Source organism: Janibacter massiliensis (genome assembly GCF_900289115.1).
Classification (GTDB): Bacteria; Actinomycetota; Actinomycetes; order Actinomycetales; family Dermatophilaceae; genus Janibacter_A; species Janibacter_A massiliensis.
In genome coordinates, this window is sequence record NZ_LT985196.1 from 1,080,722 (window position 1) to 1,136,932 (window position 56,211).

Annotated in this window: 53 protein-coding genes, 1 tRNA gene and 2 pseudogenes (2 of these 56 only partly in view); 39 read left to right on the plus strand and 17 right to left on the minus strand. The window is 71.7% G+C overall.

Features of this window, described 5'->3' with window-relative positions; translation table 11 throughout:
• From DAA34_RS05285 to DAA34_RS05320, 8 genes are all read left to right on the plus strand, one after another.
• On the plus strand, window positions 1-172 hold the 3' end of the coding sequence (locus DAA34_RS05285; RefSeq protein ID WP_158707624.1) for a hypothetical protein. Its footprint begins 227 nt before the window's first position; 172 of the gene's 399 nt are visible here — the last part of the coding sequence; its start codon lies off the left edge, out of view; its stop codon occupies window positions 170-172.
• The gene (locus DAA34_RS05290) at window positions 169-1,017 is read left to right on the plus strand and encodes a hypothetical protein (protein WP_106817920.1); all 849 of its coding nucleotides are present in this window, start codon (window positions 169-171) and stop codon (window positions 1,015-1,017) included. The genes DAA34_RS05285 and DAA34_RS05290 overlap by 4 nt, the downstream gene beginning before the upstream one ends.
• A gap of 2 nt (window positions 1,018-1,019) precedes the next feature.
• Window positions 1,020-1,415, plus strand: a complete 396-nt coding sequence (locus DAA34_RS05295; protein WP_106817921.1) for a holo-ACP synthase — start codon at window positions 1,020-1,022, stop codon at window positions 1,413-1,415.
• Window positions 1,415-1,852 (plus strand): helix-turn-helix transcriptional regulator, encoded by a 438-nt coding sequence (locus tag DAA34_RS05300; RefSeq protein WP_106817922.1) that lies wholly within the window; start codon window positions 1,415-1,417, stop codon window positions 1,850-1,852. The genes DAA34_RS05295 and DAA34_RS05300 overlap by 1 nt, the downstream gene beginning before the upstream one ends.
• A gap of 11 nt (window positions 1,853-1,863) precedes the next feature.
• The gene (locus DAA34_RS05305; protein WP_234354257.1) at window positions 1,864-3,270 is read left to right on the plus strand and encodes an ImmA/IrrE family metallo-endopeptidase; all 1,407 of its coding nucleotides are present in this window, start codon (window positions 1,864-1,866) and stop codon (window positions 3,268-3,270) included.
• Between the two features lie 100 nt (window positions 3,271-3,370).
• Window positions 3,371-3,976 carry a C1 family peptidase gene (locus DAA34_RS05310; protein ID WP_158707626.1) on the plus strand — a complete coding sequence of 202 codons (606 nt, stop codon included), beginning with the start codon at window positions 3,371-3,373 and terminating at the stop codon, window positions 3,974-3,976.
• A 21-nt stretch (window positions 3,977-3,997) separates the two neighbouring features.
• Entirely contained in the window at window positions 3,998-4,885 is an 888-nt protein-coding gene (locus DAA34_RS05315) for a nucleoside triphosphate pyrophosphohydrolase family protein (RefSeq protein WP_106817925.1), read from the plus strand.
• Window positions 4,886-4,902: 17 nt separating this feature from the next.
• Window positions 4,903-5,508 carry a dTMP kinase gene (locus DAA34_RS05320; protein ID WP_106817926.1) on the plus strand — a complete coding sequence of 202 codons (606 nt, stop codon included), beginning with the start codon at window positions 4,903-4,905 and terminating at the stop codon, window positions 5,506-5,508.
• 26 nt (window positions 5,509-5,534) lie between these two features.
• Here DAA34_RS05320 and DAA34_RS05325 read toward each other — a convergent pair whose 3' ends face one another.
• The 4 genes from DAA34_RS05325 to DAA34_RS05335 form a co-directional block, all read right to left on the minus strand.
• Window positions 5,535-6,587, minus strand: coding sequence for a nucleotide kinase domain-containing protein (locus DAA34_RS05325; RefSeq protein ID WP_158707729.1), 1,053 nt, complete (start codon window positions 6,585-6,587; stop codon window positions 5,535-5,537).
• A 41-nt stretch (window positions 6,588-6,628) separates the two neighbouring features.
• Window positions 6,629-6,916: a hypothetical protein gene (locus tag DAA34_RS12100; protein ID WP_158707627.1), complete on the minus strand. Its 288-nt coding sequence runs from the start codon at window positions 6,914-6,916 to the stop codon at window positions 6,629-6,631.
• A 256-nt stretch (window positions 6,917-7,172) separates the two neighbouring features.
• Window positions 7,173-8,000, minus strand: coding sequence for an ABC transporter permease (locus tag DAA34_RS05330; protein WP_106817927.1), 828 nt, complete (start codon window positions 7,998-8,000; stop codon window positions 7,173-7,175).
• Complete coding sequence (locus tag DAA34_RS05335; protein WP_106819837.1) at window positions 7,997-8,974, minus strand: ATP-binding cassette domain-containing protein; 978 nt, start codon at window positions 8,972-8,974, stop codon at window positions 7,997-7,999. The genes DAA34_RS05330 and DAA34_RS05335 overlap by 4 nt, the downstream gene beginning before the upstream one ends.
• 94 nt (window positions 8,975-9,068) lie before the next feature.
• Here DAA34_RS05335 and ppk2 point away from each other — a divergent pair, with 94 nt between their 5' ends.
• Complete coding sequence (gene ppk2, locus DAA34_RS05340; protein ID WP_234354123.1) at window positions 9,069-9,959, plus strand: polyphosphate kinase 2; 891 nt, start codon at window positions 9,069-9,071, stop codon at window positions 9,957-9,959.
• Window positions 9,960-9,971: 12 nt separating this feature from the next.
• Here ppk2 and DAA34_RS05345 read toward each other — a convergent pair whose 3' ends face one another.
• The gene (locus DAA34_RS05345) at window positions 9,972-13,487 is read right to left on the minus strand and encodes a TM0106 family RecB-like putative nuclease (protein ID WP_106817929.1); all 3,516 of its coding nucleotides are present in this window, start codon (window positions 13,485-13,487) and stop codon (window positions 9,972-9,974) included.
• 74 nt (window positions 13,488-13,561) lie between these two features.
• Window positions 13,562-15,121, minus strand: a complete 1,560-nt coding sequence (locus DAA34_RS05350; protein WP_106817930.1) for a dolichyl-phosphate-mannose--protein mannosyltransferase — start codon at window positions 15,119-15,121, stop codon at window positions 13,562-13,564.
• A gap of 40 nt (window positions 15,122-15,161) precedes the next feature.
• On the opposite strand from DAA34_RS05350, the gene rsmI reads away from it, so the two are divergent.
• The 5 genes from rsmI (at window position 15,162) to DAA34_RS05375 (ending at window position 20,645) form a co-directional block, all read left to right on the plus strand.
• Window positions 15,162-15,992, plus strand: a complete 831-nt coding sequence (gene rsmI, locus DAA34_RS05355) for a 16S rRNA (cytidine(1402)-2'-O)-methyltransferase (RefSeq protein WP_106817931.1) — start codon at window positions 15,162-15,164, stop codon at window positions 15,990-15,992.
• Window positions 15,993-16,104: 112 nt separating this feature from the next.
• Window positions 16,105-16,827 (plus strand): succinate dehydrogenase cytochrome b subunit, encoded by a 723-nt coding sequence (locus DAA34_RS05360; protein WP_106817932.1) that lies wholly within the window; start codon window positions 16,105-16,107, stop codon window positions 16,825-16,827.
• A complete protein-coding gene (locus DAA34_RS05365; RefSeq protein ID WP_234354124.1) occupies window positions 16,824-19,016 on the plus strand; it encodes a fumarate reductase/succinate dehydrogenase flavoprotein subunit in 2,193 nt (730 codons plus the stop codon). The genes DAA34_RS05360 and DAA34_RS05365 overlap by 4 nt, the downstream gene beginning before the upstream one ends.
• Window positions 19,013-19,756: a succinate dehydrogenase/fumarate reductase iron-sulfur subunit gene (locus DAA34_RS05370; RefSeq protein WP_106817933.1), complete on the plus strand. Its 744-nt coding sequence runs from the start codon at window positions 19,013-19,015 to the stop codon at window positions 19,754-19,756. The genes DAA34_RS05365 and DAA34_RS05370 overlap by 4 nt, the downstream gene beginning before the upstream one ends.
• A gap of 49 nt (window positions 19,757-19,805) precedes the next feature.
• Window positions 19,806-20,645 (plus strand): hypothetical protein, encoded by an 840-nt coding sequence (locus DAA34_RS05375; RefSeq protein WP_106817934.1) that lies wholly within the window; start codon window positions 19,806-19,808, stop codon window positions 20,643-20,645.
• 7 nt (window positions 20,646-20,652) lie between these two features.
• Here the strand turns inward: DAA34_RS05375 and DAA34_RS05380 are convergent, their stop codons facing one another.
• Both DAA34_RS05380 and DAA34_RS05385 read right to left on the minus strand, forming a co-directional pair.
• Window positions 20,653-21,429 carry a CPBP family intramembrane glutamic endopeptidase gene (locus DAA34_RS05380; RefSeq protein ID WP_106817935.1) on the minus strand — a complete coding sequence of 259 codons (777 nt, stop codon included), beginning with the start codon at window positions 21,427-21,429 and terminating at the stop codon, window positions 20,653-20,655.
• Between the two features lie 93 nt (window positions 21,430-21,522).
• Complete coding sequence (locus DAA34_RS05385; protein ID WP_106817936.1) at window positions 21,523-21,708, minus strand: hypothetical protein; 186 nt, start codon at window positions 21,706-21,708, stop codon at window positions 21,523-21,525.
• A 134-nt stretch (window positions 21,709-21,842) separates the two neighbouring features.
• Between DAA34_RS05385 and DAA34_RS05390 the strand changes: the two genes are divergently transcribed.
• A complete protein-coding gene (locus DAA34_RS05390) occupies window positions 21,843-22,451 on the plus strand; it encodes a TetR/AcrR family transcriptional regulator (protein ID WP_106817937.1) in 609 nt (202 codons plus the stop codon).
• Here DAA34_RS05390 and DAA34_RS05395 read toward each other — a convergent pair.
• The gene (locus DAA34_RS05395; protein ID WP_106817938.1) at window positions 22,378-22,986 is read right to left on the minus strand and encodes a DUF4126 domain-containing protein; all 609 of its coding nucleotides are present in this window, start codon (window positions 22,984-22,986) and stop codon (window positions 22,378-22,380) included. The two genes, DAA34_RS05390 and DAA34_RS05395, sit on opposite strands and share 74 nt — an antisense overlap.
• A 45-nt stretch (window positions 22,987-23,031) precedes the next feature.
• On the opposite strand from DAA34_RS05395, the gene metG reads away from it, so the two are divergent.
• From metG to DAA34_RS05435, 7 genes and pseudogenes are all read left to right on the plus strand, one after another.
• The gene (gene metG, locus DAA34_RS05400) at window positions 23,032-24,834 is read left to right on the plus strand and encodes a methionine--tRNA ligase (protein WP_106817939.1); all 1,803 of its coding nucleotides are present in this window, start codon (window positions 23,032-23,034) and stop codon (window positions 24,832-24,834) included.
• Window positions 24,835-24,841: 7 nt separating this feature from the next.
• On the plus strand, window positions 24,842-25,744 hold the full coding sequence (locus DAA34_RS05405) for a TatD family hydrolase (protein ID WP_106817940.1): 903 nt from the start codon (window positions 24,842-24,844) through the stop codon (window positions 25,742-25,744).
• A 51-nt stretch (window positions 25,745-25,795) separates the two neighbouring features.
• Window positions 25,796-26,683 (plus strand): annotated as a pseudogene (locus DAA34_RS12445) (ubiquitin-like domain-containing protein); the annotation flags it as partial.
• Window positions 26,684-26,874: 191 nt separating this feature from the next.
• Window positions 26,875-27,177: pseudogene (locus tag DAA34_RS12660) on the plus strand (transglycosylase family protein); the annotation flags it as partial.
• A 16-nt stretch (window positions 27,178-27,193) separates the two neighbouring features.
• Window positions 27,194-28,087, plus strand: coding sequence for a 16S rRNA (adenine(1518)-N(6)/adenine(1519)-N(6))-dimethyltransferase RsmA (gene rsmA / locus DAA34_RS05425; RefSeq protein WP_106819839.1), 894 nt, complete (start codon window positions 27,194-27,196; stop codon window positions 28,085-28,087).
• 63 nt (window positions 28,088-28,150) lie between these two features.
• Window positions 28,151-29,095 (plus strand): 4-(cytidine 5'-diphospho)-2-C-methyl-D-erythritol kinase, encoded by a 945-nt coding sequence (locus tag DAA34_RS05430; RefSeq protein WP_106817941.1) that lies wholly within the window; start codon window positions 28,151-28,153, stop codon window positions 29,093-29,095.
• 46 nt (window positions 29,096-29,141) lie between these two features.
• Window positions 29,142-31,022 carry an ABC-F family ATP-binding cassette domain-containing protein gene (locus DAA34_RS05435; RefSeq protein ID WP_106817942.1) on the plus strand — a complete coding sequence of 627 codons (1,881 nt, stop codon included), beginning with the start codon at window positions 29,142-29,144 and terminating at the stop codon, window positions 31,020-31,022.
• A 69-nt stretch (window positions 31,023-31,091) separates the two neighbouring features.
• Here the strand turns inward: DAA34_RS05435 and DAA34_RS05440 are convergent, their stop codons facing one another.
• Window positions 31,092-31,625, minus strand: coding sequence for a MarR family winged helix-turn-helix transcriptional regulator (locus tag DAA34_RS05440; RefSeq protein ID WP_325027421.1), 534 nt, complete (start codon window positions 31,623-31,625; stop codon window positions 31,092-31,094).
• Window positions 31,626-31,724: 99 nt separating this feature from the next.
• On the opposite strand from DAA34_RS05440, the gene DAA34_RS05445 reads away from it, so the two are divergent.
• Together DAA34_RS05445 and DAA34_RS05450 are read left to right on the plus strand one after the other, a co-directional pair.
• A complete protein-coding gene (locus DAA34_RS05445) occupies window positions 31,725-32,534 on the plus strand; it encodes a methyltransferase domain-containing protein (protein WP_106817944.1) in 810 nt (269 codons plus the stop codon).
• Entirely contained in the window at window positions 32,531-32,890 is a 360-nt protein-coding gene (locus tag DAA34_RS05450; protein WP_106817945.1) for a VOC family protein, read from the plus strand. Before DAA34_RS05445 ends, DAA34_RS05450 begins: the two co-directional genes overlap by 4 nt.
• Window positions 32,891-32,907: 17 nt before the next feature.
• On the opposite strand, the gene DAA34_RS05455 is transcribed toward DAA34_RS05450, so the two are convergent.
• Both DAA34_RS05455 and DAA34_RS05460 read right to left on the minus strand, forming a co-directional pair.
• Window positions 32,908-33,540, minus strand: a complete 633-nt coding sequence (locus DAA34_RS05455) for a TetR/AcrR family transcriptional regulator (protein WP_106819841.1) — start codon at window positions 33,538-33,540, stop codon at window positions 32,908-32,910.
• A 65-nt stretch (window positions 33,541-33,605) separates the two neighbouring features.
• The gene (locus DAA34_RS05460) at window positions 33,606-33,983 is read right to left on the minus strand and encodes a VOC family protein (RefSeq protein ID WP_106817946.1); all 378 of its coding nucleotides are present in this window, start codon (window positions 33,981-33,983) and stop codon (window positions 33,606-33,608) included.
• Window positions 33,984-34,054: 71 nt separating this feature from the next.
• Here DAA34_RS05460 and DAA34_RS05465 point away from each other — a divergent pair, with 71 nt between their 5' ends.
• From DAA34_RS05465 to DAA34_RS05475, 3 genes are all read left to right on the plus strand, one after another.
• Window positions 34,055-34,858, plus strand: a complete 804-nt coding sequence (locus DAA34_RS05465; protein ID WP_158707628.1) for a helix-turn-helix domain-containing protein — start codon at window positions 34,055-34,057, stop codon at window positions 34,856-34,858.
• Window positions 34,859-34,895: 37 nt separating this feature from the next.
• A tRNA-Gln gene (locus DAA34_RS05470) sits at window positions 34,896-34,974 on the plus strand.
• Between the two features lie 172 nt (window positions 34,975-35,146).
• Window positions 35,147-35,560, plus strand: coding sequence for a hypothetical protein (locus DAA34_RS05475; RefSeq protein WP_106817948.1), 414 nt, complete (start codon window positions 35,147-35,149; stop codon window positions 35,558-35,560).
• Window positions 35,561-35,606: 46 nt separating this feature from the next.
• Here DAA34_RS05475 and DAA34_RS05480 read toward each other — a convergent pair whose 3' ends face one another.
• Both DAA34_RS05480 and DAA34_RS05485 read right to left on the minus strand, forming a co-directional pair.
• Window positions 35,607-36,824, minus strand: a complete 1,218-nt coding sequence (locus tag DAA34_RS05480; protein WP_106817949.1) for an RCC1 domain-containing protein — start codon at window positions 36,822-36,824, stop codon at window positions 35,607-35,609.
• Window positions 36,825-36,973: 149 nt separating this feature from the next.
• Window positions 36,974-39,382, minus strand: a complete 2,409-nt coding sequence (locus tag DAA34_RS05485; protein WP_158707629.1) for a tetratricopeptide repeat protein — start codon at window positions 39,380-39,382, stop codon at window positions 36,974-36,976.
• A 149-nt stretch (window positions 39,383-39,531) separates the two neighbouring features.
• Between DAA34_RS05485 and glmU the strand changes: the two genes are divergently transcribed.
• From glmU to DAA34_RS12110, 3 genes are all read left to right on the plus strand, one after another.
• Window positions 39,532-40,980, plus strand: a complete 1,449-nt coding sequence (gene glmU, locus DAA34_RS05495) for a bifunctional UDP-N-acetylglucosamine diphosphorylase/glucosamine-1-phosphate N-acetyltransferase GlmU (RefSeq protein ID WP_407657007.1) — start codon at window positions 39,532-39,534, stop codon at window positions 40,978-40,980.
• Window positions 40,981-40,984: 4 nt separating this feature from the next.
• Window positions 40,985-41,965: a ribose-phosphate diphosphokinase gene (locus tag DAA34_RS05500; protein WP_106817953.1), complete on the plus strand. Its 981-nt coding sequence runs from the start codon at window positions 40,985-40,987 to the stop codon at window positions 41,963-41,965.
• Window positions 41,966-42,089: 124 nt separating this feature from the next.
• Window positions 42,090-42,257 (plus strand): hypothetical protein, encoded by a 168-nt coding sequence (locus DAA34_RS12110; protein ID WP_158707630.1) that lies wholly within the window; start codon window positions 42,090-42,092, stop codon window positions 42,255-42,257.
• Between the two features lie 115 nt (window positions 42,258-42,372).
• Here DAA34_RS12110 and DAA34_RS05505 read toward each other — a convergent pair whose 3' ends face one another.
• Entirely contained in the window at window positions 42,373-42,963 is a 591-nt protein-coding gene (locus tag DAA34_RS05505) for a CGNR zinc finger domain-containing protein (RefSeq protein ID WP_106817954.1), read from the minus strand.
• A gap of 111 nt (window positions 42,964-43,074) precedes the next feature.
• Between DAA34_RS05505 and DAA34_RS05510 the strand changes: the two genes are divergently transcribed.
• The 3 genes from DAA34_RS05510 to pth all read left to right on the plus strand — a co-directional run bounded on the left by DAA34_RS05510 (window position 43,075) and on the right by pth (window position 45,693).
• Complete coding sequence (locus DAA34_RS05510; RefSeq protein WP_106817955.1) at window positions 43,075-44,091, plus strand: EamA family transporter; 1,017 nt, start codon at window positions 43,075-43,077, stop codon at window positions 44,089-44,091.
• Window positions 44,092-44,304: 213 nt separating this feature from the next.
• Window positions 44,305-45,009 carry a 50S ribosomal protein L25/general stress protein Ctc gene (locus tag DAA34_RS05515; protein WP_106817956.1) on the plus strand — a complete coding sequence of 235 codons (705 nt, stop codon included), beginning with the start codon at window positions 44,305-44,307 and terminating at the stop codon, window positions 45,007-45,009.
• Between the two features lie 78 nt (window positions 45,010-45,087).
• On the plus strand, window positions 45,088-45,693 hold the full coding sequence (gene pth / locus DAA34_RS05520; RefSeq protein WP_199847424.1) for an aminoacyl-tRNA hydrolase: 606 nt from the start codon (window positions 45,088-45,090) through the stop codon (window positions 45,691-45,693).
• A gap of 74 nt (window positions 45,694-45,767) precedes the next feature.
• On the opposite strand, the gene DAA34_RS05525 is transcribed toward pth, so the two are convergent.
• Together DAA34_RS05525 and DAA34_RS05530 are read right to left on the minus strand one after the other, a co-directional pair.
• Window positions 45,768-46,496 carry a PspA/IM30 family protein gene (locus tag DAA34_RS05525; protein WP_106817958.1) on the minus strand — a complete coding sequence of 243 codons (729 nt, stop codon included), beginning with the start codon at window positions 46,494-46,496 and terminating at the stop codon, window positions 45,768-45,770.
• 176 nt (window positions 46,497-46,672) lie between these two features.
• A complete protein-coding gene (locus DAA34_RS05530) occupies window positions 46,673-48,685 on the minus strand; it encodes a TPM domain-containing protein (RefSeq protein WP_158707631.1) in 2,013 nt (670 codons plus the stop codon).
• A 93-nt stretch (window positions 48,686-48,778) separates the two neighbouring features.
• Here DAA34_RS05530 and mfd point away from each other — a divergent pair, with 93 nt between their 5' ends.
• The 6 genes from mfd to DAA34_RS05560 all read left to right on the plus strand — a co-directional run.
• A complete protein-coding gene (gene mfd, locus DAA34_RS05535; RefSeq protein WP_106817960.1) occupies window positions 48,779-52,414 on the plus strand; it encodes a transcription-repair coupling factor in 3,636 nt (1,211 codons plus the stop codon).
• A 97-nt stretch (window positions 52,415-52,511) separates the two neighbouring features.
• Window positions 52,512-53,108 carry a hypothetical protein gene (locus DAA34_RS05540; RefSeq protein ID WP_106817961.1) on the plus strand — a complete coding sequence of 199 codons (597 nt, stop codon included), beginning with the start codon at window positions 52,512-52,514 and terminating at the stop codon, window positions 53,106-53,108.
• Window positions 53,105-53,773, plus strand: a complete 669-nt coding sequence (locus tag DAA34_RS05545; RefSeq protein ID WP_234354125.1) for a MazG family protein — start codon at window positions 53,105-53,107, stop codon at window positions 53,771-53,773. Before DAA34_RS05540 ends, DAA34_RS05545 begins: the two co-directional genes overlap by 4 nt.
• An 88-nt stretch (window positions 53,774-53,861) precedes the next feature.
• Window positions 53,862-55,145, plus strand: coding sequence for a phosphopyruvate hydratase (gene eno, locus DAA34_RS05550; RefSeq protein ID WP_106817962.1), 1,284 nt, complete (start codon window positions 53,862-53,864; stop codon window positions 55,143-55,145).
• Between the two features lie 27 nt (window positions 55,146-55,172).
• A complete protein-coding gene (locus DAA34_RS05555; RefSeq protein ID WP_106817963.1) occupies window positions 55,173-55,742 on the plus strand; it encodes an FtsB family cell division protein in 570 nt (189 codons plus the stop codon).
• Window positions 55,735-56,211: the 5' portion of a DUF501 domain-containing protein gene (locus tag DAA34_RS05560; RefSeq protein ID WP_106817964.1), read on the plus strand. The gene runs 45 nt beyond the window's last position; 477 of the gene's 522 nt are visible here — the first part of the coding sequence; the start codon lies at window positions 55,735-55,737; its stop codon lies beyond the right edge, outside the window. Before DAA34_RS05555 ends, DAA34_RS05560 begins: the two co-directional genes overlap by 8 nt.

Below are 56,211 nucleotides of genomic sequence, written 5' to 3' on the forward strand. Positions count from 1 at the left end.
CAGCAGCCAGGTTGCGGTGTGGCTGATCGGCCGGGTGTCCCAGGCATACGGGTGTCGCAAGCTGGTGAACCTGTCGCGCGTGAAGGACCTCGAGTCACTTCGCAGCCTGGGCGGACTCACCGGGCTCCTGAGATCAGTGATCAACGCCGATTCGGAAGGCACCTTGGTATGAGCGTCTACATCGAGCCGGCTGCCAACATCAGTGAGGCATGGCTGCGCACCTTGGAACGAGTTGCCGACGGAGGCGGGCACGCAGTCAACGTGATCACGACGGTCACGGACCCGCTGGCACCCGAGACCGAAACGATCCGCGCGGCGCTAGATGCCGTCATGGCGGTACCGCGAAAGAAGGTGCGCGTGCAGCCCGTCGACACGGTCTCGGGAACGCTGTTCCCTCACGAGGTCTACGCCGACACTGGACTCACGTTCAGTCCTGACATGGACGACGATGCGCTAGCCAAGTTGGACGCAAGTGCCGCAGACCTCTACGAGTGCTACGGGGAAATGCTGCCTATCCTGACGACTGACACGGCAAACCAAAATGGAACCTACTTCGGACGGATGGTCAGCTGGCCCGGCAAGACTGGAGGTGGGAGGAACCAACTCGCCGACCGAATCAAGCACTTCCGTAGCGCACGTGCACGGAATGTCGGCCAGCGGAATCTCGAGGACATTGCGGTCGGAGGAGAAGCTGACCTGTTCGACATGCCAGAGGGTCTCCAGGTCTATGCAGCCAGCGACCTGCGCGAATATGGATTCCCGTGCCTGGTTCATGTAGACCTCACGCTGTACCAGAACCGCATCAGCATGGCTGCCACGTACCGGCACCAGTATCTGGTGACCAAGGCCTACGGCAATCTGCTCGGACTTAGCCGACTGCTCGGGTTCCTCGCCCAGCAGACCGGCTACGGTGTCGGGGAATTGATGGTCAATGCAACCTTCGCGGATGCAGAGCACAGCAACTACACCAAGGCCGGCGTGGCCGAACTGATCACTGCCGCCAACGTGGCGCAGTAGACATGTGTGCCACCGAAGTCGGCGTCGACATGGTGAGCATCAGCCAGATGGCCTCCATGCTCGAGGCATCCGGGCAGACCTACCGCGATCTGTGCTGGAGCCCCGCAGAACAGGCCTACTGCGGAGACTCTGCAGCAAGGTACGCAACGCGATGGGCGGCCAAGGAGGCTGCCATGAAAGCACTGGGTCACGGCATCGGAGAGGTCGATCCGCTTGACATCGAGGTCCTCGCCCACGAAGGCCAGCGCCCCCTGCTGCGACTGTCAGGAACAGCGGGCGCGTTCGCCCAACAGGCAGGTGTGTCGCTGAGCCTGTCGATCAGCCACGAGGGCGACCTCGCCACCGCATTCGTGATCGCAACCCGGTGCTGCACGAACCACGCCTCTGAAGATCTGTGATGCCCGGCGCCAACGTCGACGAGCCAAATTGGAAGGAGATGAACATGGACCTGAACGAACAGCAGGCAGTGGGGCAACGGCTAAGGAGTGCTCGCGATACTCTTGGTCTGACCCAAGAGGACGTTGCAGGCGCGCTCGGGATCCAGCGGACCAGCGTCATCGCTATGGAGGCAGGCAAACGGAACGTAAGTGCGCTGGAGCTTCGCAGACTCGCTCGGATCTATCGTCGCAATGTGGCCTGGATTCTCGGCGAAGAACCTGACGCAGAGATTGCTGGCGACAACGGCGCGCTCTTCCGAGCGACCGCGGAACTCTCGCCGGAGGACAAGGAGCAGGTGCTCCGGTTTGCCGAGTTCTTGGCCGCCGCGAAGGCTCAACAGACCTCCAAGCCTCGAACCCGGACGGCGCGCACGCGCCCCCTTGTCGATGGAGACTGAGCGTGGTCACGATGCAGGCGCGCCGTCACGCGCTACAAGAAGCGGATGCCCTCCTGCGTGAACTTGACGTTCCGCAGGACGCGCCGGTCGACGTCTTCGCACTGATCGAGAAGCTCGACCTCGAGCTCGTCTTCAACAACCTCAGGACGATCCTCGGTGCGTTGGTTCCTCATGGAGATGGCGGCATCATGCTCAGCACCCAGCGGGGCGCCGCCGTCCAGCGCTACACCGCCGCCCACGAGATCGGGCACTGGGTCCTCGATCACGAAGCGGCGTTCGACACTGAGGCGGATCTGTACTACCCGACGCACGATCGCGAGCAACTCGCCCAGATCTTTGCCAGCCAGCTACTCATGCCCCCGCCTTTGGTCTACGCCACCGCCGGCCGGTACGGCGTCACCAACTCGCCCACAGCCACAGGCCCGTCGGTCTACTCGATGGCTCGCGACATGGGCGCCAGCTACGAAGCCGTCGTGCGCCAGCTGGACAACCTCGACCTGATCAGTCGGAACAAGCGAGACGAGTTGCTCGCGATCCAGCCCGCCATCATCAAGGCGCAACTCGCACTGGGACACCGGCCTGCCGGAAACGTCGATGTCTGGCCCGTGGACGATCGCTCCTCCGGCGGTGCGATCGCAGTGACCGAGGGTGACGAAGTCATCGTCATGTTGCCCGAGAACCGCACCACTGGCTACAAATGGCTCACCGAGGACGATCTCCAGGCACGAGCCCGGCGACGCGTCCATCCGGCGCCGCCGACCGAGAGTGGTGCTCAGGCGCCCGGTCCCGAGCTGGGCTGGGCTCCGCCCGCCACTCTTGCTGCCCGGCCGCGCCAGGACGTAGACCGCGCTCTGCTCGCCATCCGTGGCAACGCTGGATCGACGCGCATCCTGCCGGGCGCGGAGCCCACAGGCGAGGAAACTGACGAGCTAGGCCGTGAGGGCGATGAAACCCTAGACCTCCAAGCGGGTCCCAGACTCCGCCCCGTGGAAGACGTCTATCGCTCCTCATGGACTGCAGCCCGGCCGTCGGAGCTGCGCGCGTTACGCAGGTCTATCGCTCGCGGTGAGCCGCTCCAAGCAGCGATTGACCGGCCTCCCGCGCCCGCACACGGTGCGGTTGATTCCACAGCACCCTCAGCTGCAGATCTCCTGGTCGGAGGGACCGGAACCCGTGTCCTTGCGCTGCGCTCGAGCGGAGAAGGCCGCGATACGTTTCGGCTCGTATACAGCTCCGCATACGACCCCAGCGCGGCCTCAACAGAGTCCTACGAGATAGACGTCACGATTGCGCGGGCGCCGTCCACCGCCCGGCGGCAGCACCACCTCAGCGTGGCCGCCGAGCCCAGGGGCGACGACGAACCAACGGAGGCGCAGGGTCATGACCAAGGCGGGCCCGACGGAGTCGACGGTGACTAACGCTCCCGCTCCCGGCCAAGCTCCCGCGCCTCGCCCAGACGTCGATCTCCGCGGCCGAATCTCCAGTCCGCTAATGAGCCAAGGCCCGAGACCACTGTGCGTGCCGATCTCGCTCAGCCACGCGCACGATGCGCTCGGCGGATCGGGCCCGAGTGTGGACACAGCCAAGGCGCCAGAGGCGATCTGGTGGCACTGCGCGCAGCGCGGCCAAACCCACCCCGACGGCATGGATCTCAACCACGCCGGCGACGCATTGGCGGGTTCGGGCCAACCTCCGTTGAGCGAGTGGCCTTGGAACCCGAACCTGGGGTACGGGACCGAAGACCCGCCCGCCACGACAGGCGCGCCGCCGTGGCAGCAGGCCAGGACGCTTACTTTCGAACCCTCGCACGACGGCGTCGAACATCGAATCGAGGATGCGCTTGCCGCGGGGTACCCCGTGGTGCTGGTCGTCGAGGTCACCCACGAGTTCGAAAACCCAGCCCCAGACGGCTCGATCGACGTGCCCGACATACGCAGCCCGGCCGGCGACTACCACGCAGTACTTGTCGTCGGATGCGCCACGGACCCCGTCATGGGACGACGGCTGCTGATCCGCAACAGCTGGTCCGAAGCTTGGGGCGCGGCAGGTTACGGCTGGCTTCCCCTGGACTATCTCGTGGCAAACGCCGTCCAAGCGGCAGTCGTCGTCACCCAACGACCCTGAAGCAAAGGAACAGAAAATCAAATGGACATCAGTGAGTACCAGCGCCGATCGGCTGCCAGCGACATCCTGCCCGACGATGACCTCACCTTGATCCTGCTCGGACTCGCCGGCGAGGTCGGCAACCTCTCGGCCGAGTACAAGAAGCAACAGCGCGACACCATCGGCTACCGGGCATTTCGCGACGAGGTCCGCGAAGAGCTCGGCGACCTCGCCTGGTACGCCGCCGCCCTCGCACGCCGCTGCAACCTCGACCTCGATGAGATTCTCCAGGACAACCTCCACAAGACGGAGCTCAGATTCAATCGCCCCGCCAACCCGCCTCCGCATCGGCTGTTTGATGATGAGCGGCCAGAGGATGAGCAGTTCCCGCGCCAGATCGACATCACCTTCACTGAGACCATTGAGACTGACCGCGGGGCACGCCCAGTCCCCGTCGTGCGCATCTACCGCGGGACTGACGCCGTTGGCGATCCACTCGACGACAACCGCGATGACAACGACGACTACCGCTACCACGACGCACTCCACCTTGGACACATGGCGGTCCTCGGATGGTCCCCAACGCTTCGTGGCCTGCTCAACGTGAAGCGCAAGGGTGATCGTGACGTCGACCGCATCCAGGACGGAGGCCGTTCAGCGGCCCTTGAGGAGGGTCTGACTGCCTACGTATTCTCCGTCGCTACCGAGCACAGTCTGTTTGCCACCAGCGACCGCGTGCCCGCCGACCTCATCAGGGCCTGCCAACGAATGACCAGCCATCTGGAAGTGGCTGAACGAAGCACGGCTGACTGGGAGTACGCGATCCTCGCTGGCTACCGAGCCTTCCGCGAGCTGCGCGACCACCGCGGAGGCACGCTTCACGCCGACCTTGACGCCCGTAGCCTCAGCTTCATCCCTCCGACCCGCTGAGCACGGGAGTCAGCGCCATGTCACCGAACCCCCTAGTTCTCGCGCAGGGAAGCGTGGTCGTTTTTGAAGGCCTCGACAAGGCCGGCAAGTCCACTCAACTAGATCGGATGAGGCAGGTCGTTGACCCGGTCAGCACGACGTTCGTGCACATGCCGTCCGGCTTCAGTGGCTTCACCGGCGGGGTCTATGCCCTGCTGGAGGATCAAGACACCCGGCCGACCGATCCTCTCGCGCGACAACTCGCCCACCTGGCCTGCCACAGCGAATCCATGGCAACTCTTGCGACGAAGGCCAAGAGCGGCGCGCTTGTCCTCGACCGCTGGTGGTGGTCAACGTTGGCCTACGGCTGGTACGGCCGGGGGGAAATCGGCCTCGGAATCGACGAGCGCACCTTCCGGGCCCTTACAGAAGCCATCTGGGCGCCACTGTTTGCTGACGTGGTCTTCCTCTTTCGCCATACCTACGAAGCCGACAGCAACAACGTTGACGGAGTGTCAGGGGGCTACCAGACGATTGCCGACCAGAGTCCCACGACCGTGATCCACGTCCCTGCCTTGGGTGAGGAGGAAACCCACGAGCTCCTGGTGGGTGAACTCAGGCGGCTCGGCCTCATCGTCGGCTGACATCCCTGCGCATAGGCGGGCATGAGTCAGGCCGTGGTTACGGTTGCGAGACCCCACTTCGGCGGAAAGAACGGGGCGGCCAGGCGGCCGTTTGGCGAGAACTGCTGCTTGATGCGCGTGCGGTTGCCGAGCCCACGCCGATCCGGATGCATGACACGGGCGTACTTGTCGGTCTCGCAGAACAGATTCTGACAATCGATCAGCTTCAACGGTCGGCCGAAAAGATCAACGAAGTCAATCCCGTAGAAGTCGAGTTGCTCGTTCTGCGTCTCGACCATCATTCGGATCAGGTCAGCCGGATCAACGCCGTCCGCGTTGGGGAAGCACTTCGCGAGACCGCTGAGCGCTCCCGGTCCGGCGACGACGAAGTCATCCTCATCGAAGTCGATCAGAGTGGAGTAATTCAGGTCGATCGTCAGCTGGTAGGCGAGAAATGGACCTAGGGACGGAAACTTGATCAGCCGGGAGAAGACTGCCTCGAGCGAGGGAGCACTGGCGAGGTCACGTTCCAAACCGCTCGTCATCATGTGCTCGATGAGCCGCAAGTGGTTGCGGTGCTTGCGCCGCTCGCCGAAGGGCGGCGGCGGCACGATATAGGCGGCCGAGTAGACGCGTTGGCCGCGAGCCAGCCGATCGTCAAGAATGCGCGAGTATCGCTCAACGTCGAAGTCGTCGATAGTGATCTCCCCGCGTGCTTCCTCAAGCGCTGCCCAGGTCTCGGGCTTGTTGAAGAAGCGGAACAACAGGACCCGGAGCAAGACATCCTCCGGGTCTTGCGTGCCGCTGTAGATCACCTTAATCAAGTCTTGCGAGACTCTGTCGGCCGCACGGTAAGCGTTCGTGAACCGATACTGAGTCACCACTGGGTCTTCGGTCCAGGGTGGAGCCTGACCCTGAAGCCGAGCGTGATAGACCCGTTGCCGCTCCGCCGCAAGCGTCCAGTAACTGCGCAGGACTTCGCTGCCGACAATCTGCCGTTCGCCAAGGGTTCCAGTCCACACGGCGTCATCTTCTCGCAGATCGCCGCCCGCGAGTGCTGCGACTGGCCAGAAGCCCGGCTGGGCGTCAGTTGGTTCCATGCTCACAGGTGCCCCTGCGCTCCCCAGCCTTCGCTACGGCTTCAGTCAGGGCGACCGGTCGGTCGCTCCCAGGGCTTGCTCATTTCAACCCCGTTCGCGACAAGCACCGCCCTCACAGGGTTCGCCGTCGTGCCGAATCTTGCCGCGATCCGAGCCAGTGACCAGCCGTCGTCGTAGAGCTGGATTGCGCTCTGGATGCTCTCCGGCTCCAGTCGGTCACGCCGAAGGCGGACGCCTTGTCGACGCAGGTGGGCGACCACGGTCTTCCGGTGGATCCCGAAGGCCTTGGCCAGGTTCGCAGTGCTTGTGCCAGACCTGTACTCGGCCACCAGTGCGTCAATCTGGGTTGGAGTCAGGAATGTTTGAACTTTCCCAACCGCAGCCACGACCGGCCCCCGAACGTCGCGAACGGAGGTTTCCAGCGTCCTCTTCTGGCTTCGGTACTGGCCCTGTGACCAGCGAGAATGGACTGCCTGGTGGGCCTGGCAGGTGTTCTCAAAGTCTCTACGGAGGTCCACCCGATGACGATGGCCTCCGCCCCGCCGGTCGGAGGCCATCGCCGTTCTCATCGGGGGAGGACCGGGGTCACTTCGTCATCGCCCGCTGGTACTGGCGGATCGACAGGGGGACGAAGATCGCGAGGATCACGGCGACCCACGCGAGGGTGTAGATCTCCGCGTGCTGCAGCGCCCACGTGTACTCGGCCTGGGATCGCACGGCAGCCTCGGGCATCCCGTTCCCGGCCATCGCACCGAGGTTGCCGAAGTTCTCCCGGGCGGCGTGCGTCAGGGTCGAGACCGGGTTCCACCCGGCGAACGTCCGCAGGACCGAGGGCATGTTCTCCGACGGCACGAAGGTGTTGGCGATGAACGTCAGGGGGAAGATCACCATGAACGACGCGTTCCCGACGACCTCGGGCGAGCGGACCTTCAGGCCGACCCACGCCATGATCCAGCTGACCGCGTAGGCGAACAGCAGGAGCAGGGCGAAGCCGATCACCGCGCCGAGGACCCCGTCGCGGATCCGCCAGCCGATGATCAGCCCGGTCAGGGCCATGACGACGAGCGAGATCGTGTTGTTGACGACGTCGGAGAGCGTCCGGCCCGCGAGGACCGCGCCGGGGTGCATCGGCAGGGTGCGGAACCGGTCGATGACGCCCTTCTGCATGTCCTCTGCCATGCCGTAGCCGGTGAACGTGCCCCCGAAGACGACCGTCTGCGCGAACACGCCGGCGAGGAGGAACTCGCGGTAGCCGCGCGGGTCGCCCGGCGCGAGCGCACCGAAGACGAACCCGAAGAGCAGGACGAACATGATCGGCTGCAGCGTCGTGAACACGAGCAGGTCCGGGACCCGGCGGATCTTGATGATGTTCCGCCGCATGATGGTCAGCGAGTCGCTCACGAGGTGGTTCATGCGCTCTGCTCCGAGTCGGTCGCGGCGTCCCCGCTGGTGCGGTGGCCGGTGAGGGTGAGGAAGGCGTCGTCGAGGGTGGGGCGACGGATGCCGATGTCCTGCACCGTCACCTGGCGCTCGGTGAGGCGCCCGACGGCCTCGACGATCGCGTGCGGCCCGGTCGCCACCGGAAGCGTCAGCGTGCGCGTGTGCTCGTCGCGCTCGATCTCGCCGATGGACAGGTCCGCCAGCACCCCGGCCACCTCGTCGAGGCGGTCGGCCTCGGCGATCGTCACCGACAGGCGCTCCCCGCCGACCTGCGCCTTGAGGTCGTCGGCGGTGCCACGGGCGATGATCCGGCCCTGGTCGACGACGACGATGTCGTGGGCGAGCTGGTCGGCCTCCTCGAGGTACTGGGTCGTGAGGAGGACCGTCGTGCCGTCGGCGACGAGGTCGGCGATGACCTGCCACATGTCCCCGCGGCTGCGCGGGTCGAGCCCCGTCGTCGGCTCGTCGAGGAAGACGACCGGCGGGCGGGCGACGAGCGCCCCGGCCAGGTCGAGCCGCCGCCGCATGCCGCCGGAGTACGTCTTCGCCGGGCGCTCGGCGGCGTCCTCGAGCCGGAAGTCGCGCAGCAGCTCGGCGGCGCGGGCCCGGGCGGCCGAGCGGCCCAGGTGGTACAGATCGCCGATCATCTCGAGGTTCTCCCGCCCCGAGAGGTACTCGTCGACCGCGGCGTACTGGCCGGCCACCCCGATCCGGCGCCGGACGCCGAACGGGTCGGCGACGACGTCGACCCCGGCGACCCGCGCGCTGCCGGCATCGGGCCGGATGAGGGTGGACAGGATGCGGACGGCGGTCGTCTTCCCCGCACCGTTGGGACCGAGGACCCCGAGCACCGTGCCCGTGGGGACGGCGAGGTCGATGCCGCGCAGGGCCTCGACGTCCCGGTACCGCTTGCGCAGGCCGTGGGCCTCGATGGCGAGATCGCTCATGCCCGCCACGGTAGGGGAGGGGTCCGACGACGGCGACGGCCTCCTCGCTGCGGCACAATGGCGGCCAGACCCGAGGCTCCAGGAGAGGACCGTCGTGCAGCAGGACCTGCGTTCCTACATCGACCACCTGCGCGAGGACGGCTACACCGTTCGCGACGACCACGGCGAGGACCCCGACCTCATCGACCCGGGCGGCAACGCCGTCGACACGTGGCGGGAGAACTACCCGTACGAGGAGCGGATGTCCCGCGACCAGTACGAGGTCGAGAAGTACCTGCTGCAGATCGAGCTGCTGAAGTTCCAGTACTGGACCCAGGAGACCGGCGCCAAGCACGTCATCGTCTTCGAGGGTCGTGACGCCGCCGGCAAGGGGGGCACGATCAAGCGGTTCATGGAGCACCTCAACCCGCGAGCCGCGAGGGTCGTCGCCCTGACGAAGCCGAGCGACCGCGAGGCCGGGCAGTGGTACTTCCAGCGGTACATCCGCCACCTGCCGACCTCGGGCGAGATCGTCCTGTTCGACCGCTCCTGGTACAACCGCGCCGGTGTCGAGCGGGTCATGGGCTTCTGCTCCGACGAGGAGTACGAGCGCTTCATGCACCAGACGCCGCTGTTCGAGGAGATGCTCTTCGACTCGGGGATCTCGCTGACGAAGTTCTGGTTCTCGGTCACCCAGTCCGAGCAGCGGACCCGTTTCGCCATCCGCCAGATCGACCCGGTCCGCCGGTGGAAGCTGTCTCCGATGGACCTGGAGTCCCTCTCGCGCTGGGAGGACTACACCCGCGCCAAGGAGGAGAACTTCCTGCGCACCGACACCGACCACGCCCCGTGGATCACGATCAAGAGCAACGACAAGAAGCGGGCGCGGATCAACGCGCTGCGGCACTTCCTCAACCAGTTCGACTACGAGGGCAAGGACCCCGAGGTCGTCTTCCCAGCCGACCCGAAGATCATCTCCCGCGCCCGCGACACCGTCGGCGACTGATCGGGAGGCGACCTACTCCCCGCACACGGCGAGGAACGCCCCCATGTCGAGCAGACCCTCGACGCAGCGGGGCGTCGTCGCCGTGAGCAGGGGGGAGCGGACCACGTAGGCGGCCCACTGCCCGCGCGAGATCGCGACGTTGAGGCGGTGCCGGTCGGTGACGAAGGCAAGACCGCGGGAGGACTCCTCCGGGGCGGACGAGGCCATCGTCAGGATGGCGACCGGGGCCTCCTGCCCCTGGAACTTGTCCACCGTCCCGACGGGCACGTCGTCCAGCCCGGCGTCCTCGAGGGCCCGACGAACGGTGTGGACCTGTGCGTTGAACGGCGCGACGACGCACACGTCCGACGGTTCGAGCGGGCGCGGCAGCTCCCCGGCGGCCGCGGTCCACGGCCGCCCGACGAGGTCGCGGACGAGGTCGACCACCGCGTCGGCCTCCTCGGGGGAGGCCGTCGTGCGACCGGTGTGGTCGACGTCGACGACGTGGACCCCGGGGGCGATCCCGTCGAGGGACCGGTCACTCGTCTGCGGCACCTTTGCACGGAGGGCGCCGGCGTACGCCAGGTGCGAGACCGTCTCGGTCAGGGCCGGGTGCATCCGCCACGTCGTCTCGAGGAAGTAGCCGAGCTCGGACGGGATGACCTCGGTGTGCTCCCCGAGGAGCCAGCCGAGCGCCGAGGTGTCGACCGGATCGGGGTGGGTGCCCTGGCTCACCTGCGGGAGCTGCTGCGGGTCCCCCAGGAGCAGGAGGTTGTCGGCCGCGACCGAGCAGGCGAGCGTCTTCGCCGTCGAGAACTGCCCGGCCTCGTCGACGACGAGGAGGTCCAGCTCACCCCGACCGACGACGTTCTCGTTCGTCATCGCCCACGCCGTACCGCCGACGACGTAGCCCCGGCCCCGGTCACGGAGGTCCGCGGCGAAGCCTGCGAGGTCCGTGGTCCGGGTCCACGGCAGGACGTCCGGGTCGGACCCATCACCCGCCTTCCCTCCCGGGTGGTGGGCGAGCTGATCGCGCGGGACGCCGGCCTCGGCGCACGCGCGCAGGACGTTGGTGATCGCCGCGTGCCCCTGCGAGGTGACACCGATCCGCCAGCCGTCGCCGACGAGCCGGGCGATGACCCGGGAGGCGACGTACGTCTTGCCCGTGCCGGGCGGGCCCTGGACCGCGAGGTAGGAGTGGTCGAGGTCCGTCAGGGACGCCACGAGGGCGTCGACGTACCGTCCGTCACCGTCCTCGACGGGAGCGAGCCCGTGCCTCGACCGCGTCCGCGGCGGGATCCGGCGCAGCAGGTCGACACCCGCCGACCGCGGCAGATCCGGCCACGACCGCGCGACCTCGTCCCCGATCTCCCGCAGCGCGGCGTCGATGCTCTTCGTCGTGACGAAGTCCCACGGGATGAAGCCGGTGGGCAGGACGTCGTGCTCCGGGCAGCCCTTCTTCAGCGACTCCTCGAGGAGAATCACGTCGTGCCCGTCCTCGTGGGTCGACCCGATGACGACGGCCGATGGCTCGCAGGTGTGGAGGTTCCGCGGGCCGCACTCGGTGCCCGGCGGGTGGACGCCGGTGTACACCGCGCGGCCCTTCGTGCCGTCGCCCGCCGGGCTCGACCCGAGGGCACGGCCCTCGAGCCGCAGCACCCTCCGTGGCAGGCTCCGTGCGCTCGGCCTCGCCCAGTCGGAGACGACCTCCACCCGCTCCGCGACGAAGACCCCGGTGTCGTCGGCCCACTCGTCCTGGGGCGAGGCGAGCCGTTCGAAGTGAGACCACCAGAACGGCTTGTTCTCGCGGCGATGGAACTGCTGCGCGGCGGCGACCATCGCCAACGCCTGCTGCTCGGCGCTCCGCTCATGGGGCGGCACGTCGCCGAGCAGGCCGCGCAGCCGCGCCTCGACCGCGACCGCATCGGCCCAGGCAGCGGAGTCGGCCTCGCTCGACGCGCGAGCGTCGTCCACCTGGTCCCCGGCGTCGGCAGGGTCCTGGGCGTGCGCGAGCAACCAGTCCCGCAGCCGGAGGGTCGAGACGCAGTCGTACTCGTTGTACTCGGCGATCCGCTCCAGCTTCTCCGCGGCCCGCTCACCCGCCCCGGCGATGAGCGCATCGAGGTACTCCTGATACTCGACGATGGACTCGGCGCCGCCGGTGACGCCCTCGTCGTCCCGCAGCTGGTCACCCATGTAGAGCGGCTCGAGCTTCTTGATGCTGTACGAGGGGCTCCCGACCCGGACGGCCGCCTTGACCGCCGGGTAGAGGTCGACGAAGACCCCGGCCCGCAGCAGGTCGTCGAGCTCCTGCTCGCACTCGCCGTACCGCACGGACAACCGCTTGAGCGCGGCGGTCTCGTAGGAGGAGTAGTGGTAGACGTGCATCCCCGGGTAGCGGCCCCGGAGCTCGACCACGTGCCCGAGGAAGTCGCGCAGCGCCTGCCGCTCTCCGGCGCGGTCGTGCGCCCACAAGGCCGTGAAGCGCGGCTCCTCCGTCCCGTTCTCGACGTCGACGAAACCCCAGAGGTATTCCAGCCCCCACACGTCGCTGCCCGGCTCGGCCCACATCGGGTCGCCCTCGAAGTCGAAGAAGAGGTCCCCGGCGCTCGGCGCAGGAAGTCGACCGAGGTCGGTCGGGGAGAAGACCTCGTACGGGAGGACCCCTTCGTCGGCGGACTCTCGGGCGACCTGGAGGCGGGCCTGCGCGGCCAGCCGTCCCAGCCGCTCGGCCCCGACCCCGGGCACCGGCTCGACCCGCACGGCGAGGTCGTCGATGGTCGTGACCCCCGCCTTATGCAGCGCGGCCCTGGTCCGGGGGCGCATCCCGGCGACGAGCACGAGGTCCCGCTCGCGCTCCGCCGCCGCCGAGCACGCGTCGCAGCGGCCGCAGGCGAGCACCCCGGACGTACCCCAGGCGACCGGGTCCTGGCCCTCACGGTGGGAGGCGGTCAGCTCCTCGGCACGCCGACGCCGAGCCCGCGCGACGGGCAGCACCTCCCGCGTGGGCACCTCGCTCGCCGCCCCCGTCCCCAGGACGAGCCGGAGCCGGTCGGCCACCGGTACGTCGAGCGCCCCGAGGACGTCCGCGTACGCACCGACCTGCAGGAGCGCGGCGACGTCCTCGCGCCGGGCGAGCTTGGTGTCGGTGACGACCCAGCCGCCGGAGGGGTCGCGCACGAGGAAGTCCGCGAGGCCGAGGAACGACCCGTCGAAGAGCGTCGCCTGGTAGACGACACCTGCGTCCGAGCGGAGCGCGTCGAGCGTCGCGGCGCACGCGGCCTCGAGGTCCGTGCGGGATCGGGTCGGGGCCGCCGGCGGTTGGACGACGTGGTGATCCCGGCGCAGCCGCAGCAGCTCGCGCTGCTCGTGCGCGTTCCCGAGGTCGGCCAGGCGGGCGAGCATCGGGTCGTCGGTCGTCGCGAGTGGTTCGGACCGCCCGAGCGCGACGTCCAGCTCGGCGAGCAGGGCGAACTCGCACGCGGCTGCCGTCCGCAGGTCACGCGCGCTGAGGACGAGGTCGCCGCCGGGGCCGTCGGGGAGGAACATGCCCCCAACCTACGAGCCGGCACCGACAACGCCGGTGCGATCACCGGCTCGCCGGCAGGACCGTCAGCGCGCCGTCACACCCAGCTCGGCAGCCACATCCGGTAGCGCCAGTGGTCGTAGGGGATGACCTGTGCGGTGTAGATCGGCCAGTAGAAGGCGAAGAGCATGAGCGTGGCCAGGCAGTACGCCCCGACGAGCACGATGCCGACGTGGCGCCGGGTCTCCGAGGCGTCCTTCGGTCCCAGGACGAGGCCGAGGACGAAGACCACCGTGAGGACGACGAACGGCTGGAAGGCGATCGAGTAGAACTGGTAGATCGTCCGGTGCTGGATGAGGAACCACGGCAGGTACCCGCCCGCGTAGCCCGCGAGGATCGCCCCGGCCCGCCAGTCGCGACGCCCGACCCAGTACCAGAGCAGGACGACGATCCCGGCCGCCGCCACCCACCAGATCGAGATCGTTCCCAGCGAGCTGATGGCCTTGCTGCACTTCTCGACGGTGCAGCCCTCCTGGCCGGTCGTCTTCGTCTCGTAGAAGAACGACGTCGGGCGCGCCTGGACGAGCCACGCCCACGGGTTGGACTGGTACTGGTGCGGGCTCGTCAGGTGGTTGTGGAAGTCGAGGATCTCCTTGTGGTACTGCCACAGCGAGCGCAGCGGCCCCGGGACCCAGCCCCAGCCGGCGGGTGCGGGGTTGGTCCACGCCCACTGCCGGTCGTACCCGCGGTCGGTCGCGAACCACCCCGCGAACGAGGCGACGTACGTGACGAGCGTCCCGCCGACGATCGTGACCGCCGCCTGCGGGGCGTCCTTGATCAGGCCCGCGCGCAGCCAGTTCCGCACCCCCGCCGCCCGGTGGGCGCCCATGTCCCACAGCACCGTGAGCAGACCGAAGACGACGAGGTAGTAGAAGCCGGACCACTTCGTCCCCGCGCACAGCCCGATGCTCACCGCCGCGACCCAGCGCCACGGGCGCAGCCCGAGCCAGGGCCCCCACTGCAGGCGCGTGCCGGTGGGGATCTCTGCGACCTTGCGGGCGAGGATCGCGCGGCTCGCGTCCCGGTCGACCAGCAGCGCCCCGAACGCCGCGAGGGCGAAGAACATGACGATGATGTCGAGCAGGCCCGTGCGGGAGTGGACGAAGTGGTGGCCCTCGAACGCCGTGAGGAACGCGGCGATGCACCCCAGCAGCGTCGAGCCGAACATCCGCCGCGCGATCCGCCCCACCATGAGGATCGAGACCGTCCCGAGGAGCGCCACGGAGAAGCGCCAGCCGTAGGACGACGTGGGGCCGAAGAGCCACTCGCCCGCGGCGATGATCCACTTGCCGACCGGCGGGTGGACGACCATGTCGCCCTCGGTCGTCCTGAACACCTCGAGGGTGCCGCGGGTGAAGCTCGGGTCGACCTTCTCGCCCTCGCCCTTCCACCGCATCTCGACGCCGTAGCGCATCATCGAGACGCCCTGCTTGACGTAGTACGTCTCGTCGAAGACGAGCTGGTGGGGACGGTCGAGCTGCCAGAACCGGATGAAGCCGCCGACGATCGCGATGAGCGTCGGGCCGAGCCAGCCCCACAGCGCGTCGCTGGGCCGGAATCCGAGCAGGCGGGCACGCAGCTGCTCGGCCCGGGTCATGGCGGCCATCGTAGGCGGCGGTCACGCGCCGCCTGTCAGGATGACCGGCATGCCCCTCGTCCTCGCCGCGACCCCGATCGGGGACCCCACCGACGCCTCGCCCCGGTTGCGGGCGGAGCTCGCGACCGCGGACGTCGTCGCCGCGGAGGACACCCGGCGGTTGCGCCGCCTGTGCGCCGCGCTCGAGGTCGAACCGGCCGGCCGCGTCGTCAGCCACCACGAGCACAACGAGCGCGAGCGCGCCGAGGACCTGCTCGAGGCGATGCGCGGCGGCGCTCGGGTGCTCGTCGTCACCGACGCCGGGATGCCCTCGGTCTCCGATCCCGGCTACCGGCTCGTCCGTGCGGCCGTCGACGCGGACCTCCCGGTGACGTGCGTGCCGGGTCCGAGCGCGGTGCTCGCGGCGCTCGCCGTCTCCGGGCTGCCGGTCGACCGGTTCTGCTTCGAGGGGTTCGCCCCGCGAAAGCCGGGGGAGCGGGCCCGGGCGCTCGCCGAGCTCTCCGGAGAGCGGCGGACGATGGTCTTCTTCGAGGCGCCCCACCGCATCCACGACACGCTCGAGGCGATGGCCGAGGCCTTCGGCGGCGACCGGCAGGCGGCCGTGTGCCGCGAGCTGACGAAGACGTACGAGGAGGTCCGGCGCGGGCCGTTGTCGGACCTCGCGGCGTGGGCGGCCGGCGGGCTCAAGGGGGAGATCACGGTCGTCGTCGCGGGCGCCCCGGCGGTCGCGGTGGACCTGCCCGCCGGGGTCGCCCGCGTGGCGGAACGGGTCGACCGCGGCGAGCGTCTCAAGGACGCGTGCGCCGCGGTCGCCGCCGAGACCGGGCTGTCGAGGAAGGCGCTCTACGACGCTCACCTCGCGGCCCGCTGAGCCGCCCGCCGACACCCGTCCGGCGCCGCCTGCCCGCCGTCCGTCGCACCCCGCGGTCGCAACGGGCCGGGCATGCGCAACCCTGAGCGTGAGGTGGGAGTAGTTTTGCCCCGTGGCTTCCTCGACCCTCACCGCTCCCAAGCGCACCACGGGTGGCCGCTCCTCCATCGGGCTGAAGTTCCTCATGGCGGCCAGCGGTCTGCTCTTCGTGCTCTACGTCCTGCTCCACATGTACGGCAACCTCAAGGTGCTCGCCGGGGAGGAGGCGTTCAACGACTACGCCCACCACCTGCGCACCCTCGGTGAGCCGATGCTCCCGTACTCGGGCTTCCTCTGGGCCTTCCGGCTGCTGCTGATCGTCGCGCTCGTCACCCACGTGTACGCGGCGCTGACGCTGTGGAGCCGGGCGCGCTCGGCCCGCACGACGCGCTACCAGGTGAAGAAGGCGGTGACGGCGTCGTTCGCCAGCCGGTGGATGCGCTGGGGCGGCGTCGCGCTCCTGCTCTTCATCATCTTCCACCTGCTGCACTTCACGCTGCTCAAGCCGGACCTGAGCGACCGCTTCACGGCCGAGGAGATCAAGGCCAGCCCGTACGACATGGTCGTCGGCAGCTTCGAGAACCCGCTCCTCGTCCTGCTCTACACGCTCGCGATGATCGCGCTCGGCCTGCACCTCATGCACGGCGTGTGGAGCGCGGCCCAGACCCTCGGCGCCACGGGCACGCCCGCCAAGGCCCGGCTGTGGCAGACGGTCGGCAAGATCATCGCGGCCGTCGTCGTCGTCGGGTTCCTCATCCCGCCCTTCGCCATCCTCCTCAACATCGTCGGAAAGTGAGCGAGCAGAAGATGCCCTCAGGCCAGAACCCCGCCGACTCGCAGCCGGACCCGGAGGAGACCGCCGCCAGCCCCGCCGAGGACACCGGCAGCCGCGTCGACGACCCCGCCCAGGCCCCGGCCGGCACCTCGCCCGGCGCCCGCGTCGCCACCGCGCAGCAGCGCTCGGACGCCGGCGACCGCGGCAACCTCGTCCACGGTCTCTACCGCGAGGGCGACCCCATCGCGGACACCAAGGCCCCGGACGGCCCGATCGAGACCCGGTGGGAGCGCCACAAGTTCGAGAACGCGCTGGTCAACCCGGCCAACCGTCGCAAGCTCAGCGTCATCATCGTCGGCACCGGCCTGGCCGGCGCGTCGGCGGGCGCGACGCTCGGCGAGGCCGGGTACCACGTGAAGTCGTTCTGCTACCAGGACAGCCCCCGTCGTGCGCACTCGATCGCCGCGCAGGGTGGCATCAACGCCGCGAAGAACTACAAGGGCGACGGCGACTCGGTCTACCGGCTCTTCTACGACACGGTGAAGGGCGGCGACTACCGCTCGCGCGAGAGCAACGTCTACCGCCTCGCCGAGGTCAGTCGGAACATCATCGACCAGTGCGTCGCGCAGGGTGTCCCCTTCGCCCGTGAGTACGGCGGCCTCCTGGACAACCGCTCGTTCGGCGGCGTCCAGGTCTCCCGGACGTTCTACGCCCGCGGCCAGACGGGCCAGCAGCTGCTCATCGGTGCCTACCAGGCCCTCGAGCGGCAGATCGCGGCCGGCACGGTCGAGATGTACAGCCGCCACGAGATGCTCGAGCTCGTCGTCGTCGACGGCAAGGCCCGCGGGATCATCGCCCGCGACATGGTGACCGGCGAGATCGAGACCCACCTGGCGGACGTCGTCGTCCTCGCCTCCGGCGGTTACGGCAACGTCTTCTTCCTCTCGACGAACGCGATGGGCTGCAACGTCACCGCCGCGTGGCGCGCGCACCGCAAGGGTGCCTACTTCGGCAACCCGTGCTACACGCAGATCCACCCGACGTGCATCCCGCAGCACGGCGACAAGCAGAGCAAGCTCACGCTCATGTCCGAGTCGCTGCGCAACGACGGCCGGATCTGGGTGCCCAAGCGCGCCGAGGACTGCGACAAGGACCCGCGAGAGATCCCCGAGGCCGACCGCGACTACTACCTCGAGCGGATCTACCCCAGCTTCGGCAACCTCGTCCCGCGTGACATCGCCTCGCGGCAGGCGAAGAACATGTGCGACGAGGGTCGCGGCGTCGGCCCGGCGATCTCCGAGACCGGTCCCGACGGCCAGGAGCGCATGGTCCGCCGCGGCGTCTACCTCGACTTCGCCGACGCGATCGGGCGCCTGGGTCGGGACGCCGTCGAGGCGAAGTACGGCAACCTCTTCGACATGTACGCCCGGATCACGGGCGAGGACCCGTACTCGGTGCCGATGCGCATCTACCCGGCCGTCCACTACACGATGGGCGGCCTCTGGGTCGACTACGACCTCGAGTCGACGATCCCGGGCCTGTTCGTCGCCGGGGAGGCCAACTTCTCCGACCACGGCGCCAACCGACTGGGGGCCTCGGCGCTCATGCAGGGCCTCGCGGACGGCTACTTCGTCCTGCCGAACACGATCCGCGACTACCTCGCGCACGGGCCGTTCGAGCCCGTCACGCCGGAGCACCCGGCCGTGGTCGAGGCCCGGCAGAACGTCGAGACCCGGCTGCAGCACTTCCTCACGTGCAACGGCGAGCGCTCGGTGGACTCGATCCACAAGGAGCTCGGCGCGATCATGTGGGAGTACTGCGGCATGGAGCGCACCGAGGAGGGCCTCAAGCACGCGATCGAGCGGATCCGGGCCCTCAAGAACGAGTTCTGGACGAACTTGCGCGTCCTCGGCTCGGGCAACGGGCTCAACCAGAGCCTCGAGAAGGCCGGCCGCGTCGCCGACCTCATCGAGCTCGGCGAGCTCATGTGCATCGACGCCCTCCACCGCCGCGAGTCCTGCGGTGGTCACTTCCGCGCCGAGTCCCAGACCGAGGACGGCGAGGCGCTGCGCCACGACGACGAGTTCGCCTACGTCGCGGCCTGGGAGTTCACCGGCGGTGAGCGCCCGACCGACATGGGCGCGCCCGTCCTCCACAAGGAAGACCTCGTCTACGAGTTCGTCGAGATGAAGCAGCGGAGCTACAAGTGAGACTGACACTGAACATCTGGCGGCAGGCCGCCCCCGGCGTCGCCGGGAAGATGGAGACCTACCAGGTCGAGGACATCTCCGAGGACATGAGCTTCCTCGAGATGCTCGACGAGCTCAACGAGAACCTCATCGCGCAGGGGATCGAGCCGATCGCGTTCGACTCCGACTGCCGCGAGGGCATCTGCGGCACCTGCGGGATGATGATCTCCGGCATGGCGCACGGCCCCGAGGTCACGACGACCTGCCAGCTGCACATGCGCAGCTTCAAGGACGGCGAGACGATCACGGTCGAGCCGTGGCGGGCCGACGCCTTCCCGGTGATCAAGGACCTCGTCGTCGACCGGTCGGCCTTCGACCGGATCATCCAGGCCGGCGGGTACATCTCGGTCAACACGGGTGCGGCCCCGGACGCACACGCCACCCCGGTGCCGAAGCCGAACGCCGACCGCGCGTTCGACGCGGCCACGTGCATCGCCTGCGGTGCGTGCGTCGCGGCGTGCCCGAACGCGAGCGGCATGCTGTTCATGGGCGCGAAGATCACCCACCTCGGCGAGCTGCCCCAGGGGCAGGCCGAGCGGGACGCGCGCGTCGTCAACATGGTCGCCCAGCACGACGCCGAGGGCTTCGGCGGCTGCACGAACATCGGGGAGTGCGCCGCCTCGTGCCCCAAGGAGATCCCGCTCGACGTGATCTCCCAGCTCAACACCGACCTGCGGAAGGCCTCGGGCCGCCGCCGCTGACGGTGGACCTGACGGCGAGACGGTGGGGACGCGACGACTCGTAGGGGTCGTGGCCACGGTGATCGTGGCCACGACCCTGTCCGCGTGCGGCGGGGGCGGCCAGGCGCCGGTCACCCAGACCCAGACCCAGACCCCGGGCACGGGAGCCAGCGGCGACTCGGGGAAGAGCGTCGGATCACCGACGGTGACGCCCAACGGCGGCGGGACGGCCGACACCGGTGCCGCTGCCGGTGGGCGTTCCGCCGGTCCGGCTGGCCAGCCGCCGCGGTGGTGGCACGACACCGCGCTCGTCGCGCTCGATGCCGTCGAGACGATCACCGTCAAGGGCACCAGGCCCTTGGGCGACGGCGGGAAGGCCGACCAGGACAGGTTCACGGTGAGCGGGGAGTACCGGGGGTCGACCTTCCGGGTGACGTCGAGATCGCGCAGGCACGGGACGCTGGACATCGTGAAGATCAAGGGCACGGTGTGGCTCAAGGCCGACCAGCAGGCACTCGAGGAGCGTGAGCCGTTCGGGAGCAACCCGCCGGCCGGAGTCGTCGCGGGACGGTGGTTGAGGACCCCGGCGCGGGACGTCTCCGGCATCGTCACCCCGTACGTCCCGCGCGTCGTCGTCCGCGGACCGTTCAACACCGAGCCGCACCGACGGGAGTTCACGACCGCCGAGGTCGTGGTCCACGAGAAGACGCCGTCGGTCCTGCTGCGAACCCTGCTGCCCGGTGGTGGTCAGGGAGCCGCGATCCTCGACTCGAGCAACTTGCACCTCCGCGCGTTCGAGATCCCTGCGAGGGGACTGGCCCGCCAGAGGTATGACGTGAGCAGGTGGAACACCACGCTCCTGCCCGGGCCGCCACCGGGCAAGGCGGTCGTCATCGACAAGTTCGGCTGAGCAGCGCTCATCCGAGCCAGCCCGGCAGGCGCTCTGCGAGCAGAGCCCATCCGACGAAGGCCACGACGTCGATGAGGGTGTGGGCGATCACCAGGGGCAGCGCCCGCCCGGTGCGGGCGAACCATGCGGCGAAGACCACTCCCATGAGGACGTTCCCGACGAACGCGCCGAGGCCTTGGTACAGGTGGTAGGCGCCTCGGCCGAGAGCGGCGAGCGCGATCACCGTCCGCCACGACCAGCCGGCCTCGCGCCACCGTGTCGAGAGGTAGCCCACGCCGACGATCTCCTCGAGCGCGGCGTTCTGGGCGGCTGCCAGCACCAGGACGGGGATGGCCCACCAGACGTCGGGCAGGGCCGCCGGGGTGACGTGCGCGGTGATGCCGAGCGCCCGGCCGGCGGCGTACACCCCCAGCCCGGGTAGCCCGATGATCGCGGCGAGCCCGGCGCCGGCGGCGAGGTCCCGGCCGGGGCGGCGGCCGTCGATCCCCAGGCGTCGCGCTGCGCCAGCGCCGAGCAGGTGCAGCGCCAGGAGGACGGGCGCGAGCGCGAGGGCGATGCCCGTCAGCTGCACGAGGAGGTCGAGCCATGGTCGACCCGGCGCGTGCGAGGAGTTGAGCGTGGCATCGGCGGCAGCGATCCCGCCCGGCGCGGTCGCGGACCGGAGGAACGAGATCACCGACCAGATGGCGCTCGCCCCGATGGACACGAGGACGACGAGCCCGCTCTCGCGCAGGATCGTCCGTCGGCCCGGTGCCGGGTGCGCCGGGGGCGTGTCGGCGGTCATGCGGCCGACCCTAGGGCGGAGCGGCGCGGGTAGTGACGGTGAACGGCCCCGCGGCGCGGTGCGCTGCGGGGCCGTTCGGGTGGTCCGTGGGGCTCAGTGGCCGGTCGCGAGGTGGCTGTAGTAGCTGAACAGCGGCTCGCTGCGCTGGACGCGGATCCTGTGGTGCTGCATGAAGAACTCGGTCGCGGCGGCCGCGACGGAGACCAGGACGATCGCCAGCACGATGCCGCACGCGATGAGGGCCGACTGGAGGACGCTCTCGGCTGCGAGGTAGGACATGGTGTGGACCTTTCTACGGATGTAGTCCTTGCACCACTAAAACTACACCTGTAGTGGATGGGATGCAAGCCGGGCCGACCGATCTGCCGGGCGTATCGTGAGCAGCCCATTCGCTGTCGAGGAAGGACGTCTCCGTGAGCTCCGGGCCGAGGTCCACCCCGCGTACCCGACGCATCCTCGAGGCGGCGATCGCGATCATCGCCGAGCGCGGTCTGCGGGGCCTCACCCACCGGGCGGTCGACGCCCAGGCCGGCCTTCCGGAGGGCAGCACGTCGGGGTACTACCGCACTCGGCTCGCGCTCCTCACGGGTACGGCCGAGTTCCTCCGGGACCAGCTCCTCGGCGGTGTCGAGCACGCGGTCGGGCAGATCGGCTCCGCCCCGTCCGACGGTCTGGTCATCGACGCGGTCGTCGAGCTGCTCGACGGGTGGCTGGCCGAGCCGGCGATCATCGTCGTCGTGGCCGAGCTCAAGCTCGAGGGGCTGCGGACCCCCGAGATCGACGAGGCCTTCGCCGCATGGCGCGAGGAGCTCATCGACTTCGTCGCGCAGACGACGGCGCGGATCGGGTCCGACGACCCGCGGCTGAAAGCGACCGCCGTCATCGCCGCGCTCGAAGGGGTCCTGCTGTCGGCGGTGGCCGTCCCCCCGGAGAGCCGGCGCGACTACCTCAACCCGGTCGTCTCCTCGATCCTCGGGGCGATGCTTGCCCACGCCGGCGAGAGCGAGCGCGCCAGATCCTGACCGCCGCCCACCCCAGGAGGGCGAGGAAGAGGACGACGAGCACCGGCAGGAAGACGGCGACCAGGCTCATCCCGACCGAGAAGACGTCCTCGACCGTCGAGACGACGGGCGCGCCGGTCCCGGCCGTCGAGACGTTGACGACCGGCCGGGCGGCCATCTTCCCCGTGTGGACCAGGCCCGCGACGAGGACCCCGAGCACCACCCCGACCCAGGGGTTCTCCTGCATCCACGCGCTGTTGTCGAGGTTCTCCGCGGCCTGGGTGGCGGAGAAGCACACCGCGCCGGCGCTCGGCCGGACGAAGCTCTGGATCGCGTCGTTGACCGAGTCCACCGCGGGGACCTTGTCGAGCACGACCTCGGCGAGCAGGAGCACCGACCCGATCCCGATGGCCCACCACGACTCGAGCCAGCCCCACCCCGGTGGCAGCGTGATGACGTCGGTGAACCGCGCCAGCAGCGCGACGAGCAGGAACGGGATGTAGGCGTTGAGCCCGGCCGCGGCCGACAGCCCCGTCCCGGTGAGCAGAGCGAGCATGGGCGCAGGGTGGCACGGCGGCGGGCGCACCTAGACTCGATCGCCATGAGCAAGGTCCTCTCCGCCGTCGCCTGGCCGTACGCGAACGGTCCGCGCCATCTCGGCCACGTCGCCGGGTTCGGCGTCCCGTCCGACGTCTTCAGCCGGTACATGCGGATGGCCGGGCACGACGTGCTCATGGTCAGCGGGTCCGACGAGCACGGGACGCCGATCCTCGTGCTCGCCGACAAGGAGGGCGTCTCCCCGCAGGATCTCGTCGACCGCAATCACGCGCTCGTCGCCCACGAGCTCGCCGACCTCGGCTGCTCCTACGACCTCTACACGCGCACGACGACGGCCAACCACGCCGCGACGGTGCAGGCGATGTTCGAGCAGTGCCGGGCCAACGGGTACTTCATCGAGCAGGTGCAGAAGGTCGCTCTCGACCCGCGCACGGGCCGCACCCTGCCGGACCGGTACATCGAGGGGACGTGCCCGATCTGCGGGTACGAGGAGGCCCGCGGCGACCAGTGCGACAACTGCGGCAACCAGCTCGAGCCCGACGAGCTGAAGGACCCCCGGAGCAAGATCGACGGCGCGACGCCGCAGTTCGGCGAGACCCCTCACTTCTTCCTCGACCTGCCTGCCGTCGCCGGCGCCCTGCGCGCCTACCTCGAGGGCCGCGAGGCGACCGGCGCGTGGCGCCCGAACGTCATCCGGTTCAGCCTCAACATCCTCGACGACATCCGCCCGCGGGCGATGACCCGCGACATCGACTGGGGTGTCCCGCTCCCCGGCGAGCTGGGGCAGCAGTACCCCGGCAAGCGGTTCTACGTGTGGTTCGACGCCGTCATCGGCTACCTGTCGGCATCGATCGAGTGGGCCCGGCGGCTCGGTGACGACGAGCGCTGGCGCGAGTGGTGGAACGACCCGCAGGCCCTGTCGTACTACTTCATGGGGAAGGACAACATCACCTTCCACAGCCAGATCTGGCCGGCCGAGCTCCTCGCCTACGCGGGCCGCGGCGACCACGGCGGCACGCCGGGCGCGTTCGGCGAGCTCAACCTGCCGACCGAGGTCGTCAGCAGCGAGTTCCTCACGATGGAGGGGCAGCAGTTCTCCTCCAGCCGCGGGCGGGTCATCCCCGTGCGCCACGTCCTCGAGCGCTACGGCCCCGACCCGCTGCGGTACTTCATCTGCGCGGCCGGCCCGGAGAACCAGGACGCCGACTTCACGTGGGCCGACTTCGTGCAGCGGAACAACTCCGAGCTCGTCGCCGGCTGGGGCAACCTCGTCAACCGCACGGCGGCGATGGTCGCGAAGAACGTCGGCGAGATCCCCGCGCCGGTGGCCCTCGAGGCGATCGACGAGGCGGTGCTCGCCCGGGTGCAGGAGGCCTTCGACGAGGTCGGCGGCCTCATCGAGCGGCACCGGCAGAAGGCGGCCCTCGCAGCAGCCATGCGCGCGGTCGGCGAGGTGAACAAGTACGTCACCGACACCGAGCCGTTCCGCCTCAAGGGCGAGGACCAGCGCGACCGGCTGCTCACCGTCCTGCACACGCTCGTGCAGTGCGTGAGCGACCTCAACACGGTCCTCGCGCCGTTCCTCCCGCACGCGGCCAACCGGGTCCATGCCGTCCTCGGCGGGCAGGGTCAGCTCGTCCCGATGCCGCGCGTCGACGAGGTCACCGACCTCGACTCCGCCCGCCCCTACGAGGTCATCACCGGCGACTACTCCGCCACGCCCCGGTGGGAGCGCCGGCCGGTCGTGCCCGGCACGCCGATCGCCAAGCCGACGCCGGTCTTCGTCAAGCTCGACGACGCGGTCGTCGAGGAGGAGCTGACGCGCATGGCCGGGACGGCGGGCTGACCGCGCGATGAGCCCCCACGACCGCGCCCACGGCGCCGCACCGAGCGTCCCCGACCCGCTGCCGCTGCCGGTCGTCGACAACCACTGCCACCTCGACATCGTCCGGGACGACACCTCGGACGCCGTCGGACCCGGCGGGGCGCCCGGCGGCACCGGTGCGGCCACGTCGACCGAGCGGATCGCGGATGCCCTCGCGACGGCGGCCGGTGTCGGGGTCGACCGTGTCGTGCAGATCGGGTGCGAGCTGGAGTCGGCGCAGTTCACGGTCGCGGAGGTCGACCGGCACCCGGGGATGCTCGGCGGCGTCGCGATCCACCCGAACGAGGCGGCGACCCTCGGCGCGCGCGGCGAGCTCGCCGACGCCCTCGCCGAGATCGAGCGGCTCGTCGACCACCCCCGGGTGCGGGTCGTCGGGGAGACGGGGCTCGACTACTTCCGCACGGGGGAGGACGGCCGGGCCGCGCAGATCGAGAGCTTCCGGTGGCACATCGACCTCGCGAAGCGCACGGGCCTGGCCCTGCAGATCCACGACCGTGACGCCCACGACGACGTGCTGCGGATCCTCGACGAGGAGGGCGCGCCGGAGAAGACCGTCCTGCACTGCTTCTCCGGCGACATGGCCATGGCGCGGGAGTGCGTCGAGCGCGGCTACCACCTGTCGTTCTCCGGCACGGTGACCTTCAAGAGCGCGCAGGGCCTGCGCGACGCGCTCGCGGTGACGCCGCTGGAGAACCTCCTCGTCGAGACGGACGCCCCGTACCTCACCCCCACCCCGTGGCGCGGCTCGACGAACAGCCCGTACCTGGTCCCCCTCACCGTCCGGGCGATGGCCTCGACCCTCTCGACGGACGTGACGGCGTTGTGCCGCGCCCTGAGCGACAACGCGGAGCGCCTGTACGGGCCGTGGTGACGCGTCCGTGAGGTCCGTTACCAAAACTTGACCTTTGGTCACCCGTCGTTCATGGTGGACGGCAGTCCGCCGGGGTCCCCCCTGTCCCCGGGCCCCTGCACCACCCCTTGGAGCACCGTGAACCTCAAGCCCACCCCCCGACGTCTCGCCCAGGCCGGGGTCGCGGCCGCGCTGCTCGCCGGTGTCGGCGTCGGCGCCGCCACGGCCGAGAAGGACGTCACGGTCGACGTCGACGGCACGACCTCGACGACGCGCGCCTTCCGAGGCACCGTGCGGGACGTCCTCGCCAAGCAGGGCGTCGAGATCGGCGAGCACGACGTCGTCCAGCCGGGCCTCGACGAGGAGCTCAAGGACGGCCAGCGAATCGTCGTCCGGTACGCCCACCCGCTCACCGTCGTCGAGGACGGGAAGAAGCGGACCTACTGGACGACCGAGGACACCGTCGGCGAGGCGCTCGCCGCCCTCGGCATCCGTTCGGAGAACGCCGAGCTGTCGACCTCGCGTGGGGCCACGCTCGGTCGCCAGGGCCTCTCCGTCTCGCTCGTGACGCCGAAGAAGGTCCGCATCGCCATCGGCGAGCACCGGACGACGATCTGGACGACCGAGCGCACCCTCAAGGCCGCCCTCAAGGGCACGAAGCTCAAGGTCGACGGCGACGACCTCATCAAGCCCGGCCCGTGGACCCGCGTCTCGGACGGCATGAGCGCCCGGGTCGTGCGGGTGGAGACCAAGCGCGTGCCGACGACGCAGGCGCTGCCGTTCCGCACGACGGTCCGTCAGTCCGACGCCCTCTACGTCGGGCAGAGCAGGGTGCTGCGCGAGGGCGAGGCCGGGGCCCGTCGGGTCACGTACGCGGTGACGACGCACGACGGCACGGTCGTCGCCCGCCGGGTCGTCGGCTCCCGCGTCCTCTCCGGCGCGACGTCGAAGATCGTCGTCACCGGGACGAAGGCCAAGCCCGCCCCGAAGCCCGCGCCCCCCTCCCCCTCGGCGCAGATGAAAGGCTTTTCCCCGCCCCGTGCGCCGCCCCCCGGGCTCGAGGGGGCCCCGTGGCCGTCTGCGGTCTTTTCCTCTTCGCGCCTTACGGACGGCCCTCACGCGCCGCGCGCCCGGCTGGNTCGACGCCCACCCCCAGCCCGGCCCCGGCCCCCAAGCCCTCGGCGGGATCGGCCTCGGGTGCCGGCATCAACACCGCGAACGCCGCGATGTGGGACCGCATCGCCCAGTGCGAGTCGACCGGCAACTGGTCGATCAACACCGGTAACGGGTACTACGGTGGCCTGCAGTTCGACATCCCGAGCTGGCTGGCCAACGGCGGCGACGACTTCGCACCGCGCCCTGACCTCGCCAGCCGCGAGGAGCAGATCACCGTGGCCAACCGCTACTACGCCAAGGCCGGTCTGCGGCCGTGGGGCTGCGCCCACGCCGCGTGATGGCACCCTTGCGTCCGTGACGGACGAGCAGCACCCGGGGAGCCCGGCACCCACCGACCAGGGTGCCGGGCTCCTCGGCGCGTCCCACCTCCGGGAGATCGCCGCCCGGCTCGGCATCCGCCCGACGAAGCAGTGGGGGCAGAACTTCGTCGTCGACGCGAACACCGTCCGACGGATCGTCCGCACCGCAGAGGTCGGCGAGGCCGACACGGTCGTCGAGGTCGGTCCGGGGCTCGGCTCGCTCACCCTCGCGATCCTCGAGAAGGCCGGGCACGTCGTCGCCGTCGAGGTCGACCCGGTCCTCGCCGCCGAGCTCCCCGCGACGGTCGAGGCCATGTCGCCCGGTGCGGGGGAGCGGCTCGACGTCGTCCACGCCGACGCGCTGCGGGTGACCGACCTGCCGGGACCTGCGCCGACCGCGCTCGTCGCGAACCTCCCGTACAACGTCTCGGTGCCGGTCGTCCTGTCGTTCCTCGAGCGGTTCCCCTCCCTCGAGCGCGTGCTCGTCATGGTCCAGCTCGAGGTCGCCGAGCGCCTCGCGGCGAGCCCGGGTTCGAAGGTGTACGGCGTCCCCAGCGTCAAGGCGGCGTGGTACGGCGAGGTGACGCTCGCCGGCACGGTTCCCCGCTCGATCTTCTGGCCGGTCCCCAACGTCGACTCCGGGCTCGTCCGACTCGTCCGCCGCGAGCCGCCGCAGACCTCCGCCCGCCGCGAGGACGTCTTCTCGTGCATCGACGCGGCGTTCGCCCAGCGCCGCAAGACCCTCCGGGCGGCGCTGTCCGGCTGGGCGGGGTCCGCCCCCGAGGCCGAGCGATGCCTCCTCGCCGCCGGGATCGACCCGCGCACGCGCGGCGAGCAGCTGGGGATCGAGGAGTTCGCGGCGATCGCCGCCGCCCGCGCCGCGGGCTGACCGCCCATCGGGACCATCGCGCGAACGGGTGTACCGACGGCGCGGTGTGACTAGGGTGGCGCCGTGACCTCGGCACTCCTGAGCCCCCCCTCGGTGACGGCGCGGGTCCCGGCGAAGGTCAACCTCGAGCTCCTCGTCGGGCCGGTGCGCGACGACGGCTTCCACACCCTCTCGACCGTGTACCAGGCGGTCTCGCTCCACGACACCGTGACGGTCCGCCCGGCGCAGGAGTGGGAGGTCGCGGTCCACGGCACGTTCGCCGACGGCGTCCCGACGACCGCGGACAACCTCGCGCTGCGCGCCGCGACCCTCCTGGCCGAGGCGGCCGACGTCGTCGAGCCGGTCCACGTGACGATCCGCAAGGAGATCCCCGTCGCGGGCGGGATGGCCGGCGGCTCGGCGGACGCGGCGGCGACGCTCGTCGCGTGCGAGCACCTGTGGGACCTCGGCATGACGAAGGACGCCCTGTGCGACATCGCTGCCGAGCTCGGCAGCGACGTCCCCTTCCTGCTCCACGGCGGCACGGCGGTCGGCTCGGGTCGGGGGGAGATCGTCACCCCGGCGCTGGCGCGCGGGACCTTCCACTGGGTCTTCGTCCCCTCGACGGGCACGGGCCTGTCCACCCCGGCGGTCTACGGCGAGCACGACCGGATCGTCGCCCGCCGCGGGCTGACCCCCGACCCGGACCCGACGCCCAACCCCGCCATGATGAGCGCCCTCCTCGGCGGGGACGCCGAGGCGCTCGCGGCCGTGCTCCACAACGACCTGCAGGACGCGGCGGTCGCGCTGCGCCCCGACCTCGGCGACCTCATCGACGCCGGGATGGGGTTCGGCGCGCTGGGTGGCCTCGTCTCCGGCTCGGGCCCGACGGTCGCCTTCCTCTGCGCCGACGCCGAGGCCGCGATCGACCTCGCCGTGTCCTTCACCGCCTCCGGCACGGCGACGAACGTCGTCCGCGCGACCGGCCCCGTCGCGGGCGCGCAGGTCGTCCCCACCTCCCGCGCCTGACGGGCCGCACGCCGACGTCGTCGGACCGGCCTGCTACAACCTCCGGGTGGCCAACCTCATCTCCGTCGAACGCGCGAGTGTCACCCTCGGCACCGCTGCCGTCCTCGACGAGGTCTACCTCGGGGTCGGGACCGGGGCACGGATCGGGGTCGTCGGCCGCAACGGCGGGGGCAAGTCGACGCTGCTCAAGGTCCTCTCCGGCGCCCTGACGCCCGACTCCGGGCGGGTGACCCGCGCGGGCGCGGCGAGCCTGGACCAGGTCGTCCAGACCGACACGCTCGACCCGGAGGCGACGGTGCGGGCCGCGGTGCTCGGGGACCTGCCCGAGCACGTGTGGGCCGGCGACCCGCGGATCCGGGACGTCCTCGACGGCCTCCTCGGCGGGATCGACGCCCCGAACGTCGGCGGCTGGGACGCGCTCGTGCGCGGCTCGTCCGGCGGCGAGCGGAGACGGATGGCCCTGGCCCGGGCGCTCGTCGCCGACCCCGACGTCCTCCTCCTCGACGAGCCGACGAACCACCTCGACGTCGAGGGGGTGGCCTGGCTCGCCGACCACCTCGTGCGGCACCGGGCGCGCGGGGGTCAGGCGAGCAACGCCCTCGTCGTCGTCACCCACGACCGGTGGTTCCTCGACGCGGTCGCGACGCTGACGTGGGAGGTGGTCGACGGGCGGGTCGAGCAGTACGAGGGCGGGTACGCCGCTTATGTCTTGGCCAAGGCCGAGCGCGAACGCGTCGCGAGGGTCACCGCCGAGCGCCGCGACAACCTGCTGCGGAAGGAGCTCGCATGGCTGCGGCGCGGGGCGCCGGCGCGCACGAGCAAGCCGAAGTTCCGCATCGAGGCGGCGAACGCGCTCATCGAGAACGAGCCCCCGCCGCGGGACGAGGTCGAGCTCGTCCGGTTCGCGACGACCCGCCTGGGCAAGGACGTCATCGACGTCATCGACGGCTCGCTCGTCGTCCCGCCGTCACCGACCGACGTCGGGGCGGGTCGCTCCGGGCGGGTCCTGCTCGACCACGTGACGTGGCGGCTCGCGCCGGGGGAGCGGGTCGGGATCGTCGGGGTCAACGGGGCGGGGAAGTCGACGCTGCTGTCGGTCGTCGCCGGCCGGACACCGCTCACCTCTGGCAAGCGCAAGGAGGGCATCACCGTCGAGATCGGGTACCTCACCCAGGAGGTCCGCGAGCTCGAGGCCCTCGCCGAGCGGCGGGTCGTCGACGCGGTCGAGGAGGTCCGGGCGACGACGGTGCTCGGGGGCAAGGAGGTCTCGGCCTCGCAGCTGGCCAAGCGGCTGGGGTTCTCCGGCGGGCGGCAGCAGACCCGCGTCGGTGACCTGTCCGGCGGCGAGCGGCGCCGGCTGCAGATGCTGCGCATCCTCATGGCTGAGCCGAACGTCCTGCTCCTCGACGAGCCGACGAACGACCTCGACATCGAGACGCTCACCCAGCTCGAGGACGTCCTCGACGGCTGGGCCGGGACGCTGCTCGTCGTCAGCCACGACCGGTATCTCCTCGAGCGGCTCACCGACCGGCAGGTCGCCCTGCTCGGCGACGGGCGGGTGCGGGAGATGCCAGGCGGCGTCGAGCAGTACCTCGAGCTGCGGGCTGCGGCCGACGCGGCGCGCTCGGAGCCGGGCTCGACGGAGGGCGCGGTGCGTGCCGACGGCGGCTCCGTGCCGGCGGATGCCACCGCGGCCGGCCCGAGCGCGGCCGAGGTGCGCGAGGCCCGCAAGGCGCTCTCCCGGGTGGAGAAGCAGCTGTCCCGGCTGGCCGATCGCGAGGAGCGGATCCACCACCAGATGGCCGACGCCGCGAGCGACCACGCGAAGGCGCTTGAGCTCAACGGGCAGCTGCGCGAGATCGTCGACGAGCGGGAGGGTCTGGAGCTGGAGTGGCTGGAGGCGGCAGAGGTGCTCGAGGGGTCCTGAGCGGACGGCGCCTGGGCCGACGGTGATCGGGCGGATGGCGCCCGGCGGATGCTGCCCAGGCGGACGGGCTCAGGCCTCGAGGCGGGTGAGCACCGCGCGCAGCCCGTCGACGAGCTCGGCGCGCGTGCGCTCGGGCAGGTCGGCGACCAGCGTCCGCTCGGCGGCGACGAGATCGATCATGGCGGCGTCGACCGCCCGCGACCCGGCGGGGGTGAGCCGGACGAGGATCCCGCGCCGGTCGTTCGGCGAGGGGTGCCGCTCGACGAGCCCACGTCCCAGGAGCCGGTCGACCCGGGTCGTCATCGTCCCCGAGGTCACCATCGTCACGCGCACGAGCTCGCCGGGGGAGAGCTCGTAGGGGTCGCCGGCGCGACGGAGGGCGGCGAGGACGTCGAACTCCCACGTGTCCAGCCCGTGGGCCGCGAAGGCCGTGGACCGTACCCGGTCGAGCCGGCGGGCGATTCGGGAGACGCGGGAGAGGACCTCGAGCGGGGCGAGGTCCAGGTCTGGACGCTCGCGTGCCCATGCTGCGACGATCGCGTCGACGTCGTCGACGGGCAGACCGCCACCCCCGGTCCCGCCGCGCGCGTCAGGAGTGGCCACGGGTCCACGATAACCCGACCTGGTCGCCGTCAAACATCTTGACATCAAGACGATCTGCGCGATCCTGCTGGCAGGACGACGCGAGCGAGGTGGAAATCGATGACGACCTGGGACCCGACGCAGTACGCGCGCTTCTCCGGTGAACGGACCCGGCCCTGGCACGACCTCCTCGCCCAGGTCGGCGCCCGCGACCCTCGGCTCGTCGTCGACCTCGGGTGCGGCAACGGGCCGGCGACCCTCGAGCTGGCGCAGCGGTGGCCGGACGCGCGGGTCGTCGGGGTCGACAGCTCCCCGGAGATGCTCGCCGCGGCACGCGAGGCCGACGCTGCTGGTCGCGTGGAGTGGGTGGAGGCCGACCTGCGGGACTGGGACATGGCCTCGCTCGGGGCTGCGCCGGACGTGGCCCTGACGAACGCCGCGCTCCAGTGGGTCCCCGGCCACCTGTCGATCCTGCCGCGGTGGGTGGACGGGATCGCCCCCGGCGGCTGGTTCGGCATGCAGGTGCCCGGCAACTTCGACTCGCCGACCCATGCCCTCATGCGCGAGACGGCGGTCGCCCACCCGCGGCGAGCCCAGCTCGAGGCAGCGGCGAAGCGGCTCGGGGCGGGAGACCCGGCCACCTACCTCCAGCTGCTGTCGGCGCCGGACCGCCTCGTCAGCGCGTGGGAGACGACGTACCTGCACGTCCTGGACCGCGAGGGCGAGCAGGACAACCCCGTCCTCGAGTGGGTGCGCGGCACGGGGCTGCGGCCGGTGCTCGAGATCCTCACGGACGAGGCCGAGCGCGACGCGTTCCTCGCGGACTACGGCGCGCGGCTCAAGGCGGCCTACCCCCGCACGGGCGCCGGGGTCATCCTCCCGTTCCGGCGGGTGTTCACCGTCGTGCACGTCCCCGGGACGGGCGTGTGACCGTCGTCGGCATCCACCACGTGCAGATCGCCTGCCCGCCCGGTGCCGAGGACGCGCTGCGCGGGTTCTACGTCGGCGTGCTCGGGCTGGTCGAGAAGCCCAAGCCGCCGGTGATGGCCGCCCGGGGCGGGGCGTGGTTCGTCGCCGGGGCGCAGGAGCTGCACGTCGGAGCGGAGGAGCCCTTCGTGCCCGCCCGCAAGGCGCACCCCTGCCTGCTCGTCGACGACGTGGGCGCGGTCGCCGCTGCGGTCGAGGCGGGTGGTGCGCCCGTCCGGTGGAACGAGGAGATGGCGGGGGTACGGCGGTTCCACACCGACGATCCCGTCGGCAACCGCGTCGAGATCCAGCAGGCCTGACACGCTGCGGAGCGCGGTCAGTCGCGCGCCGGGTCGGACTGCTCGGGATCGAGGTGCTCGGTCTCGATGGTGGGTGCCGGGTCGAGGGCGGTGAGGCCGTTCCACGCGAGGTTGACCAGGTGCGCGGCGACCTCGTCCTTCTGCATCGTCGGGTGGCCCAACCACCACTGGCCGGTGAGGGAGACCATCCCGACGAGCGCCTGGGCGTAGAGCGGGGCGGCCTTCGGGTCGAGGGCCTTGCGGGTGAACGCCGCGACCATGATGTGCTCGACCTGCGTCGTCACGTCGCTGACGAGGTTGGCGAGCGTGCCGCTGTCGGCGCCGGGCGGGGAGTCACGCATGAGGATGCGGAAGCCGTCCGTGGAGCCCTCGATGTAGTCGAGCATCGCGATCGCCGCGCGTTCGATGATCTGCCGTGAGCTGCCCGGCGCCGTGAGCGCCGTCTCGAGGCCGTGCGCCAGGCTGGCGATCTCCCGGTCGACGATGACCGCGTACAGCCCCTCCTTGCCACCGAAGTGCTCGTAGACGAGGGGTTTGCTCACGGCCGCCACCTGCGCGATCTCCTCTACGCTCGTCCCCTCGACCCCCCGCTCGGCGAACAGTCGCCGCCCCACGTCGATCAGCTGCTCCCGGCGTTGCTGCCCCGTCATCCGGGCCCGGGAGGTCTTCTTCAGGGAGCGTGCCGTCTTTGTCACGCCCCCATCCTTCCAGCGGGTCAGCCCCAGCTCGCCGCGTCCGTGAGGCAGAACGCATGGCCAGCCGGGTCGAGCAGAACCCGCCACGAGTCGCCGGGCTGCGGCTCGGCGAGCGTCGCGCCGAGCTCCAGGGCGTGCTGCTCGGCCGCAGGGATGTCCTCGGCGGCGAGGTCGAGGTGGAACTGCTTGGAGCCGTTCTCGTTCGGCCATGCCGGGGGCTCGTACCCCTCGACGCGACCGAACCCGAGGGTCATGCCCTCGCTGGACACCATGGCGTACTCGTCCTGCTCGACGGCGATCTCCCCGCCGAGGAGCTCGGCCCAGAAGCGGGCCTCGGCGCGCGGGTCGGCGCAGTCGATCGTGACCATGGCGATGCGGGTGTTCTGCAGAGTCGTCATGCCGTCAGCCTCGTACGCTCCAGCGCGTGGGGTCTTGGACGAAGGCGACACCTGCGCGGACACCGCCCGGGGTGATCCTCCGCCAGAGCGAGCTCGACACGGCGGTCGAGCGCTGCACCGCCGAGCCGACCGCGGTGCTCCTCGACGCCGTCGAGCGCTACTGGTCGCTGCGGTGGGACCTGCCGGGGGAGGTCGTCGTGCCCGGCTCGCTCGTGCCCGACCACGCGACGAACCTCACGTGGGAGGAGGGCGCCGGCCGGGGGCACGACGGCGCGGTCGTCACGGGTCCGAGCACGCGGCGGTTCGACGCCCGGCTGACCGGCCGGGGACGCGTCGTCGGGGTCAAGCTGCGGACCGGGGTGCTGTCCCAGGCGTGCGGCATTGCGGCGGCCGACCTGACGGACCGGACGGTTCCTGCGGACGACCTCCTGCCGCCCGGCCTCGTCGACGCCTTCCGGGAGGCGGCGACGCAGCCCGCGGCGCATCAGGTCGTCGCTCTGGACGAGGTGCTGGCGTCGCTCGCGGATCTCGCAGGACCGCCGTCCGAGGGCGTCCTGCTCGCGAGGCGGGCGCTCGAGCAGGTTCGGTCGTCGGAGGTCGTGCGCGTCGAGCAGCTCGCCGGGCACCTGGCGGTCTCGGCGCGGACGCTGCAGCGGGTGTTCCGCGAGCACGTGGGGATCGGACCGAAGCAGGTGATCGCCCGGCTGCGGCTGCGCGACGTCGTCACCGCGCTCGAGGCGGGGACGGACGAGCCGCTCGCCGACCTCGCCGCGCGTCTCGGGTTCTTCGACCAGGCCCATCTCGCGCGGGAGTTCACCGCGTTCGTCGGCGTGCCCCCGAGCCGGTACGCGCGCGGCGCCGAACTCGACGGTTGACCGGGGCTCTACGCTGGAGCGGCCCCGAACGGGGCGATCCCCGGTTGGTCTGCCGGCAGGGCCCGCCTGACTTTGAATCAGGATCAGCGACGTAGGTTCGACTCCTACCCGGGGAGCAGACCGCGGCGCACTGCCGCAGGTCAGACGCGGCAAGGCCCGCCCCTACTTCCGATAGGGGCGGGCCCGGTCTTCACCCGCCTCGCCCGCGGGCTGTTCGTCGCGCTGCGGGACCGCTCGCACTCGCTGCCGGACGATGACGAGACACGCGCCGAGTTCCTGGCGACGCGGATGGTCGAGACCGGCCCGGGCACGGTGAAACTCGCGAACCTGCCGGGGACGCACGACGACATCGTGACCGCGGTCGGGATGGTGGTCGCCGACCTCGCCGGGCGCTCGGAACCCGGGCCGGGGACGGTCACGAACCCAGCGGATTCGGCCGTGCGCATCGCGCGGACGGCCCGGGGTCTCGGACCTCGGGCGGCGATGGGCGGCCACCCTCTCGGCGTCACGCGTGACGGGCTGCGCGGCGCGAGCCGCAACGGCTCTCGCGGCACCGCGGCGATCCTCGTCCCCGGGAGCGCCAATGAGCCGGGCCGCCGCTCCGGCCCCCGCGCCGCTGAACGTCATCAAAGGCGCGGGCGCACCATCGGCGGCTCGAGCCATGTCCTCGGCAACCCCCCGGTCGCCGACGCCGCCGGCTGACCGCCGCCGCCCGCGTCGCGGTGCTACCCGACGCGGGCGGTCGTGGTCACTCCGTCCGCGAGCCGAGCACGGCGTAGGAGTCGCGGTAGCCCGCCGTCGTTCTGGCCAGCTGGCGGTTGTAGTTCCAGCCGGTGCCGTACGCGCGGCTGGTGGTCGTCAGTGCCACCGCGAAGTTTCGTCCGCCGCTGATCTCCGCGACCGCGAGGCGCTTCGGCCACCACCTCGCCTGGACCAGGGAGCGGGCCGGGCCGCTGGCCGGCCGACCGAGCTGGCCGTAATGGTTCGTCCCGGTCCCGTAGAGACGAGTCCTTGTCGCGACGAGGGTGGCGTCCCCGTCGACATAGGCGATCCTTCGGGCCGCTGCGTCGGACGAGGGAAGGCTCAGCCGCTTCCACCCGTCGTACCAGGTGGCGGAGCCGGTGAGCTGGCCGGTGTCGTTCGACCCCGTCCCGTAGACCCGGCCGTCGGTGGTTCGGACGACCAGACCGCAGTCCGTCGCGGCCAGCTGGGCCGGCTTGCGGCCCCCTGGCAGTGCCTTGAGCGCACGCCAGCGCGTCACCCACGCGTACTCGGTGCTCGTCGACTGGAGGCACCGACGCATCCCGAGGCCGTAGATCCGCCCCGTGCTCGTGCGGACGTAGGAGCCGTGGTCGTTGACGGACACCTCGCGCGCGGAGCCCGAGGGTAGCGCGGCCAGCCGGTGGAAGCCCTGACCGTCGGGGACCTCGGGGGTGTCCCCCGCACCGTAGACGCGACCGTCGGAGCCGACGACGAGGGTGAGGTCGTAGCGACCGCTGAGGCTGAGCGGCGTACCCGTGGGCAGGCCGGTGACGGGCGTCAGCGAGGTCTTGTCGCCTCCGGTGACGCCGAGCTGGTTCCAGTAGTTGTTGCCTGCCGCGCGCAGCCGCCCGCCGGCGTACACGAAGCTGCCCCGGTCGGCTGCCCACACGCGCGTCGCAGGGACGCCGGAGCGCTGGCCGGCGAGCTTGCGCCAGTAGGGGTTCCGCCACGCGTCCGGCAGCGTGGGGTCGCCGGTGAGCTGTGCCTGGGTGTTGTCCCCGACGCCCCACACGGTGCCGTCGCTGCGCAGCACGAGCGTGTGGTTCATGCCCGCCGCGACGGCTCGGACGGTGGTCACCGACTCGGCGTTCGCATCGAGCGTCCCTCCCTGCGTCGTCGGTGCCCCGTGGGCGAAGGTCGCGGTCCCCAGCACGGTGGCCAGGGTGGCTCCGGCTGCGCCCATCCGGTGTCGGAGGTGTCTCATGTCCTGCTCCTCTCGTCGGCCGCCCCCGCGGCGGTCACCTGAGCCTGGACGGCCGACCGGTCGCTGGGCCAGGAGCCCGGACGATCCCGGACGCACCGGGTGAGCCGGCGCGGCGGGCGAAGGGGGAGGAGGGGCTGACGGCAGCGAGGTCAGGGATCGAGCCCCCGGCTGCGCAGCCCCTCGACGGCGAGCGCGACCTGAGGCGCCTCGCCGATCCGGGTGGCGACCTGGAGCGACTGCCGGTACGCGGCGGCGGCGCCGTCGAGGTCACCCGCGTCCGCGAGGTATCTGCCGAGCGAGCAGAGCGCCGACGCCTCGAGGGACGGGTGGCCGAGCGCGCGGCCACGATCGACCGCCTGTCGGCTCGTCGTGACTGCCGCGTCCGTCTGGCCGCGGGCGTGCTCGACCAGGGCGCGACTCGTAAGGACGTAGGCATGCCCGACCGCGTCGTCGAGCTCGACGGCCAGCGCGCCGGCCCGCGCCACCGCTGCGGCTGCGTCGTCGAGTCGTCCCAGACCGACGAGGATCTCGGACATGTTGCTCAGCGCCCACTGCTCGCGCGTGAGCCAGCCGTGCTCGACGGCCAGTGCGACGACCTCCTCGAAGACCCTGAGTGCCGCGTCCTGGTCGCCCGCCTCGAAGTGGTAGATCGCGAGGTTGTTGAGGACGCCGCAGACGAAGCCGTCCTCCGGGTGGGCCCGGAAGTGCGGCAGCGCCTCGTGGGAGTGGCGGACGGCGGCGTCGGTGTCGCCGTCCGCGCTGGCGATGATGGCGAGCGCGTTGTGCGTCAGGGCGACGTCGTGGCTCGTGCCCGCCGTCTCGGCGGCCGCCAGGGCGCGGGCGAGATGGTCGCGGGCCCGGTCGTACCGGCCGGCGCGGATGAAGGTCTGACCGACGAGACGCTCGAGGACCGCGGTGCCGCGCTGGTTGCCCGCCAGCCCGGCACGGTGCAGGCCGTGCTCGGCGAGCTCGAGGACCCGACCGGGCTCGCTCCGGTCCCACAGGTAGGGCACGAGCACCGCTGCCAGGGCGGCCCCGAGCTCGGGGCGGCCGAGCTCGTCGGCCGACAAGGCTGCCTCGACCAGGGTGGCCCGCTCCGTCGAGAGCCAGGCCAGTGCGCCGCCCTGCTCCACGGCGGGCGGTGCGGACGAGAGCCACCACCAGGATCCGACCTCATGGGGGTGCGTCGTGGCCACGCACGACGAGGCACGCTCGAGGTGGTGCTCGAGCAGGCGGGTGCGCGCTGCGGCGACGGCGCTCGGGGCGTCCTCGCGGGCAGATCGTGCGCGCGCGAAGACACGGACGAGGTCGTGCATGTCCCACCGGCCATCGCCGCTCGGGCGCATGAGGTGGACCTCGACGAGCCTCCGGACGTCACGCTCCACGGCGTCCTCTGCCCCGTCGACGAGCACCGCGAGGGCCTCGCTCGAGACGTCCGTGCCCGGAGCCAGGCTCGCCAGGCGGAGGATGCGCTGCGCGTGCGCCGGCTGCGCCTCGTAGGACTGGCTGACCACCTCGGCCACGGGCTCGTCGAGATCGAGCAGGGCGGCCCGTCTGACGAAGGCCTCGAGATGGTCCGTCGCCGACCACCCGACGCTCTGGGCTGCCCGGCGGCCGGCCAGCGCGAGGGCGAGCGGGAGGCCGCCGAGCGTCTCCGCGAGCCGCACCGTGCTCTCCTCGGACGCAGGCAGCCCCCCCTTCGACTCCCGCTCGAGCAGATGGGCCCCCGCCCTCGGATCGAGCTCGCGCAGGGCGATCTCCGTGAGGTGACCCGGGCTCCCGCGACGACGGCTGGTGATGATGACCCGGGAGCTGCCGGCCAGGCGCACGAGCGGGAGCAGGTCGGCGGGGTCGGCCGCGTTGTCCAGGACCAGGACCAGACTGGCCTGCGTGAGCAGCCGGGCGACCCGCCGGCCGGCGGGCTCGGCCGAGCGAGGTGCGCCGTCCAGCTCGCCGATCTCCTCGGCGAGGAGGCCGAGCAGAGGGTCCAGCGCGGCTGGGTCGTCGGACTGCGCGTGACCGTCGAGCCGGGCGACGAGGACGTCGTCGACGGCGGCCGAGTCGACGAGCCGCTTCGCCACCGCCAGGGCGAGGGCCGTCTTGCCCACACCGGCCATGCCGGTGATGAGCGTCGCGCCGTCGGCCATGACGGCCCATTCGACCTCCTCGTCACGTCCCACGAGGCTCTCGGTGCGGGGGAGGCCCCGCCGGACCTCGACGGCAGCACCACCGGTCCTGCCCGGCGGGGTGGTCAGGGCGGCCCGCCACCGCCGGGCGCCCGTCTCGGCGACGCCGAGCGCGCGGACGATCTCCAGCGTGAGGTCGACGTCGATGCGTCGTCGTCCGTGCCGGAAGCAGTCGTAGGCGGTGCTCCGGGCGAGCCGTGCCTCGACGGCCGGCACCCCCCGCGAGGTCCGGGCGGCGGTCACCCTGCGCGCGATCTCGGTGAAGGACGGGGACCCGGCCCAGGCCCGCAGCGCCACGAGCGACTCGACGATGTCACCGGGAGCGGCGTGGCGCGGCGGCAACGGGATCTCGTCGCTCCCGTGATCACCCACCGTCGTCCCCTTCGCCCCTCCGGCATGCCCTGACCGACTCTACTGAGGCGTCGCCGGGCCGCCGTCGTGGAGCCTCGACCGTCCCGGGTGAGTAGAGTGTCGAGGTCCCTCCGGGACGCCCCTGACACCTGCCCGCGACCCCACGGAGCATGCACGTGAGCGACGCCCGTCCGTCCGCCGTCATCATCCTCGCCGCGGGCGAGGGCACCCGGATGCGCTCGGCGCTCCCGAAGGTGATGCACCCGATCGGCGGTCGCTCGCTCATCGGTCACGCCATCGCCGCCGCGCGCGCCACCGGGACCGATCACCTGACGGTCGTCGTCCGGCACGAGCGCGACCGCGTCGCCGAGCACATCACCGCGATCGACGCCGCCTGCACCATCGCCGACCAGGACGAGGTGAAGGGGACGGGCCGCGCCACCGAGTGCGGCCTCGACGCCCTCCCCGCAGACCTCTCGGGCACCGTCCTCGTGACGATGGGCGACGTCCCGCTGCTGCAGGGCGAGACCCTCGTCGCGCTCGCCGAGGACCACGCGAGCAGCGGCTCGGCCGTCACCGTCATCACCTCGGTCCTGCCCGATGCCAAGTCGTACGGCCGCATCGTCCGTGCCGCGGACGGGAGCGTCGAGCGGATCGTCGAGTTCAAGGACGCGACCGACGCGCAGCGCGAGATCCGCGAGATCAACTCCGGCATCTACGCCTTCGACGCCGAGCTCCTGCGCACGGCCCTGACGCAGGTCACGACGGAGAACGCCTCCGGCGAGAAGTACCTCACCGACGTCGTCGGTCTGGCCCGGGAGGCGGGGCGCCGCGTGAGCGCGATGCCCGTCGACGACCTGTGGCAGACGGAGGGCGCGAACGACCGGGTGCAGCTCGCCGACCTCGGGGCCGAGCTCAACCGCCGCACGTGCGAGCGATGGATGCGTGAGGGCGTGACGATCGTCGACCCCGCGACGACGTGGATCGACGTGGACGTGACGATCGGCAGGGACACGACGATCCGGCCGAGCACGCAGCTCCTCGGCGCGACGACGATCGGCGAGCGCGCCGTCGTCGGCCCCGAGGTCACCCTCACCGACACCGAGGTCGGCGACGACGCCCGGATCCGCCGCACCGAGGCCGAGCACGCGGTCGTCGGGGCCGAGGCGAGCGTCGGGCCGTTCTCGTACCTGCGGGCGGGCACGGTCGTCGGTCGGGGCGGGAAGGTGGGCGGCTTCGTCGAGACGAAGAACGCGACGATCGGCGAGGGTGCGAAGGTCCCGCACCTCACGTACTGCGGCGACGCGCAGATCGGGGACGGCGCGAACATCGGCGCCGGGACGATCTTCGCCAACTACGACGGCGTGGCCAAGCACCGCACGACGATCGGCCGGCACAGCTTCGTCGGCAGCAACTCGGTGCTTGTCGCGCCGGTCGACATCGCGGACGGGGCGTACGTCGCGGCCGGGTCGGCGGTGACCGAGGACGTCGCGCCCGGGCAGATGGCGGTCGCCCGCGGCCGTCAGAGCAACCACGACGGCTGGGTCGCCACGCGGCGCGCCGGCACCCCCACGGACGCGGCGGCACAGGCCGCCGGCACGACGACGCAGGAGGACTGAGCGCGTGAGCGGCATCCACCGGGCGACCGAGAAGAACCTCATGGTGTTCTCCGGCCGCACCCACCCCGAGCTGGCCGAGCAGGTCGCGCAGGACCTCGGCACGCCCCTGGTCCCGACGAGCGCCTACGACTTCGCCAACGGCGAGATCTACGTCCGCTACGAGGAGTCGGTCCGCGGCTGCGACGCGTTCGTCATCCAGAGCCATGCGGCGCCCATCAACGAGGCGATCATGGAGCAGCTCATCATGGTCGACGCCCTCAAGCGGGCGAGCGCGAAGCGGATCACCGTCGTCCAGCCGTTCTACGGCTACGCCCGGCAGGACAAGAAGCACCGGGGGCGCGAGCCGATCAGCGCGCGTCTCATGGCCGACCTGTTCCGCACGGCCGGGGCCAACCGGCTCATCGCGGTCGATCTGCACACCGACCAGATCCAGGGCTTCTTCGACGGGCCGGTCGACCACCTCATGGCGCTGCCGGTGCTCGCCAGGCACGTGCGGGAGAAGTACGGCGACCGGCAGCTCGCGGTCGTCTCTCCCGACGCCGGGCGGATCAAGGTCGCCGAGCAGTGGTCGCGCCAGCTCGGTGGCGCGCCCCTGGCGTTCATCCACAAGACCCGCGACGTGAGCCGCCCCAACGAGACGGTCGCCAACCGGGTCGTCGGTGAGGTCGAGGGCCGCTGGTGCGTCCTCGTCGACGACATGATCGACACGGCCGGGACGATCACCAAGGCCGCCGACGCGATCATGGCCGAGGGCGCTGCCGGGGTCATCATCGCGGCGACGCACGCGATCTTCTCCGGGCCGGCGAAGGAGCGGATGATGGCGTGCGCGGCCGAGGAGATCGTCGTGACGAACACGCTCCCGATCGCCGACGAGGCGTGCTTCGACGGGCTCACCGTGCTCTCGATCGCCCCGCTCATCTCCGCGGCGATCCGCGAGGTGTTCGAGGACGGCTCGGTGACGAGCCTCTTCACGGGCACCCACTGACCCACCCTTCTCCTCCCGCAAAAGCCGGGGCTTTTGCAATCTGCGGGGGGTACGACCCCCGCAGATGCACCGAACCTCCGCGTCTGTCGGGCCGAGGGTGGTCGTCGGGCGCTAGCTTCCCGCCATGGACGACTCGGGGAACCTCACGCTGCCGCTCGTGCTCGCCGGCCTCGGCCTCCTGCTCTTCATCGTCGGCGCGGTCGCTTCTGCGGCCTACGCCCGTCGGCACGGGATCGCCTCGGTTCGAGCGTCTCGGCTGACCCCTCCGTCCGTCGACGGCGTCCCGGGTTGATCTGCCCGGGCCGCGCACAGCACAGGTGCGGGGCTTCGGTGCACGTGCGGGGGATGCAACCCCCGCACCTGGTAAAAGCCCCGGCTTTTGCAGGATGTGGGGGTGGGCCAGGGGATCAGGTGGTCGAGGTGGTTGGGGCCGCCCTGCGGGCTCGGTAGGCGGCCACCGCCGCGCGGTTGCCGCAGCCGTCCTCGCAGTAGCGCCGTGAGCGGTTGCGGGACAGGTCGACGACGACCCCGCCGCAGTCCTCGCCCGCGCAGGTCCCCAGCCGGCCGAGCTCCCCGGCCCGCACGAGGTCGACCATCGCCATCGCCGCCTCGACCGCCATCCGGGCCGCCGGCGGGGCGCCCGACGGGGTCGCGTGCAGGTGGTAGTCCCACGCGTCGTGCCGGACGAGCTGCGGCAGCGCCCGGTACTCGCGCAGCAGCTCGTTGACCACCTCGACGACGGCGTCCTCGTCGAGCTCCCAGAAGCGGTGCAGCCGGCCACGCAGCGCCCGCACGTCCTCGACCTCGGCCGCCGTGCGCGGGGGAGCGCCGGTCCAGCCCCACTCGTCCATGAACGCCCTCAGGTCGGCCACGGTCCGCAGGTCGTCGGTCGTCGGCTCGCCGGCCGCGTCGATCTCGGAGGACCCGGGCCACGGACGGGTGTTGACGAGCGCCGCGGCACCGGTGAGCGCCACCCGGGTGTCATGGGCAAACTGCATTTTGACTCCTGTCGCGTCGGGTCGTAGCGTCATGGGCGTCGGGTTCGATGACATATGACACCGATGCCGACATCGAACCACGTCGGACCCCCACCGCCCAGGAGCACCCCCATGACCGCCCCCGCACCGCGCACCGGCTCGTTCGGCGCAGGCCTCCTCGTCGCCCTCGTCTCGGCGGCGACCTTCGGCACCTCGGGGACCTTCGGCAAGGCGCTCATCGGCCTCGGCTGGTCCCCGTCGGCCATCGTCACCGTCCGGGTCGGCCTCGGTGCGCTGCTCCTCCTCGGGCCGGGTCTGCTCGCCCTGCGCGGTCGCTGGCACCTCCTGCGGCGCAACGCCGGCGACGTTCTCGCCTACGGCCTGGTCGCCGTCGCGCTCTGCCAGCTCGCCTACTTCAACGCCGTCGGTCGGCTGTCGGTCGGCGTCGCCCTCATGCTCGAGTACCTGGGCCCGATCCTCGTCGTCGCATGGATCTGGGCCCGCACGGGCCGCCGTCCGGGCCGCCTGACGATGGCCGGGATGGTGATCTCCGTCGTCGGCCTCGTCCTCGTGCTCGACGCCTTCAGCGGCCTGCGCCTCGACGCGATCGGCGTGCTCTGGGGGCTCGTGGCCGCCGTCGCGCTCGCCGGCTTCTTCGTCATCGCCGGCCGTGACCACGAGGACAACATCCCGCCGATCACCCTCGCCGCCGGCGGGCTGCTCGTCGGCACGGTGGCCCTCGCCGTACTCGGGCTCGTCGGGGTCCTGCCGTGGCGCACCGCGACCGGCTCGGTCGCCGTCGCCGGGACGACCCTGCCGTGGTGGGCCGCGATCCTCGAGCTCGGTGTCGTCGCCGCGGCCATCGCGTACGTCACCGGCATCGACGCCGCGCGCCGCCTCGGTTCCCGCGTCTCCTCCTTCGTCGGCCTCACCGAGGTCCTCTTCGCCGTCCTCTTCGCGTGGTGGCTGCTCGGCGAGGTGCCCCGTCCGATCCAGCTGCTCGGCGGCCTGGCGATCCTCGCCGGTGTCGTCGCCGTCCGGCTCGACGACCGGGACGACGCCCACCCGGAGCTGGACGCGGGCGACGTGCCCGGGCCGGACGTCGTGCGCAAGACGCGCGAGCACCCGGCCGCGCCGGTCGTCGGCTGAGCGGTTTGGCCTGCGGCGGCCGACGGTCTAGGATTCCCGGGTTGCCTCGGCGAGGGACGCAGCACCGACCGCGTCCGTGATTCGACGCGGTGGCGCTCTCCCGTGGAGCGGCCAGCGTCGTTGCCGTGCCCCGCGCCGAGGCCCACCGCCCGCCCGACACCCAGACCCGCCCGGCACCCCGGAGGGTCGCCCCGACCCTTCAGGAGTGACCACATGTCGACCGACGAGATCCGCCTCAAGGCCAGCACCCGCACCGAGTTCGGCAAGGGCGCGGCCCGCCGTCTCCGCCGCGCCAACCAGATCCCCGCGGTGCTCTACGGCCACGGCGCCGACCCGGTCCACGTCGCCCTTCCGGGCCACGAGACGATGCTCGCGCTGAAGAACGCGAACGCGCTGCTGACGATCGAGCTCGAGGACGGCGACCAGCTCGCCCTCGCCAAGGACGTCCAGCGCGACCCGCTCAAGCCGATCATCGAGCACGTCGACCTCGTCATCGTCAAGAAGGGCGAGAAGGTCACCGTCGACGTCCCCGTCACCACCGAGGGCGAGGCCGGTCCGGAGACCGTCGTCACCGTCGACGCCCAGACCCTCCAGGTCGAGGCCGAGGCGACGAACCTGCCCGAGCAGCTCGTCGTCGACATCGAGGGCCTCGAGGCCGGCACGCAGATCCTCGCCTCGCAGGTCGAGCTGCCCGCTGGCGCCACCCTCGTCACCGAGCCCGAGACGCTCGTCGTCAACGTCACCGAGCAGATCTCCGCGGAGGCCCTCGAGGCCGAGCTCGCCGAGGCCGAGGCCGAGGCCGGCATCGAGCAGGACGAGCCGGAGACCGACGAGACCGAGGGCGCTCCGAGCGACAAGCAGCTCGCCGAGGGCGACGCCCCGATGGAGTCCCCGGAGGACGGCAACAAGGACGACTGAGTCCCTCCTGCACGACGACGGGCGCTCCCGACCACGACGGTCGGGGGCGCCCGTCGCGTCGTGGCATGCTCCTGCGACGTGAGCGAGCGCGATGAGCAGGGACCGTGGGTCGTCGTAGGCCTGGGCAACCCGGGGGACCGGTACGCCGGCAACCGGCACAACGTCGGTGCGATGGTGGTCGCCGAGCTCGCCGATCGCCGGGGGGAGAAGCTCAAGGCCCACAAGTCCCGCACGAGTGCCGCGACGTGCCGGTTCGCCCTCGCCCCCGGGCAGCCGCCCGCGGCCGGGGTGCTCGCCGTCCCGAACGAGTTCATGAACCTCTCCGGCGGGCCGACGAAGGCGCTCGTCGGCTGGTTCGGCTCCGGCGTCGACCGCCTGATCGTCGTGCACGACGAGCTCGACATCCCCTTCGGCCAGGTCCGGCTCAAGCGGGGCGGCGGAGAGGGGGGCCACAACGGGCTCCGGTCGATCACCTCGTCGTTCGGCTCGAAGGACTACCTGCGGGTCCGGGTCGGCATCGGTCGGCCGCCGGGGCGCATGGAGGCCGCCGACTTCGTCCTCAAGGACTTCTCCGCGACCGAGCGCAAGGAGCTGCCCTTCCTCGTCTCGGACGCCGCCGACGCCGTCGAGGCGCTCGTGCGCGACGGGCTCGAGGCCGCTCAGCAGGACTTCCACTCGCGCTGACCGGACCCGCTCGGGACAGACGAACGGCCCCGTCCCTGCATGCAGGGACGGGGCCGCGTCGCGCGGGTCCGGGATCAGGCCGGGGTGCCGCCCTGGCCCTTGAGCGCGGCGAGGCGCGCCTCGATCTCGGCGTCGTTGCCCGTGCCGTCGAGCTCGGCGAACTGGTCCTCGAGGGAGGTCGCCCGGGCCTCGGTGCGGCCCTGGACGAGCGCCTCCTCCTTCTTGATCCGGTCCTCGAAGCGGGAGAGGTCGCTCGTGGGGTCCATGACGTCGATGGCGCCCATCGCCGTGTTGACCTTGTTCTGCGCCTCGACCGTCCGGGCGCGGGCGACGAGCGACGCACGGCGGGACTTGAGGTCCTCGAGCTTGGTCTTCATCGCCGTCAGGCCGTCCTTGAGCTGCTCGACGGTCTGGTTCTGCCCGGCGATGATCGGCTCGGCGTCGCGGGCCTCGTTCTCGTGCTGGATCTGACGACCGAGCGCGACCTTGGCGAGGTTGTCGAACTTGTCCGCACCCGCGGCGTCCCCGGCGGCACGCATCTGCTCGGCCTTCGCCGAGGCCGCGGCGGCCTTGCGGCCCCACTCCTGAGCGGCGTCCTGGTCCTCCTTGAGGTCCGCCTCGGCCATCCGCACCTGGGCGATCGTCTGGGCGACGGCCTCCTCGGCGTCGGCGATGGAGTTGGTGTAGTCGCGCACGAGCTGGTCGAGCATCTTCTCCGGGTCCTCGGCGCGGTCGAGGAGGGCGTTGATGTTGGCGCGGGTCAGCTGGCTGATCCGGCCGAGGATGGACTGCTTCTGTGCCATGTCTGGTTCCTTTCGATGGATGCTGCGTGGTCCGTCGTTGCTGCTGGTCAGGTGAACGGGTGCGGGGCGCGGAGGTCGTCCCGGGTCAGAACGCCCCGCCGCCGCGTCGAGGTCCTGCTCGGCGCGCTCGAGCCCGGCGATGGNTAAACACCGCTCCCCCCGCGTCCTCCGCCGCTCTATTTCGCGGGCAGCTCAGAAGTGTTTAAAAGGACCGGCTCGGGGGGGGCCCGGGGCCCCCCCGCCCCCCCCCCCCCCCCGCCGCCCCCAAGGGGGATGCCGCCGAGGATGAGGGAGCCGACGTCGATGCCGCCACGGCCGCCCCAGCCGCCGTAGCCTCCGCCGTACCCGCCGCCGCGGTGGTAGTCGTCGATGTCCTCCTGCGCCCGCCGGAGGGCCTCCTCGGCGAGCGGCTCGGCCCGGGCGAGCAGCGCCCCCGCGGTCTGCGGGTCGGTGTCGATGACGCGCGCCGCCTCGTCGAGCAGCTGCTGGGCCTCGGACAGGCGGGTACGGGCCATCGGGCCGACGGCGCCGCGGTTCATCGAGATGGTGTCGTCGATGCTGCGGACGCGGGCCTGGACGCGGGTGAGCTGGTCGCGGACGGTGCCGGCGACGCGGCGGCGGTGCTCGTCCTCTTCGCGGTACCGCTCGAGGGCCGCGTCGAGGTCCTGCTCGGCGCGCTCGAGCCCGGCGATGGCCGCGAGCGGGTCGCCGCCGTCCTTCGCCTGGGTGCCTGCCTGGATCGCGCGCTGGGCGTTCTGCACCGCCGTCGAGGTCACCGCGTCGTCCGCCCCCAGCCGCTGGGCGTCCTGGACGTCGGCGCTGATCGAGGTCAGGCGCTGGTCGAGCAGGGCGCGGGCGTTGTCGAGGTCCGAGCCGGCGCGGTCGACGGCGTCGACGAGCCGGGCCGCCTGCTGCACGGCGTCCTCGGCGGACCGGGCCGAGGCGACGGCGGCCGCGCGGTCGGTCTCCACCTGGCCGCGCCCCGTGGCGACGAGCTGCGCGGCGGCCTCGAGCAGGCGCGTGGCCTGGTCGATGTTCGTCCGGACGGTCGCAAGCGACTCGGCGGGGTAGCGGGCGCGCAGCCCTGCGAGGGTCTGCTCGGCCGCGGGGAGGCGACCACGGACCTCGCCGATCCGCACGTCGAGGTCGGCGAGGACCTCGGGCGCGCGGCTCTGCAGGTCTCGCAGGCGCACGAACTCGTCCGTCTGCGCGTCGAGCTGCGCGTCGGCCTCGGTCGCGAGGGCGAGGATCTGCTGCAGGTACGGGCGCTGGGCCTCGCCCTCGATCCGTTCGCCGTCCATCCGGTGCTGCACGGCGAACGCCTCGGCCGACTTCCGCCTCGCGTTCTTTAGGGCCGCGCGGAACTTCTCGGTCTGCTGACGGCCGAACTGCGCCTCGGCGAAGGACAGCTCCTCGCCCGAGGAACGGACGGCGTCGTCGAGCCCGACGAGTGCCGCGGCCGCGCGCCGCTGGAGGGACTCCAGCGGTTCGACCTGCTCCGGCGCGAGCGGCCGGCCGTCGGGTCCGTAGGCGACCTGCTGGGGCGTCTGCGGCGTGCCGCCCTTCTTCCGGCGGAAGGCCGCGAAGAGGGCGGGGACGACGAGGACGGCGGGGCACAGGAAGCACAGCCAGCCGGGGATCGGGGTCCCGCCGACACCACCGGTGCTCGTGCCGCCGCGGGTGCGGCCGGCGGCGTCGCCGTACGCGTCCGCCGCGTCGATGGCGGCCTTGTCCCACTGGTTCTGGCGCAGCGCCGGTTCGATGGCCTCGCGCTGGACGGCCTTGGCCTCCTCCTGCGAGATGCCCGGCGCCTTCGCGGCGTAGGTGCCGTACCGCCGGTCCTTCGTCGCGACCGCGAGGAGGATGTCGTCGTCCCCGAGGCCGGACCGGCGGAACGTCTGCTCGGCCCACTGCGGCCCCGCGGTGCCGTCGAAGGAGTCCACGTAGACGACGAAGAGCTGCAGATCCCGCTCGTCGCGCAGCTTCTCGAGCGCGGCGTTCACCGCGGCGGGGTCGCCGACGACGCCGGCTCGATCGGTGAGCTGCGTCGTCAGGCTCGGCGGCGCGTCCGCTCCGCTGGCCCGGGCCGGCAGGCCGGGGACGAGCAGCACGAGCGTCGCGAGCAGCATCGCGGCGAGCGCACCGAGCAGGCGGAGGGTCGGTCGGGACGAGACGGTCGGCACTGGCACGCCTCGATCCTCACGTCTGCGGGCCGGTTGTGCAACGTTGGTGCAACCTGACCGCGTGGCCACCTGCCGTGGTACGGCAGAATCGGTGGTCCGATGACGACCTCCCCCCTGGCCCCGCTGCTCACCGCCTTCACCGCCCTCCCCGAGGTCTCTCGCCTGCTGTCGCGGGCGGCCGAGCTGACCGAGGTCGACGTCGTCGCCCCCGCGGGCACCCGACCCCTCCTCGTGTCGAGCATCCCCACCGACGGCACGGTCCTGCTCGTCGCGTCGACGGCGCGAGAGGCGGACGACCTCGTCGCGGCGCTCGGGTCGATCCTCCCGCCGGAGCAGGTGGCGACCTTCCCCAGCTGGGAGACGCTGCCGCACGAGCGGCTGAGTCCGCGCAGCGACACCGTCGGCCGCCGGCTGGCGGTCCTGCGCCGCCTGGCCCACCCCGATCCGAGCGACCCCGCGCACGGCCCGATCCGGGTGCTCGTCGCCTCCGTCCGGGCGGTGCTCCAGCCGATGGTCGCCGGGCTCGCCGAGCTGCAGCCGGTGTCGCTGCGGGTCGGTGAGGAGCGCCCGCTCGAGGAGGTCGTCGAGGCGCTCGCCGCGGCCGCCTACGTCCGGGTCGACATGGTCGAGCGACGCGGGGAGTTCGCCGTCCGCGGCGGCCTGCTCGACGTCTTCCCCCCGACCGAGGAGCACCCCCTGCGTGTCGACTTCTTCGGCGACGAGGTCGAGGAGGTCCGGTGGTTCACCGTCGCCGACCAGCGGACGATCGCCCCGAAGGACGGTCCCGCCGTGCCCGAGCACGGGCTGTGGGCGCCGCCGTGCCGGGAGGTGCTGCTCACCGCATCGGTCCGCGCGCGCGCGGCGGAGCTCGCCACCCAGCTGCCCGGTGTGGCGGACATGCTCGGCAAGGTCGCCGAGGGGATCCCGGTCGAGGGGATGGAGTCGCTCGCCCCGGCCCTCGTCGATGGCATGGAGACCCTCCTCGACGTCCTGCCGACGGGCTCGCGGGTCGTCGTCTCCGACCCCGAGCGGGTCCGTTCACGGGCGCACGACCTCGTCGCGACGAGCGAGGAGTTCCTCGACGCGAGCTGGTCGAACGCCGCCGCGGGCAACGCCGTGCCCGTCGACCTCGAGTCGGTCCTGGGGACGGCGTCCTACCGGACCATCGCGCAGACCCGCGAGCACGCGCTCGACCTGGGCCTGCCGTGGTGGACGCTCTCGCCCTTCGCCGCCGGTCCCGACGCGCTCGAGGACGCCGTCGAGCACGAGGGCGTGACCTTCCGGCTCGACGCCGAGTCCGTCACCCCCTACCGCGGGGACACCGACGCGGCTGCCGCGGACCTGCGCCGGTGGACCGGTGAGGGCGCGCGCGTCCTGATCACCGCCGAGGGCGCGGGCCTGCTCGACCGCGTCGGCGAGCTGCTCACCGACCACGAGGTCCCGCACCGCGCGCTCGCCTCGCTCGACCCCGGCGTCGTCGAGACGACGACCGCGTGCCTGCGCGAGGGCTTCGTCCTGCGCGGCGGGGACGCCGCGCTCGTCGTCCTCACCGAGAACGACCTGCTCGGCGCGAACGCCCGCGGGGGGTCGACGAAGGACCAGCGTCGGATGCCCTCGCGCCGACGCAAGCAGGTCGACCCGCTCCAGCTGAAGAAGGGCGACTTCGTCGTCCACGAGCAGCACGGCGTGGGCACCTTCGTCGAGATGCTCCAGCGGACGGTCCAGGGCGCGACCCGCGAGTACCTCGTCATCGAGTACGCGGCGAGCAAGCGCGGCCAGCCCGGGGACCGGCTCTTCGTCCCGACCGACCAGCTCGACCAGGTGACCCGCTACGTCGGCGGCGAGGCGCCGACGGTGAACAAGATGGGCGGCAGCGACTGGCAGAAGACGAAGTCGCGCGCCCGGCGGTACGTCAAGCAGATCGCCGCCGAGCTCATCCGGCTCTACAGCGCCCGGATGGCGACGCCGGGGCACGCCTTCGCGCCGGACACGCCCTGGCAGCGCGAGCTCGAGGACGCCTTCGCCCACGTCGAGACCCCCGACCAGCTGAGCACCATCGACGAGGTCAAGGCGGACATGGAGAAGACGGTCCCGATGGACCGGCTCGTCTGCGGCGACGTCGGCTACGGCAAGACGGAGATCGCCGTCCGCGCCGCCTTCAAGGCCGTCCAGGACGGCAAGCAGGTCGCGGTCCTCGTGCCGACGACGCTCCTGGTCCAGCAGCACCTGGCGACGTTCTCCGAGCGGTACGCCGGGTTCCCCGTCACGGTCCGGGCGCTCTCGCGCTTCCAGACCGACAAGCAGGCGACGGAGACCGTCGAGGGACTGGCCGACGGCAGCGTCGACGTCGTCATCGGCACCCACCGCCTCCTCGCGCCGAGCATCCGGTTCAAGGACCTCGGGCTGGTGATCATCGACGAGGAGCAGCGGTTCGGGGTCGAGCACAAGGAGCAGCTCAAGGCGATGCGGACCGCCGTCGACGTCCTCGCGATGTCGGCGACGCCGATCCCGCGCACCCTCGAGATGGCGGTGACGGGCATCCGGGAGATGTCGACGCTCGCCACCCCGCCGGAGGAGCGCCACCCGGTCCTCACCTACGTCGGCGCGTACGACGACAAGCAGGTCGCCGCCGCCGTGCGCCGCGAGCTCATGCGCGAGGGCCAGGTGTTCTTCGTGCACAACAACGTCGGCACGATCGACAGGACGGCGGCGCGGATCAGAGAGCTCGTGCCCGAGGCCCGGGTCGAGACCGCGCACGGGAAGATGGGCGAGCACCGGCTCGAGCAGGTCGTCGTCGACTTCTGGGAGCGCCGCTTCGACGTCCTCGTGTGCACGACGATCGTCGAGACGGGCCTGGACATCAGCAACGCGAACACGCTCATCATCGACCGGGCGGACAAGCTCGGCCTGAGCCAGCTGCACCAGCTGCGCGGGCGCGTCGGCCGCGGGCGGGAACGGGCGTACGCGTACTTCATGTACCCGGGGGACAAGCCCCTGACGGAGACCGCGCACGACCGGCTCGCGACGATCGCGGGGAACACCGACCTCGGCGCGGGCATGCGGGTCGCGATGAAGGACCTCGAGATCCGTGGCGCGGGCAACCTCCTGGGCGGGGAGCAGTCCGGCCACATCGCGGGCGTCGGCTTCGACCTGTACGTCCGGATGGTCGGCGAGGCCGTCGCCGACTTCAAGGGCGAGGGCGACCAGGCCCCGACCGAGGTGAAGATCGAGCTGCCCGTCGACGCCCACCTGCCGCACGAGTACGTCCCGGGGGAACGGTTGCGGCTCGAGGCGTACAAGAAGCTCGCCGCCGTCACCGACGAGGCCGCGCTCGCGGAGGTCCTCGTCGAGCTGCAGGACCGGTACGGCGACCCGCCCCAGCCGGTGCTCAACCTCGTCGAGGTGGCCCGCCTGCGGATCCTCCTGCGGACCGCGGGCCTCACCGAGGTCGCGGCGCAGGGATCGAGCATCCGGTTCGGGCCGGTCGACCTCAAGGACTCCCAGCGGCTGCGGCTCCAGCGGATGTACCCGCGGGCGACGGTCAAGGAGGCGACCCGCACGATCACCGTGCCGCGGCCGACGACGGCGCGGGTCGGCGGGCGACCGCTGCGGGACCTCGAGGTGCTCTCGTGGGCGAGCGACCTCGTGCGCTCGGTCCTCCTGGACGACATCGCGGCGGGGCAGCAGACCGGCACGGACGCGACCGCGTCGAGGGACTCTTCCCGGATGCGCTGAGCGCCGGGCCACGAGCGACCAGCCCCGCCGCCGGGGTCAGCCGGCGGATATACGCTTCTGCGCGAGCACCTGCCCGCCGTCTGGAACAGGAACCACCGTGGCCCGTCGATCCGTCCGTCCCCGCACCGTCGCGCTCGCCGCCTCGCTCGCCCTCCTCGCCGGGGGCGGCCTCACCGGGTGCGCGCAGTCGGACACCGCCGCGATGGTCGACGGGCGCCGGATCTCCGAGACCGAGGTCCTGGCCTCGACCGACCAGATCGCCCAGATCAGCGGTCCGCAGGGCGCGCCGACGCCGTCGATGGTCGTCTCCGCGCTCATCCTCGCGCCGATGATCAACGAGGAGGCCGCGAGGGGCGGCCGGGCCGGATCCGACGCCGCCGCCCGGGCGCAGCTGGCCGAGACGGGCATCGAGGACCCCACCCAGGGCCTGCTCGAGATCCAGAAGGCGCAGGCCGCGCAGCAGCGCCTCACCCCGGCGCAGGTGGAGGCTCTGACGGCGCGGGTCCGGGACGCGGAGATCACCGTCAACCCGCGGTACGGCACGCTCGACCGCTCGAAGATGCAGCTCGCCCCGGCAGACGGCAACTGGATCGACCCCGACGCCGCCCAGCCGGCACCGGAGCTCACCCCCGCCGAGGGTGGTCAGGCCCCGCAGGGCGCCCAGCCCGAGCCCGGGGCCACACCGGTCCAGTGAGCCGGCCGGGCGAGGAGCTGCTCCGCGCGGTCGCGACGATGGACCGCCTGCGGTCGCCGGGCGGCTGCCCGTGGGATGCGGAGCAGACGCACCAGAGCCTCACCCGGTACGTCGTCGAGGAGGCCCACGAGGTCGTCGAGGCGATCGAGTCCGGCAGTCGCGAGGACCTCGTCGAGGAGCTCGGCGACCTGCTCCTGCAGGTGCTCTTCCAAGCGCGGGTCGGGCAGGACGGGCTGGGCGGTGCCGAGCCCTTCGACATCGACGACGTCGCCGCGACCCTCGTGGCCAAGCTGGAACGCCGCCACCCCCACGTCTTCGCCGACGGCGACGCCTCCACCCCCGCGGACGTCGAGGCGGCGTGGGAGCGGATCAAGGCGGAGGAGAAGGCTGCGAAGGCGCAGCGTGCGGCCCGCCGCCCGGCTGCCGAGCCGGTCCCGCCCCTGCTGCACGACATCCCACGGTCGCTGCCGAGCACGCTCGCGGCGGAGAAGATCCTCGCCCGGGTCGAGCGGACCGGCGGTGATCTGACGGCGGTGGCCGACACGCTCGCCGCGAGCGAGGACCCGGGCGACCGGATGCTCGCCGAGGCTGCCCGCTGCCGGGCGGCCGGCACGACCGCCGACGACGCCCTGCGCGCCGCGCTGACCCGCTTCGCGACGACCTGAGCGCGGTCGGGGACGATCCGGGCGACCTGCCCGGCCGCGGGACTAGGCTCGAGGACGTACGGAACCCCGACCGGCAAGGAGCGCACCAGTGGCCAGCATCGAAGCAGTCGTCGCCCGCGAGATCCTCGACTCGCGCGGCAACCCCACCGTCGAGGTCGAGATCGGTCTGGACGACGGCACCGTGGGCCGCGCGGCCGTCCCCTCCGGCGCGTCGACCGGTCAGTTCGAGGCCGTCGAGCGTCGGGACGGTGACGAGGAGCGCTACCTCGGCAAGGGCTGCGAGGACGCCGTCCGCGCGGTCGTCGAGGACATCGCCCCCGTCCTCTACGGGTACGACGCGAGCGAGCAGCGCCTCATCGACGACGAGATGCTTGCGCTCGACGCGACCGCCAACAAGGCCAAGCTGGGTGCGAACGCCATCCTCGGCGTCTCCCTCGCCGTCGCCAAGGCCGCGGCGGACTCCGCCGAGCTCCCGCTCTTCCGCTACGTCGGTGGCCCCAACGCCCACGTCCTGCCCGTCCCGATGATGAACATCCTCAACGGCGGCAGCCACGCGGACAGCAACGTCGACATCCAGGAGTTCATGATCGCGCCGATCGGTGCCGAGTCCTTCCGGGAGGCCCTGCGCTGGGGTGCGGAGGTCTACCACGCGCTGAAGAAGGTGCTCAGGGACAAGGGGCTGGCCACCGGCCTGGGCGACGAGGGCGGCTTCGCCCCGAACCTCGGCAGCAACCGCGAGGCGCTCGACCTCATCACCGAGGCGATCACGGCCGCCGGCTACACCCTCGGCACGGACATCGCGCTCGCCCTCGACGTCGCCGCGAGCGAGTTCCACGACGCCGGCGAGTACGTCTTCGAGGGCGAGAAGCGCAGCTCGGCGGCCATGGTCGCCTACTACACCGACCTCGTCGCGTCCTACCCGATCGTCTCCATCGAGGACCCCCTCGACGAGGAGGACTGGGACGGCTGGAAGGCCATCACCGACGCCCTCGGCGACAAGGTCCAGCTCGTCGGCGACGACCTCTTCGTCACCAACCCCGAGCGGCTCCAGCGCGGCATCGACAACGGCACGGCCAACGCGCTGCTGGTCAAGGTCAACCAGATCGGGTCGCTCAGCGAGACCCTCGACGCCGTCGACCTCGCGCACCGCAACGGCTACCGCTGCATGATGAGCCACCGCTCCGGCGAGACCGAGGACGTGACGATCGCCGACCTCGCCGTCGCGACGAACTGCGGCCAGATCAAGACCGGCGCCCCGGCCCGGTCCGAGCGCGTCGCGAAGTACAACCAGCTGCTGCGCATCGAGGAGGAGCTCGACGATGCCGCGCAGTACGCCGGCGCGTCCGCCTTCCCGCGTTTCTCCGCGAAGTGAGCCCGCGGATGGGGTGAACTAGGCGTCATGCCCACACCTCCGCGACGACCGGGCCGCCCGCCGCGCACCACCGCGCGCCGGGCGGCCCGGCCGTCCCCGGGCAGCGGTCCGTCGGGGAGCACGCGGCCGTCCACGGGCGCGCGCCGCTCGCCCGGCGCGACCGCGGCAGCCCCGGGCGCGATCGCCCTGGCGAACAACCCGCGGTTCAACCCGCGGCGGGTCATCGTCCTGGCGTGCATCGCCCTCGTCACGCTCGTCTTCATCGTCTCCCCCCTGATGAGCTTCCTCGAGCAGCGCTCCGAGGTCGCCGCGCTCGAGCGTCAGGTCGCCGCCCAGGAGCGGGACGTCCGGCGGCTCGAGCGCGAGCGCGAGCTGTGGCGGACCGACGAGTACGTCGAGCAGCAGGCACGCGAGCGGCTCGGCTTCGTCAAGGTCGGCGAGAAGTCGTACGTCGTCGTCGACCCCGCGGCCGCGCAGGAGTCGGCACCGCCCGGCCGCGGCGGCACCGCCGTCGACCGCCGGTCGCCGTGGTACGGCCGGGTGTGGGACTCCGCCCGCGCCGCCGACGACCCCAACGTCGCCCCGACCGATGGCTGACCCGTCCGGCACCGGCGTCCCCTCGCCCGTCACGGACGCCGACGTCGAGGCCGTCCACCGCCAGCTCGGCCGCCCACCGCGGGACATCGCCGAGGTGGCCCACCGGTGCCCGTGCGGCGAGCCCGACGTCCTGCGGACCAAGCCTCGACTGGCCGACGGCACCCCCTTCCCGACGTCCTTCTACGCGACCTGCCCCCGCCTCACGGGCGCGATCAGCACCCTCGAGAGCGAGGGGGTCATGCGCGAGATGAGCGAGCGGCTCGCGGTCGACGAGGAGCTGGCCGCCGCCTACCGCGCCGCGCACGAGGACTACCTGCGCCGCCGCGAGGAGCTCGGGCACGTCGCAGAGGTCGCCGGCATCTCCGCCGGAGGCATGCCGACCCGGGTCAAGTGCCTCCACGTCCTCGTCGCCCACAGCCTCGCCGCCGGCCCGGGGGTCAACCCGCTCGGCGACGAGGCCCTGGCGATG

Coding starts and splice junctions, on each gene's coding strand:
- DAA34_RS05290 (WP_106817920.1), top strand. CDS start 169: ATGAGCGTCTACATCGAGCCGGCTGCCAACATCAGTGAGGCATGGCTG.
- DAA34_RS05295 (WP_106817921.1), top strand. CDS start 1,020: ATGTGTGCCACCGAAGTCGGCGTCGACATGGTGAGCATCAGCCAGATG.
- DAA34_RS05300 (WP_106817922.1), top strand. CDS start 1,415: ATGCCCGGCGCCAACGTCGACGAGCCAAATTGGAAGGAGATGAACATG.
- DAA34_RS05305 (WP_234354257.1), top strand. CDS start 1,864: ATGCAGGCGCGCCGTCACGCGCTACAAGAAGCGGATGCCCTCCTGCGT.
- DAA34_RS05315 (WP_106817925.1), top strand. CDS start 3,998: ATGGACATCAGTGAGTACCAGCGCCGATCGGCTGCCAGCGACATCCTG.
- DAA34_RS05320 (WP_106817926.1), top strand. CDS start 4,903: ATGTCACCGAACCCCCTAGTTCTCGCGCAGGGAAGCGTGGTCGTTTTT.
- DAA34_RS05325 (WP_158707729.1), bottom strand. CDS start 6,587: ATGGAACCAACTGACGCCCAGCCGGGCTTCTGGCCAGTCGCAGCACTC.
- DAA34_RS05330 (WP_106817927.1), bottom strand. CDS start 8,000: ATGAACCACCTCGTGAGCGACTCGCTGACCATCATGCGGCGGAACATC.
- DAA34_RS05335 (WP_106819837.1), bottom strand. CDS start 8,974: ATGAGCGATCTCGCCATCGAGGCCCACGGCCTGCGCAAGCGGTACCGG.
- DAA34_RS05345 (WP_106817929.1), bottom strand. CDS start 13,487: ATGTTCCTCCCCGACGGCCCCGGCGGCGACCTCGTCCTCAGCGCGCGT.
- DAA34_RS05350 (WP_106817930.1), bottom strand. CDS start 15,121: ATGACCCGGGCCGAGCAGCTGCGTGCCCGCCTGCTCGGATTCCGGCCC.
- rsmI (WP_106817931.1), top strand. CDS start 15,162: ATGACCGGCATGCCCCTCGTCCTCGCCGCGACCCCGATCGGGGACCCC.
- DAA34_RS05380 (WP_106817935.1), bottom strand. CDS start 21,429: ATGACCGCCGACACGCCCCCGGCGCACCCGGCACCGGGCCGACGGACG.
- DAA34_RS05385 (WP_106817936.1), bottom strand. CDS start 21,708: ATGTCCTACCTCGCAGCCGAGAGCGTCCTCCAGTCGGCCCTCATCGCG.
- DAA34_RS05395 (WP_106817938.1), bottom strand. CDS start 22,986: ATGCTCGCTCTGCTCACCGGGACGGGGCTGTCGGCCGCGGCCGGGCTC.
- metG (WP_106817939.1), top strand. CDS start 23,032: ATGAGCAAGGTCCTCTCCGCCGTCGCCTGGCCGTACGCGAACGGTCCG.
- DAA34_RS05405 (WP_106817940.1), top strand. CDS start 24,842: ATGAGCCCCCACGACCGCGCCCACGGCGCCGCACCGAGCGTCCCCGAC.
- DAA34_RS05445 (WP_106817944.1), top strand. CDS start 31,725: ATGACGACCTGGGACCCGACGCAGTACGCGCGCTTCTCCGGTGAACGG.
- DAA34_RS05455 (WP_106819841.1), bottom strand. CDS start 33,540: ATGACGGGGCAGCAACGCCGGGAGCAGCTGATCGACGTGGGGCGGCGA.
- DAA34_RS05460 (WP_106817946.1), bottom strand. CDS start 33,983: ATGACGACTCTGCAGAACACCCGCATCGCCATGGTCACGATCGACTGC.
- DAA34_RS05475 (WP_106817948.1), top strand. CDS start 35,147: ATGGTCGAGACCGGCCCGGGCACGGTGAAACTCGCGAACCTGCCGGGG.
- DAA34_RS05480 (WP_106817949.1), bottom strand. CDS start 36,824: ATGAGACACCTCCGACACCGGATGGGCGCAGCCGGAGCCACCCTGGCC.
- glmU (WP_407657007.1), top strand. CDS start 39,532: ATGCACGTGAGCGACGCCCGTCCGTCCGCCGTCATCATCCTCGCCGCG.
- DAA34_RS12110 (WP_158707630.1), top strand. CDS start 42,090: ATGGACGACTCGGGGAACCTCACGCTGCCGCTCGTGCTCGCCGGCCTC.
- DAA34_RS05505 (WP_106817954.1), bottom strand. CDS start 42,963: ATGCAGTTTGCCCATGACACCCGGGTGGCGCTCACCGGTGCCGCGGCG.
- DAA34_RS05510 (WP_106817955.1), top strand. CDS start 43,075: ATGACCGCCCCCGCACCGCGCACCGGCTCGTTCGGCGCAGGCCTCCTC.
- DAA34_RS05515 (WP_106817956.1), top strand. CDS start 44,305: ATGTCGACCGACGAGATCCGCCTCAAGGCCAGCACCCGCACCGAGTTC.
- DAA34_RS05525 (WP_106817958.1), bottom strand. CDS start 46,496: ATGGCACAGAAGCAGTCCATCCTCGGCCGGATCAGCCAGCTGACCCGC.
- mfd (WP_106817960.1), top strand. CDS start 48,779: ATGACGACCTCCCCCCTGGCCCCGCTGCTCACCGCCTTCACCGCCCTC.
- DAA34_RS05555 (WP_106817963.1), top strand. CDS start 55,173: ATGCCCACACCTCCGCGACGACCGGGCCGCCCGCCGCGCACCACCGCG.